At 38.7% G+C, this 57671-nt stretch carries 62 protein-coding genes (1 of these 62 running past the window's edge); 42 read left to right on the top strand and 20 right to left on the bottom strand.

Annotated features, from left to right (window positions below):
• From A33I_RS10160 to A33I_RS10140, 5 genes are all read left to right on the top strand, one after another.
• A protein-coding gene (locus A33I_RS10160; protein ID WP_022628323.1) for a TRAP transporter large permease crosses the window boundary here: on the top strand, positions 1-1243 show its 3' portion. Its footprint begins 38 nt before the window's first position; only the last 1243 of its 1281 coding nucleotides appear in the window; its start codon lies beyond the left edge, outside the window; the stop codon is at positions 1241-1243.
• Positions 1244-1398: 155 nt separating this feature from the next.
• Entirely contained in the window at positions 1399-2295 is an 897-nt protein-coding gene (locus A33I_RS10155) for an AEC family transporter (RefSeq protein ID WP_022628322.1), read from the top strand.
• A 102-nt stretch (positions 2296-2397) separates the two neighbouring features.
• Positions 2398-3114 (top strand): 2,3,4,5-tetrahydropyridine-2,6-dicarboxylate N-acetyltransferase, encoded by a 717-nt coding sequence (gene dapD, locus A33I_RS10150; protein WP_012959579.1) that lies wholly within the window; start codon positions 2398-2400, stop codon positions 3112-3114.
• A 152-nt stretch (positions 3115-3266) separates the two neighbouring features.
• Positions 3267-4388 (top strand): N-acetyldiaminopimelate deacetylase, encoded by a 1122-nt coding sequence (locus tag A33I_RS10145; RefSeq protein WP_022628321.1) that lies wholly within the window; start codon positions 3267-3269, stop codon positions 4386-4388.
• A 112-nt stretch (positions 4389-4500) separates the two neighbouring features.
• Positions 4501-4755, top strand: a complete 255-nt coding sequence (locus A33I_RS10140) for a YkuS family protein (protein ID WP_012959577.1) — start codon at positions 4501-4503, stop codon at positions 4753-4755.
• Positions 4756-4853: 98 nt separating this feature from the next.
• Here A33I_RS10140 and A33I_RS10135 read toward each other — a convergent pair whose 3' ends face one another.
• The 3 genes from A33I_RS10135 to A33I_RS10130 form a co-directional block, all read right to left on the bottom strand.
• The gene (locus tag A33I_RS10135; protein ID WP_022628320.1) at positions 4854-5342 is read right to left on the bottom strand and encodes a spore coat protein; all 489 of its coding nucleotides are present in this window, start codon (positions 5340-5342) and stop codon (positions 4854-4856) included.
• Between the two features lie 138 nt (positions 5343-5480).
• A complete protein-coding gene (locus A33I_RS20835; RefSeq protein ID WP_022628319.1) occupies positions 5481-5651 on the bottom strand; it encodes a hypothetical protein in 171 nt (56 codons plus the stop codon).
• A 134-nt stretch (positions 5652-5785) separates the two neighbouring features.
• A complete protein-coding gene (locus tag A33I_RS10130; protein WP_022628318.1) occupies positions 5786-6619 on the bottom strand; it encodes a mechanosensitive ion channel family protein in 834 nt (277 codons plus the stop codon).
• 329 nt (positions 6620-6948) lie between these two features.
• On the opposite strand from A33I_RS10130, the gene A33I_RS10125 reads away from it, so the two are divergent.
• Positions 6949-7500 carry a peroxiredoxin gene (locus A33I_RS10125; protein WP_022628317.1) on the top strand — a complete coding sequence of 184 codons (552 nt, stop codon included), beginning with the start codon at positions 6949-6951 and terminating at the stop codon, positions 7498-7500.
• A gap of 171 nt (positions 7501-7671) precedes the next feature.
• Entirely contained in the window at positions 7672-8337 is a 666-nt protein-coding gene (locus tag A33I_RS10120) for a potassium channel family protein (protein ID WP_022628316.1), read from the top strand.
• Between the two features lie 34 nt (positions 8338-8371).
• On the opposite strand, the gene rnjA is transcribed toward A33I_RS10120, so the two are convergent.
• The 4 genes from rnjA to A33I_RS10100 form a co-directional block, all read right to left on the bottom strand.
• Positions 8372-10039, bottom strand: a complete 1668-nt coding sequence (rnjA, locus tag A33I_RS10115) for a ribonuclease J1 (RefSeq protein WP_012959571.1) — start codon at positions 10037-10039, stop codon at positions 8372-8374.
• A gap of 3 nt (positions 10040-10042) precedes the next feature.
• Positions 10043-10252 carry a DNA-dependent RNA polymerase subunit epsilon gene (locus A33I_RS10110; RefSeq protein WP_022628315.1) on the bottom strand — a complete coding sequence of 70 codons (210 nt, stop codon included), beginning with the start codon at positions 10250-10252 and terminating at the stop codon, positions 10043-10045.
• A gap of 464 nt (positions 10253-10716) precedes the next feature.
• Entirely contained in the window at positions 10717-11256 is a 540-nt protein-coding gene (gene def / locus A33I_RS10105) for a peptide deformylase (protein WP_022628314.1), read from the bottom strand.
• A 111-nt stretch (positions 11257-11367) separates the two neighbouring features.
• A complete protein-coding gene (locus tag A33I_RS10100; protein ID WP_022628313.1) occupies positions 11368-11550 on the bottom strand; it encodes a YjcZ family sporulation protein in 183 nt (60 codons plus the stop codon).
• A gap of 268 nt (positions 11551-11818) precedes the next feature.
• Between A33I_RS10100 and A33I_RS10095 the strand changes: the two genes are divergently transcribed.
• From A33I_RS10095 to A33I_RS10070, 6 genes are all read left to right on the top strand, one after another.
• Positions 11819-12475, top strand: coding sequence for a YkyA family protein (locus tag A33I_RS10095; protein ID WP_022628312.1), 657 nt, complete (start codon positions 11819-11821; stop codon positions 12473-12475).
• Positions 12476-12989: 514 nt separating this feature from the next.
• Complete coding sequence (gene pdhA, locus A33I_RS10090) at positions 12990-14075, top strand: pyruvate dehydrogenase (acetyl-transferring) E1 component subunit alpha (protein ID WP_022628311.1); 1086 nt, start codon at positions 12990-12992, stop codon at positions 14073-14075.
• A gap of 3 nt (positions 14076-14078) precedes the next feature.
• Entirely contained in the window at positions 14079-15056 is a 978-nt protein-coding gene (locus A33I_RS10085; protein WP_012959565.1) for an alpha-ketoacid dehydrogenase subunit beta, read from the top strand.
• Positions 15057-15158: 102 nt separating this feature from the next.
• Positions 15159-16448, top strand: a complete 1290-nt coding sequence (locus A33I_RS10080) for a dihydrolipoamide acetyltransferase family protein (RefSeq protein WP_022628310.1) — start codon at positions 15159-15161, stop codon at positions 16446-16448.
• A 3-nt stretch (positions 16449-16451) separates the two neighbouring features.
• A complete protein-coding gene (gene lpdA / locus A33I_RS10075) occupies positions 16452-17861 on the top strand; it encodes a dihydrolipoyl dehydrogenase (protein ID WP_022628309.1) in 1410 nt (469 codons plus the stop codon).
• 155 nt (positions 17862-18016) lie between these two features.
• Positions 18017-18319 carry a hypothetical protein gene (locus A33I_RS10070; protein WP_022628308.1) on the top strand — a complete coding sequence of 101 codons (303 nt, stop codon included), beginning with the start codon at positions 18017-18019 and terminating at the stop codon, positions 18317-18319.
• A gap of 40 nt (positions 18320-18359) precedes the next feature.
• Here A33I_RS10070 and A33I_RS10065 read toward each other — a convergent pair whose 3' ends face one another.
• The 3 genes from A33I_RS10065 to A33I_RS10055 all read right to left on the bottom strand — a co-directional run bounded on the left by A33I_RS10065 (position 18360) and on the right by A33I_RS10055 (position 21969).
• A complete protein-coding gene (locus tag A33I_RS10065) occupies positions 18360-18758 on the bottom strand; it encodes a hypothetical protein (protein ID WP_022628307.1) in 399 nt (132 codons plus the stop codon).
• 197 nt (positions 18759-18955) lie between these two features.
• Positions 18956-20572 carry a glycine betaine uptake BCCT transporter gene (locus A33I_RS10060; protein WP_022628306.1) on the bottom strand — a complete coding sequence of 539 codons (1617 nt, stop codon included), beginning with the start codon at positions 20570-20572 and terminating at the stop codon, positions 18956-18958.
• A 350-nt stretch (positions 20573-20922) separates the two neighbouring features.
• Positions 20923-21969 (bottom strand): FUSC family protein, encoded by a 1047-nt coding sequence (locus A33I_RS10055; RefSeq protein ID WP_022628305.1) that lies wholly within the window; start codon positions 21967-21969, stop codon positions 20923-20925.
• A gap of 135 nt (positions 21970-22104) precedes the next feature.
• Here A33I_RS10055 and A33I_RS10050 point away from each other — a divergent pair, with 135 nt between their 5' ends.
• The 4 genes from A33I_RS10050 (at position 22105) to A33I_RS20255 (ending at position 24981) form a co-directional block, all read left to right on the top strand.
• Complete coding sequence (locus A33I_RS10050) at positions 22105-22965, top strand: polysaccharide deacetylase family protein (protein WP_022628304.1); 861 nt, start codon at positions 22105-22107, stop codon at positions 22963-22965.
• An 84-nt stretch (positions 22966-23049) separates the two neighbouring features.
• A complete protein-coding gene (locus A33I_RS10045; protein ID WP_022628303.1) occupies positions 23050-24114 on the top strand; it encodes a M23 family metallopeptidase in 1065 nt (354 codons plus the stop codon).
• A gap of 127 nt (positions 24115-24241) precedes the next feature.
• Positions 24242-24685 (top strand): GAF domain-containing protein, encoded by a 444-nt coding sequence (locus A33I_RS10040; RefSeq protein WP_022628302.1) that lies wholly within the window; start codon positions 24242-24244, stop codon positions 24683-24685.
• A gap of 170 nt (positions 24686-24855) precedes the next feature.
• Positions 24856-24981 (top strand): GapA-binding peptide SR1P, encoded by a 126-nt coding sequence (locus tag A33I_RS20255; protein WP_022628301.1) that lies wholly within the window; start codon positions 24856-24858, stop codon positions 24979-24981.
• 43 nt (positions 24982-25024) lie between these two features.
• Here the strand turns inward: A33I_RS20255 and A33I_RS10035 are convergent, their stop codons facing one another.
• Complete coding sequence (locus tag A33I_RS10035; RefSeq protein ID WP_022628300.1) at positions 25025-26497, bottom strand: aminotransferase class I/II-fold pyridoxal phosphate-dependent enzyme; 1473 nt, start codon at positions 26495-26497, stop codon at positions 25025-25027.
• Positions 26498-26761: 264 nt separating this feature from the next.
• Here A33I_RS10035 and A33I_RS10030 point away from each other — a divergent pair, with 264 nt between their 5' ends.
• Positions 26762-27712 (top strand): NAD(P)H-dependent flavin oxidoreductase, encoded by a 951-nt coding sequence (locus A33I_RS10030; protein WP_022628299.1) that lies wholly within the window; start codon positions 26762-26764, stop codon positions 27710-27712.
• Positions 27713-27741: 29 nt separating this feature from the next.
• Complete coding sequence (locus A33I_RS10025; RefSeq protein ID WP_022628298.1) at positions 27742-28014, top strand: UPF0223 family protein; 273 nt, start codon at positions 27742-27744, stop codon at positions 28012-28014.
• A gap of 45 nt (positions 28015-28059) precedes the next feature.
• Here the strand turns inward: A33I_RS10025 and A33I_RS10020 are convergent, their stop codons facing one another.
• Complete coding sequence (locus tag A33I_RS10020) at positions 28060-28701, bottom strand: DUF1054 domain-containing protein (protein WP_022628297.1); 642 nt, start codon at positions 28699-28701, stop codon at positions 28060-28062.
• 243 nt (positions 28702-28944) lie between these two features.
• On the opposite strand from A33I_RS10020, the gene A33I_RS10015 reads away from it, so the two are divergent.
• Both A33I_RS10015 and A33I_RS10010 read left to right on the top strand, forming a co-directional pair.
• Complete coding sequence (locus A33I_RS10015; protein ID WP_012959550.1) at positions 28945-29142, top strand: hypothetical protein; 198 nt, start codon at positions 28945-28947, stop codon at positions 29140-29142.
• 159 nt (positions 29143-29301) lie between these two features.
• Positions 29302-30102: an inositol monophosphatase family protein gene (locus A33I_RS10010; protein ID WP_022628296.1), complete on the top strand. Its 801-nt coding sequence runs from the start codon at positions 29302-29304 to the stop codon at positions 30100-30102.
• Between the two features lie 22 nt (positions 30103-30124).
• On the opposite strand, the gene A33I_RS10005 is transcribed toward A33I_RS10010, so the two are convergent.
• Positions 30125-30322, bottom strand: a complete 198-nt coding sequence (locus tag A33I_RS10005; RefSeq protein ID WP_022628295.1) for a DUF5325 family protein — start codon at positions 30320-30322, stop codon at positions 30125-30127.
• A gap of 196 nt (positions 30323-30518) precedes the next feature.
• Between A33I_RS10005 and typA the strand changes: the two genes are divergently transcribed.
• Positions 30519-32354 carry a translational GTPase TypA gene (typA, locus tag A33I_RS10000; RefSeq protein WP_012959547.1) on the top strand — a complete coding sequence of 612 codons (1836 nt, stop codon included), beginning with the start codon at positions 30519-30521 and terminating at the stop codon, positions 32352-32354.
• A 29-nt stretch (positions 32355-32383) separates the two neighbouring features.
• Positions 32384-32713, top strand: coding sequence for a YlaH-like family protein (locus tag A33I_RS09995; RefSeq protein WP_012959546.1), 330 nt, complete (start codon positions 32384-32386; stop codon positions 32711-32713).
• A 34-nt stretch (positions 32714-32747) separates the two neighbouring features.
• Here A33I_RS09995 and A33I_RS09990 read toward each other — a convergent pair whose 3' ends face one another.
• Positions 32748-32951 carry a YlaI family protein gene (locus A33I_RS09990; RefSeq protein ID WP_022628294.1) on the bottom strand — a complete coding sequence of 68 codons (204 nt, stop codon included), beginning with the start codon at positions 32949-32951 and terminating at the stop codon, positions 32748-32750.
• Positions 32952-33148: 197 nt separating this feature from the next.
• Between A33I_RS09990 and A33I_RS09985 the strand changes: the two genes are divergently transcribed.
• Together A33I_RS09985 and A33I_RS09980 are read left to right on the top strand one after the other, a co-directional pair.
• Positions 33149-33613 (top strand): pyridoxamine 5'-phosphate oxidase family protein, encoded by a 465-nt coding sequence (locus tag A33I_RS09985; protein WP_022628293.1) that lies wholly within the window; start codon positions 33149-33151, stop codon positions 33611-33613.
• 238 nt (positions 33614-33851) lie between these two features.
• Positions 33852-35180 carry a PhoH family protein gene (locus A33I_RS09980; protein ID WP_031311544.1) on the top strand — a complete coding sequence of 443 codons (1329 nt, stop codon included), beginning with the start codon at positions 33852-33854 and terminating at the stop codon, positions 35178-35180.
• A gap of 245 nt (positions 35181-35425) precedes the next feature.
• On the opposite strand, the gene A33I_RS09975 is transcribed toward A33I_RS09980, so the two are convergent.
• The gene (locus A33I_RS09975) at positions 35426-35935 is read right to left on the bottom strand and encodes a hypothetical protein (protein ID WP_022628290.1); all 510 of its coding nucleotides are present in this window, start codon (positions 35933-35935) and stop codon (positions 35426-35428) included.
• A 139-nt stretch (positions 35936-36074) separates the two neighbouring features.
• Here A33I_RS09975 and glsA point away from each other — a divergent pair, with 139 nt between their 5' ends.
• The 4 genes from glsA to A33I_RS09955 all read left to right on the top strand — a co-directional run bounded on the left by glsA (position 36075) and on the right by A33I_RS09955 (position 42626).
• Complete coding sequence (glsA, locus tag A33I_RS09970; RefSeq protein ID WP_022628289.1) at positions 36075-36998, top strand: glutaminase A; 924 nt, start codon at positions 36075-36077, stop codon at positions 36996-36998.
• Positions 36999-37125: 127 nt separating this feature from the next.
• Positions 37126-37395, top strand: a complete 270-nt coding sequence (locus tag A33I_RS09965; protein WP_411810022.1) for an Fpa/YlaN family protein — start codon at positions 37126-37128, stop codon at positions 37393-37395.
• A gap of 216 nt (positions 37396-37611) precedes the next feature.
• The gene (pyc, locus tag A33I_RS09960; RefSeq protein ID WP_022628288.1) at positions 37612-41058 is read left to right on the top strand and encodes a pyruvate carboxylase; all 3447 of its coding nucleotides are present in this window, start codon (positions 37612-37614) and stop codon (positions 41056-41058) included.
• Positions 41059-41183: 125 nt separating this feature from the next.
• Complete coding sequence (locus A33I_RS09955; RefSeq protein ID WP_022628287.1) at positions 41184-42626, top strand: cryptochrome/photolyase family protein; 1443 nt, start codon at positions 41184-41186, stop codon at positions 42624-42626.
• A gap of 127 nt (positions 42627-42753) precedes the next feature.
• Here A33I_RS09955 and A33I_RS09950 read toward each other — a convergent pair whose 3' ends face one another.
• A complete protein-coding gene (locus tag A33I_RS09950) occupies positions 42754-43647 on the bottom strand; it encodes a COX15/CtaA family protein (RefSeq protein ID WP_022628286.1) in 894 nt (297 codons plus the stop codon).
• A 304-nt stretch (positions 43648-43951) separates the two neighbouring features.
• Here A33I_RS09950 and cyoE point away from each other — a divergent pair, with 304 nt between their 5' ends.
• From cyoE to A33I_RS09920, 6 genes are all read left to right on the top strand, one after another.
• Entirely contained in the window at positions 43952-44890 is a 939-nt protein-coding gene (gene cyoE, locus A33I_RS09945; RefSeq protein WP_012959535.1) for a heme o synthase, read from the top strand.
• A gap of 115 nt (positions 44891-45005) precedes the next feature.
• Positions 45006-46034: a cytochrome c oxidase subunit II gene (coxB, locus tag A33I_RS09940; RefSeq protein WP_012959534.1), complete on the top strand. Its 1029-nt coding sequence runs from the start codon at positions 45006-45008 to the stop codon at positions 46032-46034.
• Between the two features lie 35 nt (positions 46035-46069).
• Positions 46070-47947 carry a cytochrome c oxidase subunit I gene (gene ctaD, locus A33I_RS09935; protein ID WP_012959533.1) on the top strand — a complete coding sequence of 626 codons (1878 nt, stop codon included), beginning with the start codon at positions 46070-46072 and terminating at the stop codon, positions 47945-47947.
• A gap of 3 nt (positions 47948-47950) precedes the next feature.
• The gene (locus A33I_RS09930; protein ID WP_012959532.1) at positions 47951-48571 is read left to right on the top strand and encodes a cytochrome (ubi)quinol oxidase subunit III; all 621 of its coding nucleotides are present in this window, start codon (positions 47951-47953) and stop codon (positions 48569-48571) included.
• 4 nt (positions 48572-48575) lie between these two features.
• Positions 48576-48920, top strand: a complete 345-nt coding sequence (locus tag A33I_RS09925) for a cytochrome C oxidase subunit IV family protein (protein WP_022628285.1) — start codon at positions 48576-48578, stop codon at positions 48918-48920.
• A gap of 167 nt (positions 48921-49087) precedes the next feature.
• Positions 49088-49645 (top strand): DUF420 domain-containing protein, encoded by a 558-nt coding sequence (locus tag A33I_RS09920; protein ID WP_022628284.1) that lies wholly within the window; start codon positions 49088-49090, stop codon positions 49643-49645.
• A gap of 65 nt (positions 49646-49710) precedes the next feature.
• On the opposite strand, the gene ytvI is transcribed toward A33I_RS09920, so the two are convergent.
• A complete protein-coding gene (ytvI, locus tag A33I_RS09915; protein ID WP_022628283.1) occupies positions 49711-50769 on the bottom strand; it encodes a sporulation integral membrane protein YtvI in 1059 nt (352 codons plus the stop codon).
• 225 nt (positions 50770-50994) lie between these two features.
• Between ytvI and A33I_RS09910 the strand changes: the two genes are divergently transcribed.
• Positions 50995-51456, top strand: coding sequence for a TcaA NTF2-like domain-containing protein (locus tag A33I_RS09910; protein ID WP_022628282.1), 462 nt, complete (start codon positions 50995-50997; stop codon positions 51454-51456).
• A gap of 50 nt (positions 51457-51506) precedes the next feature.
• Here A33I_RS09910 and A33I_RS09905 read toward each other — a convergent pair whose 3' ends face one another.
• Positions 51507-51857 (bottom strand): YugN family protein, encoded by a 351-nt coding sequence (locus A33I_RS09905; RefSeq protein WP_022628281.1) that lies wholly within the window; start codon positions 51855-51857, stop codon positions 51507-51509.
• A 254-nt stretch (positions 51858-52111) separates the two neighbouring features.
• On the opposite strand from A33I_RS09905, the gene A33I_RS09900 reads away from it, so the two are divergent.
• On the top strand, positions 52112-53224 hold the full coding sequence (locus A33I_RS09900) for a CAP domain-containing protein (RefSeq protein WP_022628280.1): 1113 nt from the start codon (positions 52112-52114) through the stop codon (positions 53222-53224).
• Between the two features lie 43 nt (positions 53225-53267).
• Here A33I_RS09900 and A33I_RS09895 read toward each other — a convergent pair whose 3' ends face one another.
• Positions 53268-53777, bottom strand: coding sequence for a PaaI family thioesterase (locus tag A33I_RS09895; protein WP_022628279.1), 510 nt, complete (start codon positions 53775-53777; stop codon positions 53268-53270).
• 181 nt (positions 53778-53958) lie between these two features.
• Here A33I_RS09895 and A33I_RS09890 point away from each other — a divergent pair, with 181 nt between their 5' ends.
• The 3 genes from A33I_RS09890 (at position 53959) to A33I_RS09880 (ending at position 55235) form a co-directional block, all read left to right on the top strand.
• Positions 53959-54423 (top strand): YlbD family protein, encoded by a 465-nt coding sequence (locus tag A33I_RS09890; RefSeq protein ID WP_022628278.1) that lies wholly within the window; start codon positions 53959-53961, stop codon positions 54421-54423.
• Between the two features lie 17 nt (positions 54424-54440).
• Complete coding sequence (locus A33I_RS09885) at positions 54441-54707, top strand: YlbE-like family protein (RefSeq protein ID WP_012959522.1); 267 nt, start codon at positions 54441-54443, stop codon at positions 54705-54707.
• A 96-nt stretch (positions 54708-54803) separates the two neighbouring features.
• Positions 54804-55235 (top strand): hypothetical protein, encoded by a 432-nt coding sequence (locus A33I_RS09880; protein WP_022628277.1) that lies wholly within the window; start codon positions 54804-54806, stop codon positions 55233-55235.
• On the opposite strand, the gene A33I_RS09875 is transcribed toward A33I_RS09880, so the two are convergent.
• Positions 55225-55998 (bottom strand): ATP-grasp domain-containing protein, encoded by a 774-nt coding sequence (locus A33I_RS09875; protein WP_022628276.1) that lies wholly within the window; start codon positions 55996-55998, stop codon positions 55225-55227. The genes A33I_RS09880 and A33I_RS09875 overlap by 11 nt on opposite strands.
• 95 nt (positions 55999-56093) lie before the next feature.
• Between A33I_RS09875 and uvsE the strand changes: the two genes are divergently transcribed.
• Both uvsE and A33I_RS09865 read left to right on the top strand, forming a co-directional pair.
• Complete coding sequence (gene uvsE / locus A33I_RS09870) at positions 56094-57062, top strand: UV DNA damage repair endonuclease UvsE (RefSeq protein WP_031311543.1); 969 nt, start codon at positions 56094-56096, stop codon at positions 57060-57062.
• Positions 57063-57128: 66 nt separating this feature from the next.
• Entirely contained in the window at positions 57129-57569 is a 441-nt protein-coding gene (locus tag A33I_RS09865) for a YlbF/YmcA family competence regulator (RefSeq protein ID WP_022628274.1), read from the top strand.
• The last annotated feature ends 102 nt before the right edge of the window (positions 57570-57671 follow it).

Raw genomic sequence — 57671 nt, 5'->3', positions numbered from 1 at the left:
TTTATTTTTAAGTGTTCCAATCGGGATAGCTCTTGGTCTGGCGACGCTGGTTACTATTTTATATTCTGGGTCGATTCCAGTTGAGTTTCTTGTTCAAGGACTAGTTACATCGGTTGACTCCTTTCCTTTAATGGCGGTGCCCTTCTTTATTTTAGCTGGTGAAATTATGGGTAAAGGTGGTATTTCTAACCGGTTGTTTTTATTTGCCAATTCAATCGTAGGGAATAAAACGGGTGGATTCGCGATTGCTACAATCATTACGTGTATGTTCTTTGCAGCAATTTCTGGCTCAGGCCCGGCAACTGTTGCAGCAATTGGCGGGATCATGATACCTGCAATGGTCCGTCAAGGTTATGATAAAAAATTTGCAACTGCTCTTGTTGCTGCTGCAGGTTCTTTAGGTGTTATTATTCCACCTAGTATACCAATGGTTATTTACGGGGTGGTCGGCAGTGCCTCTATTGGCGATATGTTTATTGCCGGGATTATTCCAGGTGTACTAGTAGGGTTAGGGCTCATGATTTATGCCTATTTTCATTCTAAGAAAAAAGGCTATACAGGGACTGCTGAGAAAACATCAGTGAAAAATATTCTGCGGTCTGCATGGGAAGCAAAATGGGCACTTCTCATTCCAGTTATTATACTTGGAGGGATATATGGGGGCTTTTTCACCCCGACTGAGGCTGCAGTTATCGCAGTAGTGTACGGCCTTATTGCAGGTTTGTTGTTATACCGTGAATTAAAGATAAAAGACCTGCCGCGCGTCTTTGCTGATGCGGCATTGACAACTGCCACGGTATTAATTATCGTTGGTTCAGCAACGGCTTTTGGAAGACTATTAACAATTGAGCAAATCCCAAATCAAGTAGCAGAAGCAATGCTTGCGATTTCAGAAAATCCAATTGTCCTTATCTTGCTTATAACGATACTGCTGTTAGTTGTCGGCTGTTTTATGGATACACTTGCAGCAATTATTATTCTGACACCGATTTTATTACCGATTGCCGTTAATTTAGGATACGATCCGATACATTTTGGTATTATTATGGTTGTCAATTTAGCTATTGGCTTCATTACCCCGCCGCTTGGAGTAAATCTCTTCGTTGGTTCGGGAATCTCAGGACTATCCATTGAGACTCTTTCAAAGGCAATTATTCCATTTTTTGTAGCGATGCTTGCTACGTTGCTATTAATTGTCTTCATACCTGAGCTTTCATTATGGCTCCTGCAATTTAAACAATAAAATCGTAAAAGAGGTTAGAGTGCTAGCCTCTTTTACGTGTTTTTTTTAGTGGATTTATTGTAGTAGATTTATTTGAATAAGAGATTTGAATAAGAGATTTGAATAAGAGATTTGAATAAGAGATAACGAATAAAAATAAAAAAGAAGGCGTTATAATGACCATATTCATTCATGTCATGTTACCTGTATTACTTGTCTTTGTACTTGGTTTCTTGATACAAAAGTGGAAGCAGGTAGATATCAAACCGATTTCTACTGTTGCTATTTATGTTATGACCCCTTGTCTTGTGTTTCGCACCTTTTATACATCAGAGCTGAATTTACAGTATGTCTATATGGTTACGTTTGCTATGGCATTGTTATTTGGATTAATTTTCATTAACAAGCTATATGCAAAGATTAGAAGACTATCAACTTCCGAAGAGAGCGGGATGATCCTAGCCACAGCCTTTATGAATTCAGGAAATTACGGCGCGCCTATTATCCTTTTTGCATACGGCGAAGCGGGATTTGCTTATTCTGTTTCATTTATGGTTCTACAAGCGATTATAATGAACTTTTTTGGGGTGTATTACGCAGCGAAAGGTAAAGACGGCATAAAGATTGCTAAGAAGGCTGTACTTGCTATGCCCGCAACGTATGCTGTGATCATTGCGCTGCTATTTAATGTGTTAGCACTAGAGATGCCAAATCCATTAATATTAACTATTGATATGATAGCTGAGGCAACTGTACCAACAGTGATGCTTATATTAGGAATGCAGCTAGCACTTATTAAGTGGGGGGATTTTGATTGGCCTAATCTTTCTTTTGGATTTTTGACAAGGTTGTTTATTTCACCTGCTTTAGCTTTTCTGATTTTATTATTTCTTCCCGTTGAACCGCTCCTGAGTAAAGTATTAATTGTATCTGCAGCTATGCCGTCAGCTGCAACGATTGTTATGTATGCGGTCCAATTCCAAGCAGAACCTAGACTTGTTTCAAGTATTACTCTTATGACGACAATAGGCAGTGTACTGACTATTACAGGGTTGCTTATTTGGTTAGGGTAAAATAGATTTTCTTTAACTTTATCAGCAACATCATTGCAATTTTGTACAGGTTTCTTTATCATAATGAAGAAGTGTTTTATAAAGATGTAGGAGGTTTTTTACGTGAAAATGATGGATGCTAATGAAATTATTCAATTTATTTCAAACAGTCAAAAGAAGACACCGGTAAAAGTACATATTAAAGGTGAAATTGAAGGAATCGATTTTGGTGCTAATACAAAATCATTCGTTACAGGAAATACAGGCGTATTATTTGGTGAGTGGGAAGAAATTGAACCGGCTTTAAAAGAAAATGAAGCTAAAATTGAAGATTTTGTTGTAGAAAATGACCGCCGCAATTCAGCTATTCCGCTTCTTGATATGAAAAACATCAAAGCACGCATTGAGCCAGGTGCTATCATTCGTGATCAAGTTGAGATCGGTGATAATGCTGTTATCATGATGGGTGCAAGCATTAACATTGGTTCAGTTGTTGGTGAAGGTACAATGATCGATATGAACGCTGTACTTGGTGGACGAGCTACAGTAGGGAAGAACTGTCATGTTGGTGCAGGTTCTGTCTTAGCAGGAGTGATTGAGCCGCCTTCTGCAAAGCCTGTTGTTGTAGAAGACGATGTAGTGATTGGTGCTAACTGTGTTATCCTTGAAGGGGTTACAGTAGGTAAGGGAGCTGTAGTAGCAGCTGGAGCTATTGTAACAGAAGATGTTCCTCCAAATACGGTTGTAGCAGGTACACCAGCTCGCGTGATTAAAGAGATTGATGAAAAAACAAAAGGTAAAACGGAGATCAAGCAAGAACTTCGCCGCCTTAACGATTAATAATTAGGAAAGAAAGTAGCTTTGCTCTATATTTTAGAGCAAAGCTCTTTTTCCATTTCGATACATTCACCATCCTCCAAATGGAGACAAGTCGATGATATAAGATGATATAATTAGAAGAGATAGTTATTAATAGAAAGGGGAGGGGCCTTTTGAATGCTTTAGACCTTATTAAAATAAGAAGAGATTTACATCAAATTCCTGAGATTGGATTTAATGAAATTAAGACGCAAGCTTACTTACTAAATAAAATTAACGAGCTGCCTCAAGACTTCTTAGAGATCAAAACGTGGAGAACGGGTATTTTAGTTAAGGTGAATGGAAGCCACTCTGAAAAAACCATTGCGTACCGTGCTGATATTGACGGACTACCAATAAAAGAGAGAACAAATGGTATAGGTTATCAATCTACTCATGATGGATTTATGCATGCCTGCGGACATGATTTTCATATGACCATCGCGCTAGGGGTCCTTGGCTACTATAGTAACAATCAGCCTGCCCATAACCTCCTCTTTATTTTTCAACCAGCTGAAGAAGGTCCAGGGGGTGCGGAACCTATGCTTAAATCAGAAGAACTTCGTGAGTGGTGGCCTGATGAGATCATGGCCTTACATATTGCACCTGAATACCCGGTTGGAACGATTTCCACGAGAGTCGGTATGCTTTTTGCAAATACTTCTGAGCTGTTTATTACTTTGAAGGGGAAGGGAGGGCACGCAGCCTATCCTCACACGGCAAATGACATGGTTGTTGCAGCAAGTCATTTAGTTACTCAGTTACAGAGTGTTGTCTCACGAAATATTAACCCGCTTGATGCAGGTGTAGTGACAATAGGTGTCATTAAAGGTGGTACAAAGCAAAATATTATTGCAGAAGAGGCGACCATTGAAGGGACCATACGTACAAAGTCCATGGAAACAATGCAGATTATTAAACAGAGAATCCAGCAATTGGTACAAGGCGTAGAAGTGGGTTTTACTTGTGAAGCTTCCATTGACTATGGGGCAAATTATTGTCAAGTATATAATGAACAAGAAAGAACAGAAGAATTTATAGAGTTTACAAAAAAACGTCCAGAAGCAGTATTTATTGAGAGTCCTGAAGCTATGACAGGTGAAGATTTCGGTTATTTTCTAGAAGAAATTCCTGGATTTATGTTTTGGTTAGGGGTAAATAATCAATATGGCCTCCATGATGCTAGATTAGAACCAGATGAAGAAGCGATCGAATTTGCTGTCCATCATTTAATTAGTTTTATCAATACAAAATAAGTTCACAGATTTCATTTACCCTATCTTTTTAACTGAGTAAGATATACATACTTTGGTGAATGTTGGTTACTCTATAGATGTAACAATTTATATTCATACGGAGGTGTATCTGATGCCGAAAATTGGTGTCGAACAATCGCTTACAGATGTACAACAAGAACTTCAATCTAAAGGGTATGAGATCGTTCAATTAAGAAATGAACAAGATTCACAAGGCTGTGACTGCTGCGTCATTACAGGCCAAGATCAAAATGTAATGGGTATGCAAAATGCGGCTTTTGATGGGTCTGTTATTAACGCTGATGGAATGACGGCTCAAGATGTTTGTCAGCAAGTAGAAGCTAAACTAGGACGTCAGCAGCAATAAAGGAAAAGGACTTCGATTGGTCAATCGAAGTCCTTTTTTCCACGAAAGCCTAGAAAAAAATGCAGGCAGTCATATAGCTGCCTGCATATAATGCAGTATTACAGATCCAAGTTAACAAGTAACGCTATCAATAACTGAACTAAAAGTTGAATATTTGCTGTAACTTGTGTATCTGTAGTTGTAACATCTACATTATGGCTATTTTCAATCACTGTTTTTTGGTAAGAGAGTTGTTTGAGCTTAGCCGTTTGTAATAAATCTTGTGTAACCAGCTCTGCAGTTTCACCATTGTCAAATGCAAGACGTACTACAATGGCAATGGCTGCTTGTAAGGATGCTTGAAGAGATAATGCTGCTTTCACATCAGTAGAGATGACATTCACATCAGTAGAATCCTTAATGACGATATATTCCTCTGATAATTGTAAAGTCTTATTTGTTTGAGCAGCACCTTGTTCTACATTTTCTTGGTTATCGATGTCATTTGCATCGCAAATTCGATGGTTCGAAGCTGCATCTAGAGCAGACCATCTGTTATTTGCTTGGGCAGCAGCTGCTTCCCCGTTGTAAACATATATTCTTTTCATGAATTTTCCTCCTTTCGATTTATAGTTCAGCATATGTAAGAAAAGAAAGAAGGTTTGGACAGAATAACAGAGGAAAACGTACAAAAATAAAAACCACTCTCACTTAGAGAATGGTTTGTCCATAGGTTGTTCTAGAACTTATTTCTTTTTATCTAGAAATTGTTCTACTTCTGCTTGAATATTCTCTACCATGGCACGTATCTCACGCTTTTGTTCAGAACTGATATTGTCTAAGTTGAGGTCAGCTTGATGCTTTTTTAATACATTTTTAACCATGAGATTAATTAGATCACGTTGATGTTTTCCCATTTTTACCCTCCTTACATAATAGGAATACTATAAACGTATGAAACTTTCACCAAAGGGTGTTAGGTATTAAATCTAATTTCATCATAAAGAAAAAAGGAAGGCTCATACAGCCTTCCTTTTGATATGGGATCAAATTATTTCTTTTCAATATAAACTTGATGAGGATAAGGTATTTCTATATTATTTGCATCCAATGCTTCTTTTAGTTCCTTACGCAGTTTTCGTTCAACAGCCCATTGCATCATATTTTCTGTTTTGGCAATCACTCGAATGACTACATCAGAGTCCCCAAGTCCTTGGACACCGATCACGTTAGGACCTTCTTTAATTGTTTCATCCTCTAAAGCAATCTTATCACATACCGATTGCATAACAGCAATTGCTTCATCAATATTATCATCATAAGAAATACTCATATCAATCAACGCACGCATGTTACCGCGGGAATGATTGCTGACACTTGAGATCTCTCTATTTGGTACAAAGTGGAGCGTTCCATCAAACCCGCGAATTTGGGTCGTGCGAAGTCCTACTTCTTCTACCACTCCATCAATACCAGCTGCAGTTACATAATCATCTACGTCAATCTGTTTTTCTAGAAGTAAAAAGAAACCTGTTACTACATCACTTACAAGACCTTGAGCTCCAAAACCAATCGCCAGACCTACAACCCCGGCACCCGCTATTAATCCTCCGATGGGCAGTTCGAAAATTCCTGCTATGATCGTTATGAAGACAAAGATTAATATGTAGGAAAAAATATTAAGAGTTAATTTCTCGAGGGTTTTCATTCTTCCATGAGTCATGTTTTTTTGAGCCTGCATTCTTTCAAAACCAGAACTAATAATCCTCCTACCAATTGCACGAACAATTAAAAATGCAATTATGGCAATAAAAAGCTGTCCGATTACTAATAAAACAGCTGTTAAAAATGCTCCTTCTGTTAAATAACTGGTCCATTGATCCAATTTACCCACTCCTGACATTCTGTTCTCTAATTTAGTAATAACCTATTGCGACTAAATAAAACGCTTATTTAACCGAATACGTTAAAAATCGTAGCATAAGTCCAATTAAACTACAAATTAGAAACCACGCTCTTTTGTAAGGAATGATTAAGAAATATTCATAAAGCAGGTGTAGGAAAGAGCGTGCATGATTCGTTTACTTACGGGTGAGAATAGTAAAAGGTCAACGTTTAAGGGTTATGGTTATAATAGTTTATTTAACTATTGTTAAGTGTTTTTGTTTTCATAAAAATAAATTAAAAGTTCAATTATTTAAGGAGGTACTACATATGTCAGATAAGCGTATGGTTGCAAAGCAAGCCCCGCGATTTGAAATGGATGCTGTGATGCCTAACAAAGAATTTTCTAAAGTAAGCCTTGAAGATAATATGAAAAATGATAAGTGGACCGTGCTTTTCTTTTACCCAATGGACTTTACGCATGTTTGTCCGACAGAAATTATATCTTTAAGTGATCGATACGAGAAATTTGATGACTTAGATGCTGAAATAATTGGGGTATCAACTGATACCATTCATACTCATAAAGCATGGATCAACACCTCACGTGATGATAATGGACTTGGCGAGTTGAAATATCCATTAGCGGCAGATACAAATCATATAGTATCGCGTGAATATGGTGTGCTGATTGAAGAAGAAGGGATTGCTCTTCGGGGTCTATTCATCATAAGTCCAGAGGGAGAGTTAATGTATTCAGTTGTAAACCATAACAACATCGGCCGAGATGTAGATGAAACCCTACGTGTCCTGCAAGCACTCCAAACAGGGGAACTTTGTCCAGCAAACTGGAAGCCTGGTCAAAAAACACTTTCATTATAAGGTGTAAACCATAATGATGATTGAGCTTTCATGTTAGACACTTTTCGCTTATTCCACAAATAGATCGTGTGTTAGAGACAAAAGAATAGTCATGCTAACGACCTCTCTTCAAAGAGGTCTTTTTATTTTGTCTAGAAAATATGATGAGATAGGTCCTATTGGAGGTGAGGTATGAAGAGGCAATTTGCTGTCATTGGTTTGGGGCGTTTTGGAGGGAGCGTTTGTTGTGCTCTTATTGAACAAGGAGTAGAAGTGTTAGCGATTGATCAGTGTGAAGCAAAAGTCAATCAATATCGTGATGTAGTGACCCATGCGGTAGTGGCTGATTCGACTGATGAACAAGCATTAAGGCATCTCGGAATACGTAATTTTGAACATGTCATTGTTGCGATTGGTGATAATATTCAAGCTAGTATTTTAACCACACTGATTCTCGATGAATTAGGGGTAGAGCATATCACAGTTAAAGCACAAAATGATTATCATGAAAAAGTGCTCGTGAAAATAGGAGCAGAGAGGATTGTTCACCCGGAAAGAGATATGGGTGCTAGAATCGCTCATCATTTGATGTCTAAAAACGTACTTGATTATCTAGAAGTCTCTGATAAGTATAGTATTATAGAGATGTTTGCTGGAAGTAAAATGCATGCAAAAACACTTGTCGAATTAAATGTTCGGGCTGCGTTCGGCTGTAATGTAATGGCTATAAAGCGTGGAGCAGAAATGATTGTTTCGCCTAAAGCAGACCAACTGATAGAGCAAGATGACCTTCTTATTGTGCTTGGAGCAGATGAAGATATTAAGAGGTTTGAACAGATGTTTGATGACACCAAATAAAAGCGGATATCATTTGATATCCGCTCGTACTTTCTTACACTTCCATAATAATTGGTAAAATCATTGGTTTACGTTTTGTTCTCTCATATAAAAACGGTCCTAAAAGATCTGTCATTTCATTTTTAATTTCGGACCATTGCGAGGTTTTTCTTGCCATGACCTCATCAAGGTGCTTGCTTAACAGCTTTTGAGCTTCATGTATTAAGTCACTGGATTCACGCATGTACACAAATCCGCGTGAAATAATGTCTGGTCCCGCCGTCACCTTGAATTCTTTCATATCCAGACTTACTACTACAACGACAAGTCCTTCCTCAGAAAGAATTCGACGATCACGCAATACAATGTTCCCAATATCACCAATACCGTTTCCATCTACATAGACTGAGCTAGATGGAATTTTCCCTACAATACCTGCCTCATTAGGGTGAATAGCTAATACATCACCATTATCCATAATAAAGCAGTTCTTCTCTTCCACACCGCAATCAGTGGCTAGTTTCACATGCATTTTTAACATGCGGTATTCCCCGTGGATCGGCATGAAATATTGCGGCTTCATTAAACGAAGCATTAATTTTTGCTCTTCTTGCCCGCCATGACCTGACGTGTGAATATCACTTAATGCACCGTGAATGACATTTGCGCCAGCACGGTAAAGTTGATTAATTGTCTTACTTACGCTCAATGTATTACCCGGGATAGGGGAAGAAGAAAACACAACTGTATCTCCAGGAATAATTTGAATTTGACGGTGCGTCCCAAAAGCAATTCTTGAAAGAGCTGCCATTGGTTCTCCTTGTGAACCTGTACATAAAATCGTAACTTGATTGTCTGGCAGTTTGTTTAACTGCGAAGGTTCAATGAAGGTATTTTTAGGAGCTTTAATGTAACCAAGCTCTTGGCCGATTGTCAAAGCATTTTCCATGCTGCGTCCAAACACAGCTACTTTTCGACCATGCTCCACTGAAGCTTCAACCACTTGCTGCAATCGATGAATGTTTGAAGCGAATGTAGCAAAGATTACGCGGCCATCGACTTTTCTGAAGATGGAATCGATACTTTCGCCAACTTTACGCTCTGACATTGTAAATTCAGGAATTTCACTGTTTGTACTATCAGATAATAAACAAAGAACACCTTCTTCACCGATCTTTGCCATCTTAGTTAAGTTGGCTGGTTCTCCTACAGGTGTAAAGTCGAATTTGAAATCCCCTGTGTGAACAACATTTCCTGGAGGTGTCTTCACGACAATTCCGTATGAGTCTGGGATACTATGCGTTGTTCTAAAAAATGTAACAGAAGTTTTGGTGAACTTAACCACTTGATCTTCATGAATTTCATGAAGTTTAGCTTTACGTAATAACCCATGTTCTTCAAGCTTTCCTTTTAATAAACCAAGAGCAAGCTTACCGCCATAAATTGGGATATTAACAGCTCTTAATAAATAAGGGATTCCACCGATATGATCTTCGTGGCCGTGAGTAATAAAAAGGCCTTTAATTTTATCTTCATTTTTTACTAAGAAAGAATAATCAGGAATTACGTAATCAATACCAAGAAGCTCGTCCTCTGGAAACTTTATTCCGGCATCAATAAGAATAATTTCATCCTGAAACTGCACAGCATAGGTATTTTTACCGATCTCACCTAATCCGCCTAATGCAAATACAGCTGTTTGATTGTTTTTCATTTGTTTCATTTGTTAGATAGACTCCACTTTAAAGTCTTCATTTTGTTTTTCATACTCAAGATATGCCCCAGAGACAGGTGTAACGAATTCAATATTATATTCACGAGGTACGAGTTTTTTACGTACATCGGATTCTGATTCACCTTCGACATAAATAGTTTCTGTTAATTCACGCACTGGAACTTGGTGAAAGTTCTTTTGAAAATACACTTTAAAAATCATAAATAAAACCTCTCCTTAACGTTGGTTATATTTTCATTATAAAGCAAATGCCGCTCTTTTTCATGTTTTTCTTTTAAAGTAGCATCAGCCAAGTAATGCAAAGAACCAAACGTTGAATTCTAAACGATATTTTCATCTATAGAAAATAGACATAAATGGCTTGTCTAATCCTTAACCAGTCATTCATGTCATTCTCGTCAGAATAAAAAAGAGTTATACTTCCAATAAACGATTTTTTGGTAAGAGGTGACGACAGCCTTTAAGCAGCTTTTTACGAATACGCTTTAACATAATAGATCCTCCTTTAGTTCTTGTTTGACGAACGAAGCGCCAATCGATATATTTTTATGCCTTTAGTATGTGTCGTCGAATTATTGTTTTTCGAGGTAAAATATGGGAGGGGCAATCCTGGCATTGAATTAAAGAAGAAAAAGAAAAAAAGGAAGCCCAGGTTGAGCATCCTTTTACGGTAATTCTTTTTTTAATGGGTCTTTAAAACCTTCTATTCGATCATAAAACATAATTCCGTTTAAATGGTCCATTTCATGTTGAAAAACAATGGAAACAAGCCCGCGAAGACGTAAGGTAACTTCTTCTCCGTCAAGATTGGTTCCTTTAACAGTGATCCTGGCATATCTTGGAACAATTCCAGGTATGTCACGGTCAACTGATAAGCATCCTTCGCCGCTTTCTAGATGCGTTTCTTGAACAGAATGGCTTATAATCTTCGGATTAAATAACCCCATGCTGTATAAATTGTCATTGTCATCAGCAACATGAACAGCAAACATTCTTTTTGCGATGCCGATTTGAGGGGCAGCGATCCCGACACCTGGACGTAATTGATATTTCTCAGAAAGCTCTGGGTCTTGACTATTAATGACAAAGTCAAGCATACGCTGCAATGTTTCTTTATCTTCCATTGAAGCAGGAAGAGGAACTTCTTTAGCAACTTCTCTTAATACGGGATGTCCCTCACGGACTACATCCTTCATGGTAAGCATGTATGTATCACTCCTTTTATTTCTATTCTTACTTTAAGAAGAATAAACTGAAATAGCAAGTTATTTTGAAAGAAAAAAGAGCAAGCACAAGGCTTACTCTCGTTGTACTAATTAGCAGCAGTGTCCGCCGTGACCAAAGCGAGACGCACCCACGATAATCAATAGGATGAATAATACTACGATTAACGCGAAGCCTTTACCACATCCGCCACCTGCATAACCTGCTACTGGTGCACCATACCCGTATCCACATGGATCGTAACAACCTTGACCGCCATAACTGTATCCGTACATTTGAACTCCTCCTTTTTGTTAAAAAGCCATCGCATCAGGTGCGACTCACTAACTACTCTATGCAGAACCCAGATGGGTGGTTGGATGAATGCCCATTTTTCAAAAAAAGATTAAAAAAACTAAAATACAGGCACATAACTATATTTCTTGGACATAGAGTTTAATTAGATGCTATTTCCACAATGGTTAACACTTGTTATTTATTGTCGGTTCATATACTGTTTTAGGTAGCTAAAGACAGATAATAGGTTAGGGGGAGACCGGATTTATGTTTAGTAAAAGATACGGATTTGTTTCGTTAGCAATAGCGGTTGGGCTGCTTGCTGGGTGTGGCAGCAGTGCTACTGAAACGATTTATGAACATTTAGAGAGTGCAGTCGAACTAGAGGAACCATTTGTATCAAATCAACAAGCACTTCAAGAAGCGGAAGAAAAAGAATATGAGCTGTATGAACAAATGATTACGATGGGGACAGATGATTTAGTTGAGATTGAGCAGCTTGCAGATGAAGCATTAACATCTATTGAACAAAGACAAGAGCTTATAGAAGAGGAAAAAGAAAGTATTGAACAAAGCAAAGAGGAGTTTGACCGGATCAATGAAGCGGCAACTGAGTTGGATCAAGAAGAATTAGTTGAGCTTGTTACTCGTTTAGAAGAAGAAATGAATAATCGATTTGAGGCGTATCATGGTTTATACACAAATTACATAGAAGCAATGGGTGAGGATCGCACGTTGTTTGAGATGTTAAAAGATGAAGAATTATCAATAGATGAGCTTCAAGCGCAGATAAACACAGTAAATGAGCAATATGAATTGGTAGAACAATACAAAGAAAGCTTTAATGAACATACACAAAAGTACAATCAATTAAAACGAGATTTCTATGAAAAAGCGGAGTTAGAAGTTCATTATGATGAGTGAACTTTTAGTTCGCTTTTTTTCTTGTTTCAAAAGCAAGAGTGATGAAACGCCTTTAACGAGAATGATTATAAGGTGGGAAAGGATAACTGTATTATTCTTTTGGTGATTGACCTATAACACAGTTTTTTTAGTAGAACGAAATGTTTGTGAAAAATTATGCAAAGAAAACGATAAACAAAAGGATTGACGGATTTAGATTTAGTGTTGTAGACTTAATTCCGAAAGAAGAATTGTATTAATTTAATTTAGATTAGACTAATACAGGAGACGTGTTAGCTGATCTATATTGATTAAGCAATCGTGAAAAGTTACATAATTCGACAAAAACTACTTATATACCCGAAAAACTTTCTAGAAAAACGTTTTATTCATACAAAAGAAGGTTATTTAACTTCTATGAATGGGTATCCTAATGAAGAGTTTTGCCGAAGAGATAATCAACAAGACTGTTTCAGATGAAGACTATATTCACGATTGTGTGAATTTGCTAAAAGAAAGGTAGAGGTGAAGGTAGATGAGTACAAAAACGTTAGAGCAAGTTGAAGATCAATTTGAAACGTTTCAGATTTTAAACGAAGAAGGCGAAATTGTTAACGAAGCTGCAATGCCTGAACTAAGTGATGAAGAGCTGCAAGAGATTATGAAGCGTATGGTTTATACACGTATTTGGGACCAACGTGCAATCTCATTAAACCGTCAAGGGCGTTTAGGTTTCTATGCACCAGTTGCGGGGCAAGAAGCTTCAATGCTTGGATCTCAATTTGCGCTTGATAAAGAGGATTGGATCCTTCCTGGTTACCGTGATATTCCGCAAATTGTATTCCACGGTCTTCCATTACACCAAGCATTCTTATGGTCACGCGGACACTATGGCGGCGGTGAGATTCCTGATGGCTTGAATATTATGGTGCCACAAATTATCATCGGAGCTCAAATCATTCAAACAGCTGGTGTGGCATTAGGCCTTAAGCGTAAACAGAAAAATAACATTGCGATCACTTACACAGGTGACGGCGGTGCATCTCAAGGTGACTTCTACGAAGGAATGAACTTTGCTGGTGCTTATAACGCTCCTGCTGTATTTATCGTTCAAAATAACCGTTTTGCAATTTCTGTACCAGTTGAAAAGCAATCAGCTGCTAAGACGATTGCTCAAAAAGCAGTAGCTGCTGGTATTGAAGGAATTCAAGTTGATGGTATGGATGTACTTGCTGTATATGCTGCAACAAAACAAGCTCGTGAGCGTGCATTAGCTGGTGATGGTCCAACACTTATTGAAACAATGACATATCGTTATGGTCCACATACAATGGCTGGTGACGATCCTACTCGTTACCGTTCTTCAGATCTTGATGATGAGTGGACAAAAAAGGATCCTTTAGTACGTTTCCGTAAATTCCTAGAAGGAAAAGGGTTATGGACAGAAGAGCAAGAGAATGAAGTTGTAGATAAAGCAAAAGAAGATATTAAAGATGCAATGAAGAAAGCGGACAGCACTCCTAAACAAAAAGTAACTGACTTAATTGGTTTCATGTTTGAAGAGCTTCCAGCTAACCTTCGTGAACAAATGGAAGAGTACACAGCAAAGGAGTCGAAGTAAGCGATGGCACAAATGACAATGATCCAAGCGATTACGGATGCTATGCGTAATGAGCTTAAGAATAACGAAGATGTTCTTGTGTTTGGAGAAGACGTTGGTCAAAACGGTGGGGTTTTCCGTGCGACTGAAGGCTTACAAAAAGAATTCGGTGAAGAGCGCGTATTCGATACACCTCTTGCTGAGTCTGGAATTGGTGGTTTAGCTATTGGTCTTGGTCTTACTGGTTTCCGTCCGGTAATGGAAGTACAATTCTTTGGTTTCGTGTTTGAAGTGTTCGATTCAATCGCAGGTCAAATGAACAGACTTCGTTACCGTACAGCAGGTAAGCAGCATGCACCTATTACTGTACGTTCACCATTTGGCGGTGGAGTAAAAACGCCTGAAATGCACGCAGACAGCTTAGAAGGACTTATGGCTCAAACTCCTGGTTTAAAAGTTGTTATCCCTTCAACTCCATACGATGCAAAAGGATTATTAATTTCTGCGATCCGTGATAACGATCCAGTTGTTTACTTAGAGCACATGAAACTTTATCGTTCATTCCGTGGAGAAGTTCCTGAAGAGGAGTACACAATTGAATTAGGTAAAGCTGATGTGAAGCGTGAAGGTAAAGATGTTTCTATTATCACATACGGCGCGATGGTTCACTCTTCTCTAAAAGCAGCAGAAGAGCTTGAAAAAGAAGGAATCGATGCTGAGGTTATCGATTTAATGACGATCAGTCCGCTAGATATTGATACAATTATTGCATCTGTTGAGAAAACAAACCGCGCAATCGTTGTACAAGAAGCTCAAAAGGCAGCTGGAATCGCAGCAAACGTGGTAGCAGAAATCACTGAGCGTGCAATTCTTAGCCTTGAAGCTCCAGTTCTACGTGTTGCAGCACCTGATACGGTTTATCCGTTTGCTGCAGTAGAAGATGAGTGGTTACCTGATTATCAAGAAATAATTGAAGCAGCTAAGAAAGTTGTTAACTTCTAATTCAAAACATAGACAAGCATGAGAAGGAAAGATGAACGTCTTTCCTTTTCACTCATTTCATTATTTTATGTAAAAAAGGTTAAATAAAGGAGGCACTTCAAAGTGGCATATGAATTTAAACTGCCTGATATTGGTGAAGGAATTCACGAAGGTGAAATTGTAAAATGGTTTGTAAAACCAGGCGATGAAATTAAAGAAGATGATATTCTTTTAGAAGTTCAAAATGATAAAGCAGTTGTTGAGATCCCTTCTCCAGTTGACGGGAAAGTTCTCGAAGTGAAAGTTGAAGAAGGAACAGTAAGCATAGTTGGTGATGTTCTTGTAACAATCGACGCTGGTGATGCAAACCCTGCTGAAGAAAGTGCTTCACAAGAAGAAGCAGAGCCTGCAAAAGAAGAACCAAAAGAAGAGAAAAAAGAAGAAGCTCCTAAAGCTGACAACACGAATGATGACAACGATGACACGCGTGTTATTGCGATGCCTTCAGTTCGTAAGTTTGCACGTGAAAAAGGTGTAAACATCAAGCAAGTAAACGGTACGGGTAAAAATGGCCGTATTCTGAAAGAAGATATTGAAAACCACCTAAACGGCGGCGGTGCAGACACTGCTTCTGATGCTAAAGCAGACACTGCTGATACTAAACAAGATCAAGCAGCTGCTAAGAGTGAGCCAACGGCAATTCCAGCTGGCGAAATGGAAGAGCGTGTACCATTCAAAGGTGTACGTAAAGCTATTGCAAAAGCAATGGTTAACTCTAAGCACACTGCCCCTCATGTTACTCACATGGATGAAGTAGAGGTTTCAGCTCTAGTTGCTCACCGTAAACAATATAAAGAAATCGCAGCTGAACAAGGTACTAAGCTTACTTATTTACCATATGTAGTGAAGGCACTTACAGCTGCATTACGTAAATACCCTGCATTAAATGCGTCAATCGATGATGCAAATGATGAGATTGTTTACAAAAAGTACTTCAACATTGGTATCGCAGCGGATACAGAGCACGGTTTATTCGTCCCTGTAGTTAAAGATGCGGATCGTAAATCTATTTTTGCATTAGCGGATGAAATTAATGAGTTGGCAGTTAAAGCTCGTGATGGTAAACTTAGTGGTGCAGAAATGAAGGGCGGATCAGCAACAATTTCTAATGTTGGTTCTGCTCGTGGTCTATGGTTTACACCAGTTATCAATCACCCAGAAGTCGCTATTCTAGGTATTGGTCGTATTGAAGAGAAGCCAGTCGTTAAAAATGGCGAGATTGTAGCCGCGCCAGTGTTGGCTCTTTCTATTAGCTATGACCACCGTTTAATTGATGGCGTAACAGCTCAGAATGCTCTAAACCACGTTAAGCGTCTGTTAAATGATCCACAATTACTATTAATGGAGGGGTAATGAATGGTTGTTGGAGATTTCGCAAATGAAGTAGACACACTCGTCATTGGTTCAGGTCCAGGAGGATATGTTGCAGCAATCCGTGCAGCCCAACTCGGACAAAAAGTAACGATTGTTGAAAAAGGAACTCTTGGAGGGGTATGTCTTAATGTAGGTTGTATCCCATCAAAAGCACTTATCTCAGCTGGACACCGTTATCACAATGCTAAGCATTCTGAGGATATGGGAGTTACTGCAGAAGGCGTTTCAATCAACTTTGATAAAGTTCAAGAATGGAAAGGCTCTGTTGTTAAGAAATTAACAGGCGGTGTTGAAGGCCTTCTTAAAGGAAACAAAGTTGAGATCGTACAAGGGGAAGCATACTTTGCTTCTGAGAACTCTGTACGTATTATGGACGAGAAAAGTTCGCAAACATACAACTTCAAAAATTGTATCATTGCAACAGGTTCTAGCCCGATTGAACTTCCTAGCTTCAAATACACTGAGCGTGTTATCAACTCAACAGGGGCTCTTGCTCTTAAAGAAGTACCTAAGAAAATGGTTGTAATCGGTGGGGGATACATTGGTATCGAGCTTACTGGTGCATATTCTAACATGGGTACTGAAGTAGTAGTTCTAGAAGGCGGCAAACAAATCCTTCCTGGCTTCGAAAAGCAAATGAGTAAACTTGTTGAGAAGAGACTAAAAAAGAACGGTGTTGCATTCCATACCGAAGCTCTTGCTAAAGGCGTGGAAGAAACAGAAAACGGCGTTAAAGTTACAGCTGAAGTTAAAGGGAAAGAAGAAGTGTTTGAAGCAGACTATGTTCTTGTGACAGTTGGTCGTAAACCAAACACTGAAGAGCTTGGCCTTGAACAAATCGGTGTAGAAATGACAGATCGAGGTTTAATTAAAACGGACAAGCAGTGTCGTACAAATGTAAGCAACATCTATGCAATTGGTGACATTATTGAAGGTCCTGCATTAGCACACAAAGCTTCTTACGAAGGTAAGATTGCAGCTGAAGCTATTGCTGGTGAAAAATCAGAAATCGATTACTTAGCTATTCCTGCTGTTGTATTCTCTGATCCAGAGCTTGCTACAGTTGGTTACAGTGAACAAGAAGCAAAAGATGCAGGCTATGATATCGTAGCAGCTAAGTTCCCATTTGCAGCTAACGGACGTGCTCTATCTCTTAACGATACTGATGGCTTTATGAAGCTAATCACTCGTAAAGAAGATGGGCTAGTGATTGGAGCTCAAATTGCTGGACCAAATGCTTCTGATATGATTGCAGAACTTGGACTTGCAATTGAAACGGGTATGACTGCTGAAGATATTGCTCTTACTATTCATGCGCATCCTTCATTAGGTGAGATCACAATGGAAGCTGCTGAAGTTGCTATTGGTACACCTATTCACATTGTAAAATAACTTTTTTAAAAGCCACTTGTTTTCAAGTGGCTTTTTTCTATTTTAAATTCACATTTGACAACTCGGATTAATATGATTTATAGTAAGACTAAGGTAACTGATCGGACAACCGAAGGGACTCCTAAATACGTCTTAAATCTTAATGAGGTGATCGTATGAAACACAAATCTCTCTTTAAATGGACGCTGGATGCCTTATCATCCTTCGGGCAAGTTCCACTACCTATTCTCTTTTCAAATCAGTTTATGAAGAAATATACGGCTTATAATGAGTGGAATGAATGGGTTGCACAAAGCAATCAAAATATCATTACCATTAAGGACTTTGAAGTAGAAGATGAAAGTTGGACGCAATTTATCCAACATTCAACGGCGTTCTCAAGTGGAAAAGAGATGATTGAAGCAGCTGAAGAATTTTATTTCTCTCAACGACCATACGGACCGTTTCCAATCATATAAAAAAGGATACTTCTTTTGAAGCATCCTTTTTTCATTAAAGCTATAATTCTAATTGGTTTTTTTGAGTATTAATCATATTTGTTAGGTTTGATATAATATTATCTTTTCTCTGTGGGCCTTCTAGTCTTAAATGTATATGTTCACCACTTAAAATGAGCATCGTCGGAAACGTTTCAATGTCATACTGTTTGACCTTATCCTTGTCTTCAGCTTCTATTACATAAAAAGAAGAAAGTTGTTCGGGGTGATGTGTTTGAAACTCTAATAAAGCGTCGTAATACGTGTGTTCTTTATCTATAGCTTTAGGGTCAGAAAAGAATAAAGTGACCATATTAGATTCTTCGTAAAATGGTTGATTGTCTTCATTTGAAGCAGAAGAGACACAGGCTGATAACATGAATATTGGGGCAAGAAGCATTGATAATAGTAGCTTTTCCATGTATGTCACTTCCTTGCATAAAATATCCGTTAAAGTAAGATACCTCATTTTAGCACGGATCAAACCTTATTAGAGCAGGCGTAATAGAACTGTAAACGAAAAGCAAAGACTATGACAAAGAGTTCGATGATCCAGGAGAAAATGAGAATTAGCTAATAAAAAAAGAGTGCATCTTTTTTGGATGCACTCTTTTAACATTATTTTTTCTTTTTATTTGCCGCTTTTTCTTCTTTAAAAAGTATTTTTTCTTGCTTTAGCTTTTCTCTTTCTTGTTTTAAGTCAAATCGTTCTTGTCTAATACGTTCTTTTTCTGTTGCTAGAGTAGGCTTTTCTTCTTTTAATGCTTTCATGACTGATACAATCATAAAGATCATAATCACTGTAAAAGGCAGAGCTGCGATAATGGCTGCGGTTTGCAATGCTCCGAGTCCTTGTGGAGAGGTTAATAAAACAGCTGCAGAAGCTGAAATAATTAACCCCCACACGAATTTCACAGAGTTTGGCGGGTTTAAGCTTCCATTTGTTGTCTGCATTCCAAGAACGACTGTAGCAGAGTCAGCGGATGTAACAAAGAATGAAGAAATTAAGAAAACCGCCACGATAGACATGATTAGACCAAGGGGGAATTGTTCTAATACAGCAAATAAAGCTACTTCCATACCGGAGTCTGTCATAATGCCGTTAATATCTGCAATTCCTTCACGCTGCATATAAATTCCTGTTCCGCCAAAGACACTGAACCATAATGCGCCGAACGTAGCGGGAACAGCAAGAACCCCAATAACAAATTCTCTAATGGTACGACCTCGTGAAACACGTGCGATAAACGTTCCAACAAAAGGAGCCCAGGAGATCCACCAAGCCCAATAGAAGATCGTCCATCCTTCAACCCAGCTTGTCTCAGCATTGTAAACGTCTAATCTAAAACTCATGCCAACCAGGTTTTGAATATAACTTCCTACACCCTGAGTAAACACGCCCATAATATAGCTTGTAGGTCCTAAGAATAAGACAAATAACATAAGAGTAACTGCTAAATAGACATTTGTCTTACTCAAAATTCGAATCCCTTTATTTAACCCTGTTTGGGCAGAAACCATAAATAGAACAGTGACAATTAATATGACAATTAATTGAAGTGCAGCATCACTGAAATTTCCTAGCCCGGGGATAAGATATGCAAGACCAGCAGAAATTTGGGCAGCACCAAAGCCAAGGGATGTAGCAACCCCGAAAATAGTCGCAAATACAACAATGACATTAATTGTCGTACCAATTTTCCCGTTCACTCTATCACCTAATAGAGGTTGGAAAACAGCACTCATAATACCTGGAGCATCTTTTCTGAATTTAAAATAAGCTAATGCTAGGGCAACGACAGAATAAATCGCCCAAGGATGTAATCCCCAGTGGAAAATCGAGTACCTCATAGCTTCTCCTGCAGCGGCATTTGAAGCGGGTTCAGCACTTGGAGGTTCAAAGAAATGATACATAGGCTCAGACACACCCCAAAAAACAAGCCCAATCCCCATACCAGCTGTAAATAAGAATGAGAACCATGTGAGGTAATTGTATTCAGGCTTTTCATCAGGTTTACCAAGTTTAATTTTTCCGTAAGGACTAAAGATCAAATAAAGTGAAAAGATTAAAAATCCTGTAGCAGCAAGCAGGTAAAACCAGCCTAATTCGTTTGTGATAAATTCTTGTGTACTTGAAGTAACAGCTTCAAGATTTTCAGGTGCAAAAACACCCCAAGCAATAAAAGCAAAAGCTATAGCGACAGAAATAATAAAAACAGGCGTAAGCTTTTTCATTCATATCACCTTCCTATTCAGTTTTAGTGGTTACAAATTAGTAGTTACCATTTTGTACGTTGGAACAAATCATTTTGATAATCCGGTTAAGTATTAGCCTGCCCTTTGTATGTGCGTAAAGTCACAATCTCTAAGCTAACATATCTTTGGGCTATATAACAACCAATAACCCTTAGATATGGAGATAAAGCAAATGGACTATATTCTTTAACCGCTTTTGTATTATATTAAACATATTTTTTTGATAATTTTACATAATAAACACCACTTTAGACTGTTATTTACTAAAGATACATTAAATGGTTCTTTGTGTGGTTTTATATGTTTTATTCATAAAGGTTTTAGTTGTTCTATTCATATTGAATTGCTCGCTTAAAAATATAATCAGGGTATGAGGATTCCTGAATAGAAAACCGTCGCTCATCTTGAGTAATATGGGCGAGCTCCTCGGTTGCTTTATGCAGCGATAATAATTCAAGTGTCATTAAGGAGATCGTCTCTTCTTCCGTTGTGTAAAAACCTCTCTTTTGTTTTAGTTCCTCGATCACCACATGATGACTTGTTGCGATTTGGTGAAGAGGGTCAGCGATAATTTTTTTAAATGACTGCACGGCTGCTATCATTTCTTCTTTTTCTTTTTCTGAAATGTGGTGGTTTACACGTAAGTGACAAATCTTCCCGATGTGAAAAAGGACTAAGTGTAAGTAATCAAGTTTACGTTTAAGAAACCCGAAAGAACGTCTTTCAAATTCATTTGATTTACGATAACGCCATTCATCATATTGAAACTGAGTCAACTGATAAGTAGTCGTCAGCTGGGTATGTAAATCCCTGTATAAATGAGTTCGATCGTTTTCTTCATTATCTAAGAGATGTTCTACAGTCTTTTCTAACGTGTGAGCTGTCTTTTCAAATAAACTCTCCACTTTATTTACAAGGATCGGCCCAAATTTAGGAGGGAGAATAACAAAGTTAACTAATGTAGAGACAATAATACCGGTTGATGTTCCAGACATTCTGGTGAAAAAATCAGCTATAACATGGTCGGTCGTACCTGGAATCATGGCAACAGCGGTTAAGGTGGCTACAAGAGTACCTGTATCTAATTTTAATTTAGAGCAAGTAAATATCGTTAACATAGCTACTAATGCATAGGTCAAAGCAGATTGTCCGAGTGTAACATCAAGGACGATAGCAAATATTGCACCGATAGACGCTGCCGGCAGACGGACTAACCCCTTTTTTAGGGAGTCCACTGCAGTCGGTTCTGTCGTAACAATCGCTGTGATCACAGCGAAGGTGGCCGGGAGATCAAACCAATGACATAGTAGGGCTGTTAAAAATACAGCGAGCCCTGTTTTGAGCACTCTTCTCCCAATAACAACTTTTTTTCGCATAATATCCCTCTTTTTGCACCAGCCTTAAATCATATTTAGTATGATGCATGTCGAAAAAAGTTATACACATCTACCAAGTTAGGAAAAAGTTTGATATGCTTTACAAGGTCTAGTTAAGAAAGGGTGTGTTTCAAGTTGAGTAAGTCATCTTTTTACCTAGTGATTATCTTTGCTGTTCTGATCATAATAGCGGGTTGTACGACTACTGTGGAACAAGATGAGATTAGTGATCAAGAAGCTATAGAAGAAATTGAAGAAAAAGAGCAAGGAAATTCTGATTCCAAAGAATTCGAGTCAGGAGAAGATGAGTCTAAAAGCAAAGATCAGCAAACTGAAGATAACAATTCTGAGCAGAAACCTAAAGCTCTATATAAGGTGAATGAAACAAATTGGAAGGTAGAATCATTAACTGAAAGTGAACAAAATATCGTCTTGCTGACAATAGATGATGCGCCTGATAAATATAGTGCAGACATGGCAGATGCGTTAAATGAATTAGGGGCTGGCGCAATATTCTTTGTTAACGGCCATTTTATTGAAAGTGAAAAAGGACAAGCTGATTTAAAAAAGATCCACGATATGGGCTTTGAGATTGGCAATCACACAATGAATCATCCTAACTTAAAAGAGTTGAGCGAAGAGGAGCAATATAGAGAAATTGTCGAGTTAAACGATTTAATAGAAGAGGTTATTGGAGAGCGCCCAAGGTTTTTCAGAGCACCTTTTGGCGCGAATACCGCATATTCTGAGTCTGTCGTTCGTGACGAGGGAATGATTCTGATGAACTGGACATACGGCTATGATTGGGAAGCTGAGTATATGGAAAAGGAAGCTCTAGCAGACATTATGGTGAATACCCCTTTATTAACGAATGGGGCTAACATCCTTATGCATGATCGAGAGTGGACGATGGAGGCCATAAAAGATATTGTTACTGGCTTAAAAGAGAAAGGATACGATATTGTTGATCCTAGGGAAATTAAAGGCTTAGAATAATCATCTATATGTCTATTAAGACATTCTCGGGTTATACTGGTAAGAAATAAAGAATACTATTTTAAACAGAAATGAGAGGCATGAATGGTGAAACGTTTTTTAGTTAGTTTGCTCCTATTGGGAGTTATTGCTGCTGGGTGTCAGCAAGAAACAGAGCAGAATGAAGAAGTAGAAGAAGTGGCTGAAAATGAAGAAGCTTTAGCAGAGATTCCGATTGAAGTTTTAGAAAACGAAGCAGTAGTCCATATTGATGATTTAGTTCAAATCACAGGAGGGGAATATTCCTTTGATGAATTACATCGTACATTGCAGCTTACGATCGATGAAGATCAGTTTTATATGATAGATGAAGTGCCTGTTTTAGAAAGAAACGGAGAATACTTAGCTACTGAAGATATTTATTTAGTTATTAATGAAGAAGATGAAGTGTACTTACCTACGGCCTTTATTGAAAAAGGCTTAAATACTCCAGTTACCTTTAAAGAAGATACTGCAACGTTCTCATGGTTTGGTCCAACTGAAGCAGTAGGAGGGCCGCCTGAGTCATTTAATTTTGAAGAGTGGAATGTAGATCAGATGGTTGATTATTTAGACTTTCTTGAAAAGCCTATTAAAGGGGCTGAAGTAAGTACTATTGCTAGTCATCTTCCTGGTGCACCAAGAGCGTATCGTAACGGCTTTCATGAAGGGATTGATTGGTATGATCATTCTTCAGGAGGTAACATCTACACAGACACCCCTATTTATGCTATGGGCGAGGGGATTGTCGTTCGGGCCGATCACGACTTTGTAGAATACCCATCGCCTGAAGTTCGAAACCAAGACTTAGCATTGACTTCTCAGCTAGGCGAAACTCCTGAGTATATATTTGACCGCTTGAGAGGCAGACAAGTATGGGTGCAGTATCCAAATGGTGTGATGAATCGTTTTGCTCATTTATACGATATCCCAGAAGATATTCAAGTCGGCAGTCGAGTAAATGCAGAATCGATCATTGGCTATGTTGGAAACTCTGGGACAAGCGGGGCAGTTAATCAAGATTTAACAGAGCTTCACCTTCATCAAGATTTATTAATATACGGAGAGTTGTTTTGGAAACCTCTTAATCAAGAAGAAGTAAAAGAAGTACTTCAACGAATTTGGGATTGAATTTGGTATTAACGAGGGTTTCGACACGTTTCGACTGAAGCTTACAACCTTTTTTTACTATAATGTGCTATTGTAATAATCATAAACCATTCTTTGGTTTATGATTATTTTTTTAGGGGGCGAGGGCTTGGTTGATAAATCACAACTCCTAGATGAATTAAGACTTGCTGTGGGCTCTGTACCTGATTATGCTAGAACATTGCCAGATTTTTATCGTGGGATTGTACATAAGCTTGTTAGCAAAATGGATCAACAATTTTCAGTGTGCTTATATACAGCAAGTGAAAGGAACTTTACTCAAGCGGCGTTTGCTGGAGTGACTCCATGTGAAGAGGCTGTTATTCCATATGGAGAAGGGCTGCACAGTATTGCAGCCATTCGAGGGGAAATGATTTTTGAAAAAAAGGCTGATAAACAGTACATTATTGCTCCATTCTATAAGGGGCATCACTTGATTGGGCTGTTATCTTTTCAAATCCCAAGAGAATTTTATGAAATAGGCGAGGATGATCTTATCTTTATTCAAGAAGTTACAAATTTTATTGAGGCAAATTATAAATACTACGAATAAGAGGGCCGCTATCGGCTCTCTTATTTTTTATGCCAAAAAGGTAGGACATAATTATAAAATATTTTTTAATGTGACATACAAATTAATGGTTGACGAATTTAATGTGACATATTATTATAGATTTATAGAAAATAAACCGCTTACAAAAAACGCATAAAGGGGATGCTCACATGGGTACAATCATTTGCCAAAACTGCAACAAGACGATCGAACATTTTGAAGGTGAAAAGGTTACAAAACTTTATGCTAAAGGACATAACTGTATTGACTGCAAATCAGCTAAGAAGCAAAAATAATTATAAAAGAAGCATGCCCCTCATAACGGGGCATGCTTTTTTGTTATTTGATCGCCTGATGTTCTTTAATGACTCTTAATGTATTAAATGTAGCATCTTCAGGCCCTTGTACTGGTAAGCCTGCTTGTAAATTTTCTTTTATATAAGCTAAGTTTTCTTGTGAGATGATTTCACCAGGAATAAGAATAGGTATGCCTGGCGGATAGACCATAATAAATTCAGCAATGATTCGGCCTGCAGATTCATCAAATCGAATCACTTCCGTTTCTGCATAAAACGCATCACGCGGTGATAGGGCTAATGTCGGGATATTTGGTACATATACAGCTTTTGGTTCTAGGCTCTCTGAACGTTGATGAGTTTTTGCTAATTCACTGAGAGCTTGCACAAGTATCTCCATTTTTTCTTCGGTATCCCCCAAAGATACGATGCACAATATATTGTAAAGGTCAGAAAGTTCAACTTCAATTTTATAATGCTCTCTTAGCCAATTCTCAACCTCATACCCATTCATACTTAATTTTTTAATAGATATGATTAATTTGGTAGGGTCCATATCGTAAGTTGCCTTTGTCCCAAGAATTTCACTGCCGACACATCTAATTCCCGGAATTTCATTTAAGCGAGCTCTTGTTTGTTGAGCTAGTTTTATCGTATGGTCGATTAAAGCTTCACCATCTGTCGCTAACCGTTTTCTTGCCACATCTAAAGAGGATAATAGCAGATAAGAGGTAGACGTGGTTGTCAGCATACTAATAATGGACTGCACTCTCTTAGGTGAAACTAACCCTTCTTTAACATTAAGGACTGAACTTTGAGTCATGGATCCCCCGAGCTTGTGAACACTTGTAGCTGCCATATCAGCACCAGCCTGCATCGCTGATAGCGGAAGTTTATCATGAAAATGAATATGGACACCGTGTGCTTCGTCTACTAGTACCGGAATGCAATAAGAATGAGCAACTTCAACAATTGCCTCCAAATTAGCTGAGATTCCAAAGTATGTTGGGTTAATAACGAGCAGCCCTTTTGCATCGGGATGTGATTCTAAAGCTCTCTCCACAGAATCTAATGTAATTCCGTGAGAGATCCCGAGGTGCGGATCGATCTCTGGATGAATAAATATAGGCGTTGCACCAGAGAAGATAATCGCTGACATAATAGACTTATGAACATTCCTCGGTACAATAATTTTATCTCCTGGTCCGCAAACGGACATGATCATCGTCATGATAGCCCCGCTTGTCCCCTGTACAGAAAAAAAGGTGTAATCTGCGCCGAATGCCTCTGCTGCAAGTTCCTGTGCTTCCTTAATGATTCCATGTGGATGATGTAGGTCATCTAATGGGGCAATATTTATTAAATCAATCGATAATGCATTCTCTCCAATAAAATGTCTGAATTCAGGATCCATGCCTGTTCCTTTTTTATGTCCCGGGATATGAAACTGGATCGGGTTTTGTTCTGCATGCTCTTTTACCCCTGTAAATAAAGGAGTTATATCTTGTCGTGACAACACGTTCACCTCATTTATAATCATCGAATAATAATCTTTACTAAAGTTGATTTCAATTGTTGATTTCAATTGTATTCTTTCATATTTTATAAAACAAATTAGAGTATACCAAATCATAGAGCACTCTGCATAGATTCAAATTTAGTACTTATATGCGACTCATAAAAAGCTGTGTTAAACTATAAGAAATGAAGTCTAATTATTCATTCTATTTTGATTACGCTTACAATTTAAAATAAGCAATTACACTTGGAGGGATGAACGATGTGGGAAACGAGAGTGACGAAACTATTAGGTATTGAATATCCAATTATTCAAGGGGGGCTTGCTTATTTAGCATATTCTGACTTGGCTGCTGCCGTATCAGAAGCAGGGGGGCTTGGACAAATTACGGCTATGTCGCTAGAGTCTCCTGAAGCTTTAAGAGATGAAATTCATGCAGTTAGGAAAAAAACATCTAAACCATTTGGAGTGAACTTTGCGATCGGCCAGCATGGACGCCCATTTGAACATATGCTTCAAGTAGCAATTGATGAAAAGGTGCCAGTTGTCTCAATGACAGGTGGAAATCCTACACCGATTTTTGACATGTTAAAAGGGACTTCTATCAAAACCCTCGTATTAGTAGCTGCAAGAAGGCAAGCAGAAAAAGCCGAAGAGTTAGGTGCTGATGCGGTAATGGTAGTTGGTCAAGAAGGAGGAGGACATCTTGGGCGCAGCGATACGGGAACGATGGTGTTGATCCCTCAAGTCGTAGACTCAGTAAAGATACCCGTCATTGCTTCTGGAGGAATTGGGGATGGTCGTGGTATGATGGCTGCATTGGCTCTTGGTGCAGAGGGAATAGAAATGGGGACCAGATTTATTGCAACGAAGGAATGTATCCATGCTAGCTCAGAATATAAGGAACGTCTTGTGGAAGCATCTGAAGAAGATACAGTAGTGATTAAGCGCTCACTCGGTGCACCTGCTCGTGCGATTAAAAATAGCTGGACGGATAAAATATTAGAAATAGAGGAGATAACTCCTACATATGAAGCGTTAAAGCAGTATATTAGCGGGGAAGCTAACAAAGCCTATATTTATGACGGGAAAGAATCAGGATTTGGCTGGGCTGGGCAAGTGATGGGACGAATTCATGATATTCCAACTGTACAAGAGTTGATGGACCGTATGATTTCAGAAGGTCTAGACATAAGAAAACGCTGGCACTAAGCTTGAGTCAGCAGGCAGGAGAGGTTTTTATGGAAATGAATATGCCGATTTCGCTCGATTGGTCTACAGAAGAAGTGATTGATGTGGTGGAATTTTTCCAAGCGATTGAAAAAGCCTATCAAAAAGGCATAGGCAGGGAAGAACTGTTAGCTAAATACCGCCGCTTTAAGGAAATTGTTCCTTCAAAAAGTGAAGAAAAACAAGTATTTAAAGAGTTTGAACAACAAGCTGATGTATCTTGCTATCACACAGTAAAAAAAGCGAGAGAACAAGACGAAAATACCGTCGTGAAGATGAAGTAGCTAAAAAGGCTGGCCTAATTTAAGGTCAGCCTTTTGCTTATCATTTTAGGAAGGGACAGATGCTTTCTGTGCTTCTTGGTAAAGGGGGAGCAGATGTTGATACGTCTCTTCAATGCGCTTTAACAATGCATCCCCATCTTTTAATATTGGATCATGACGGTCAATATGAATTCCGCATAATAATTCTGCTTTTTTCACATCGCGGAGGCGTGTGAGCATTGAGGTAAATTCGTCAGCATCGACATCACTTTGCGAGATCGCTTCAGGTTTCATGTGATCGATAGACCAGACAAAATTTTTAGGGACCTTTTTAAGCCATTCGCCAGGGTTATCTAGGAGCCTCTCTGCAAACTCCCCTTTAGCAGGTGCTTCATAAATCATTGCAAACCAGACAAATAAATGAGTCCCGAATAACCCAACCTGAAAATGAGGTAATTTTTTATACCCTCGTTTATTCGCAGCAAATGCCACCCACGTGTCATTTGGAGGGTTTACTTTCCGTCTAGCATGCTTAGCTACATGTGTAAAAAATTCATCGCCAGTCATTGAAGATAGGGTGGGAGCAAGCTCTATTCCTAAAGCTTCAAATTTTGGGCGGATTCTTGTTTTTAATGCTTCCATTCTTGCATCTAATCCCTCGATGTCAAATACATCAAAATCCTCTTGTGTAAATTCGATTTCAGCCATCGTTTAACCTCCTAAAGTCTTTATTACTTTATAGTATCATAACAGCTTACTTTTAATCATAAACCATGCTCTATACACTTTAACTTGATGCCGAAAATTTCACAGAAAATTAAAACATTGGTTGCATTTTATCTTGTCTTAACATATGCTATACTATAAATAACTAAATTTACAGAAAATTTAGTAAAATCTCTCATGAACTTATCCTATCTGCTAAACTCTACGTTAAAGGGGTGTTGGGCAATGAAACAAGTGATCCAAGAGGTTAAGCGAATCGATGTAGGTAAGCGAATTCCAGCTTTGAAGCTTGAAATTGATTACGAACTAATGACACTTCATGATGCAATGATTCAAGAAGATATTGATCAAATGAATGAAGCCAAACGTATTCTTGAGCTACTAAGAGAAGAACTTGTACAATTAAAAGGACATACTCATTAAACAGTACTTAACCAAATAAAAGAATTAGAAGCGAGGGATCTCCCTCGCTTCTTTATGATTTATTGGATTGTGACAACTATAAGGTATTAAAGGCTGGATGATTTTCATTCTAGGAAAGTTATGTCATAATAGCTGTAAGATAGAAAAGGGGGCAGCATTATGTCAATGAATTGGTCAGAACTTGAAAAAGTTGCTACAAGTTGGGTAAATGAAGCAGGTCAAAAAATCAAAAAGACATTAGCTGGCCCAATAGATATTGAAACAAAGTCGAACCCAGATGACCTTGTAACTGAAGTAGACCGCTCAATTGAGGAGTTCTTCTATGAGAAAATTCAAACGACATATCCAGAGCACTACTTTCTCGGTGAGGAAGGGATTGCAAGTGAGGAACCTTTATTAGAGGGAACCGTATGGATTATTGATCCTATAGACGGAACAATGAACTTTATTCATCAAAAGCAGAATTTTGCCATATCTGTCGCGGTCTATCATAACAAAGTAGGCATGATAGGGATTATTTACGATGTGATGAGAGATGAGTTATTCCATGCAGTGAGAGGAGACGGAGCTTATCTTAACAATGTTGAACTCCCTCCTGTAAAAGAAAGACCTCTGCACGAATCAGTGATTGGATTAAATGCTAGATGGCTCGTCGAGGAAAAAAATCAATATCGCAATCCGTTGAAAGCCTTGGTTAGAGATGTAAGAAGCATACGATCTTATGGGTCTGCTGCTCTTGAGATGGCTTATGTAGCATCTGATCGATTAGATGGGTATTTGAGTGTCCAGTTATCGCCTTGGGACTATGCTGCTGGTATTGTGATCCTTAATGAAGTGGGATGTGTGGCTTCTAATTTTCAAGGAGATCCATTATCTTTAACTGAGCCTGGAACCTTATTTGCATCAAAACCGATCTTACATAAAGAAATTATTTCCGTATATATAGGAGAAGAATATTAAAAAAGCTTGAGTAAGATTTTTCTTACTCAAGCTTTTTTAATTCACTAGCTTCGTTAACTTTCTTTCGCAGTGAAATCCCTAAAAATAATGCAATGACTATACCGATAAGAGCTAAGAGAGCAATAACAATACTGCGTTCAGCTACAGCTACTCCGATACTCATAATGCAAATAACTGTAATAACAGCTAATAATAAAAAAAGTACATTCTCCTTCTTCATATAAATCCCCCTAAGATTAAATCACTATCTATAAGTGTATCGTGAAATGCTTTAAAGAAAAAGCCTGACAATGTGACAAATAAGTTAAAGATAAGCACAAAGCACAGAATTGAGCTTGCTTTTACACATAATTATGGACTTGCCTTCAATATGTGCTATACTTAGACAGTTAATCAACAAATAAGGAGAGAATTTAATGACACATCGTGATGATATACGTAATATCGCAATTATTGCCCACGTTGACCATGGTAAAACAACATTGGTTGATGAGCTTCTAAAGCAGTCTGGGACATTTCGTGAAAATGAACAAGTAGAAGAAAGAGCAATGGACTCAAATGCTATAGAAAAAGAACGTGGTATTACAATCCTTGCTAAAAATACTGCAATTAACTTTGAAGATAAACGTATCAATATTATGGACACACCTGGTCACGCGGATTTCGGCGGCGAGGTTGAACGTATTATGAAAATGGTTGATGGTGTGCTTCTTGTCGTTGACGCATATGAAGGCTGTATGCCTCAAACTCGTTTCGTACTTAAGAAAGCACTTGAACAGAAATTAACACCAATTGTTGTTGTTAATAAAATTGACCGTGACTTTGCTCGCCCGGCTGAAGTGGTTGATGAGGTTGTTGACTTATTCATTGACCTTGGGGCAGATGAAGACCAACTTGATTTCCCTGTTGTTTATGCATCAGCTATTAATGGTACTGCCAGCATGAATGCGGAAAAGCAAGATGAAAATATGGCTTCATTATTTGAAACGATTGTTAATGAAATTCCAGCTCCAATCGATAACAGCGATGAGCCGCTTCAGTTCCAGGTAACTATGCTTGATTATAATGATTACTTAGGTCGTGTCGGTATTGGACGAGTATTCCGCGGAACAATTAAAGTAGGTCAGCAAGTATCTCTAATGAAGCTTGATGGATCAGTAAAGCAATTCCGTGTAACGAAATTATTTGGTTTCCTAGGCTTAAAGCGTACAGAAATTGAAGAAGCAAAAGCTGGGGATTTAATTGCTGTTTCAGGGATGGAAGAAATTAATGTTGGTGAAACGGTTTGTCCTGTAGAACACCAAGAGGCCCTTCCGATCCTTCGTATCGATGAGCCGACTCTACAAATGACATTCCTAGTTAATAACAGTCCTTTTGCTGGACGTGAAGGTAAATTTGTGACAAGCAGAAAAATTCAAGAACGTCTTCGTGCTGAACTTGAAACGGATGTTAGTTTAAGAGTTGAAGATACTGATTCACCAGATGTGTGGATTGTATCAGGCCGTGGAGAACTTCACTTATCAATTTTAATTGAAAATATGCGTCGTGAAGGATATGAGCTTCAAGTTTCTAAACCTGAAGTAATTATTCGTGAGGTTGATGGTGTGAAATGTGAACCGGTTGAGCGTGTGCAGATTGATGTTCCGGAAGAATATACTGGATCTGTCATGGAATCATTGGGTGAGCGTAAAGGCGAGATGGTTAATATGACAAATACTGGAACAGGTCAAGTTCGACTTGAGTTTATGGTACCTGCACGTGGATTGATTGGATACACAACTGAATTCCTATCGCAAACGCGCGGTTATGGTATCATTAACCACTCATTCGACAGCTATCAGCCAATGGCTCAAGGACAAGTAGGCGGTCGCCGCCAAGGGGTTCTTGTTTCAATGGAAACAGGTAAAGCAAGTCAATATGGTATTATGCAAGTAGAAGACCGTGGTACAATTTTCGTAGAGCCAGGTACTGAAATTTATGAGGGTATGATTGTTGGAGAGCATACACGTGATAATGACTTGGTTGTTAACATCACAAAGATGAAACAACAAACAAATGTACGTTCAGCTACTAAAGATACGACAGTAACGATGAAAAAGCCTCGTATTTTGACTCTTGAAGAAGCTCTAGAGTACTTGAACGAGGATGAGTACTGTGAATTAACACCAGAATCAATCCGCTTACGTAAGAAGATTTTAGTGAAAACAGAGCGTGAGCGTGCAGAGAAGCGTAAGAAGCTTGCTGCTAAGTAATAAAAAGGCATGAAAGGTTGGGGAGATAGGTGGACAACCAACAATTACAAGAGGCAGATCTTGAAGGCTATTCGTGGCTGATGCAGGCAACTGCTGAGAATCCATGGTATGGGCTGTTAGCATATATAGCGATTGTGATTTTGGCTATCTTGGTTTTTAACCTTGGATTTGCAAGAGAACTGCCGATCCTAAAAAAGGTCGTTGTATATATTATGCTTATTATCGGCTGCTTTGTATTGTGGCTGATGGAATTTGCATTCGGCGCACCGATTATTGTCGTTCTTATTATTTCTGCACTAATCCTTGCAATTTATCGTTACCGGTTGTACAGACACCGGGAAGAGAAAAAGGAAGGGTAAAATAATAAGGATAAAATAAGAGAAAGCGAGTGGTTTATAACCACTCGCTTTCTTTTTCAGTTTTATAGGTTAAAGTGAAATTCCCGCTTGCTTGTCTTTCTAGTGTCCGCTCCCTGATCCGCTCGTCACATTCATCACACATATACGTATGAATCGGACGATTGCGTAAGCGTTTTGCTAGTGGGAGCTGGTCATCTATTTTGTCAATTTTATCACAGAGTACACATTTTACTCTCATGACCTTATCACTCCATTCGTTAACCTTTGGGTCCTATTAACACAATTCATAAACTTTATAAAGTCTGATCACTGTCTATAAGAAATGGGATTCTTTCTTTATTGTAAAGGCATCTTCAAAAAAAAGAAACAAGTTTTAAAAATTGATTAATATAGGTATAGTATACTTATAGGTAATTAATTATAGGGGGGATCAATATGGCTAATCAAGTAGAACATGAGTTGACAAGCGAACTGCTGCCTCATTTACAGAAAGAGCGGTATGTTACTCTAGCTACAGTAGACTTTGAGAAAAAATCTCCGAATGTAAATGCAATATCCTGGGTGTATGCACCCACAAATAAAAAGCTCCGTTTTGCTATTGATAACCGATCGCGCATTATTACAAATATTAAAGAGGAGCCTGGTGTGGTCTTGACGATCATTGCCAACGGTTCAACCTATTCTGTTTCAGGAAAAGCAAAGGTTAAAAGTGAAAAAATGGATTCAGTTCCATTAAAGCTGTCATTAATTGAAGTGGATGTGGAAGAAGTACGTGATGTGATGTTTTATGGTGCAAAAATCGTACAAAATCCGGAATATGATAAAACTTATGATGCTGAGGCGGCAGCGAAGTTAGATCGTCAAGTGATGGAAGCGTTAAAAACATATAATAAAGAATAATGGAAGGCGGCCTGCGCAGAATGCGTGCAGGCCGCCTTTAGCTTTCACTTGTTCTTCATTTCATATCATCTTATTTCATGTAATCATTCCAAGCTATTTATAGATTCCTCGTCTATCTTATTGGGCTTAGACATATAGTGTTATTGAGAAAGAATAAATGAATTAGAGACATTATTACAGGCACTCGCATAAATTAATAGCAAGCAGCGTAACGATACTTGAGTCAGGAGGCGGAATGTTGAATAAAATCTACGTTTTAGATACAAACGTACTACTACAGGACCCTCACTCCATTTTCTCATTTGAAGAGAATGAAGTGGTTATTCCAGCCGTTGTATTAGAAGAAGTGGATTCGAAAAAGAGGTATATGGATGAGGTAGGCAGAAATGCCCGCCATTTCTCAAAACTTATAGATAAATTAAGGACAAAGGGTAAGCTGCATGAGGGTGTGCCATTAGATGGCGGTGGAAAGCTCCGAGTTGAATTAAATCATCGCTCCTTTCAACGATTAAAAGATTCATTTGCAGAAATGTCAAATGATAATCGGATTATTGCTGTTGCCTTGAACTTAATGCTAGAGGAACAAGAGCGTGTTGAAGGGAAACATGTAATCTTAGTGAGCAAGGATGCCCTAGTTAGAGTAAAAGCTGATGCACTTGGTCTTCCCGCAGAAGATTTTTTAAGTGATCGTGTTGTAGAATTTGATTCAGTTTATCCTGGTTATGTAGAAATTTATGTTGATGCAGACGTGATGAAACGCTTTTATTCCCAAGGAGAGCTGGCCATCTCAGAATTGACCAAGCATCCTTTTTACCCCCATCAATTTATTATTATGAAAGATGCGCTGGGCAGTTCGAGTTCTGCATTAGGTAAAGTAGAGCCTGATGGGAAGAAAGTGAAGCCTTTTGTAAGCGACCCTGATCAAGTCTGGGGAATTAAGCCAAGAAATGTACAGCAAAGAATGGCGTTTGAATTATTGCTTAGAGATGATATCAGTCTCATTACTATGATTGGAAAAGCGGGAACAGGTAAGACGTTATTGTCTCTTGCTGCAGGATTAATGCAAACAGAAGATATGGGTAAGTTTAAAAAGCTAGTCGTAGCGAGGCCTGTTGTCCCGTTAGGAAAAGATTTAGGGTATCTTCCAGGAGAAAAAGAAGAAAAATTAAGACCTTGGATGCAGCCTATTTATGATAATCTTGAATTTTTGTTTAATACAAAGAAGCCAGGAGAGATTGATCAGATCTTAGCTGGTATGGGGTCAATTCAAGTAGAAGCACTTACCTATATTAGAGGAAGAAGTATACCAGACCAGTTTATCATTATTGATGAAGCACAAAACTTAACAAAACACGAAGTGAAAACGATCTTAACCAGGGTAGGGGAAAGAAGTAAAATTGTCCTAATGGGTGACCCGCAGCAAATCGATCATCCATACCTTGATGAATATAATAATGGCCTGACCTATGTAGTAGAAAAATTTAAGGATCAAACAGTAAGCGGTCATGTGAAGCTCGTTAAAGGGGAACGATCAGGCTTAGCCCAATTAGCAGCAGATTTATTATAAAATTGGTGCTGTTCTAAAGAATTGCTATAACTAAAGGGGGGAAAATGTGCTAACTTAGAGGATGAAATATACGCGAGCTCCGGTGGAAGCAAAAGCAAAGGTGAGACCCCTCAGTGGCGCGCACGAGGAGGCTCACCAGCTTCCAGGGGAAAACGTAGTATATTTTAGAAAAAGTGCATATGCGCAATCCATTAGTTAGCAGGCGCTGATGTTACTAATGCTATTGTCTCACTCCGCGCTGTACCTTATTTTAATACAAGCTTTCTTACATGAGTAATTGGCTCTTCTATGTTACGGCCGTCTCCGTAATAAAGGTGAATAGGGCCGGTTTCTATAAGCGGCTTCCCTTCTTTTGAGAACCCAGCGACCATTTCCATCGCTTCTGATAATGGAATGGTTTGAATCGTTCCGCCTCCTTGTTCAACTAAAACCTCACGAACGTCTTGATTCGGTTTCACATTTTGTAAGAAGGGAGCTAGCGGCATGCCAAAAGAACCTGTTGTTAACTCTTCTTTGTTATAGTGTATTTTGTTGTCATTTGAGTTTGGGTTTGGCGGAGCAGAGCCCTCGATAATCTCTTTATCCCACTGAGCAGAGATGGCTTTGGTATAAGCTTCATCCTTATCTTCCACTATTCTTTCCTCAGTAAAGTATGTAGTTAAATCTACTTTTCGCTCATCAAAGATCCAAACACTTGGGTCGATGGTTAAGGGATGGTCTACATTCCCTTCAATAAAAATAACAAATTCCTCCATTGCTGCAATTCCTCCAATCTAGTAAATCTTGCTTTCGTACTCTAATTTCATCTACATCTTCCTATCAAGTATAAAGCGTTACCATGTATTTGTCACATCTGGGTATAATAAAAGAAATAACCTTTTTGGAGTGAGTGCGATGGTCTGTCAGTACGGTGAACAGTTAGAGAAGTTAGTAAAAGAAGCAGAACCATATGCTGCAGAGGGCAAAGTGGCAGATTATATACCTGCGCTAGCTAAAGCAGATCAAGGCATTTTAGCCGTCTCAATTTTCGATGGCAAAGAAACATGTTTTTCAGCAGGTCACTCAACCGAGATGTTCACATTACAAAGTATTTCGAAAGTGCTTACTTTAGCCCTTGCCTTAATGGACCATGGGGAGGAAGTCGTTTTTGATAAAGTAGGCATGGAACCTACGGGAGATCCTTACAATTCAATTGCAAAATTAGAGTCGCTTGTCGCCAAACCGCTTAATCCAATGATCAATGCAGGAGCCTTAGCCGTCAGTCACCTCATAAAAGGTGAATCCACGGAAGAAAGGCTTGAGAGGCTTCTTCAATTGATTAGAAAAATGTGCGCACGTCCTAGCGTGACCTATAATCGTGAAGTAGCACAATCTGAATTTAACACAGCTGATCTTAATCGCTCCCTTGCTTTCTTTATGAAGCAACATCGGATTATTGATGAAAACGTCGACCAATTATTAGACTTTTATACTAAGCAATGTGCCATTGAAGTCGATTGTGATGATTTGGCCAGGATCGGATTTGTGTTAGCTAATGGCGGTAAAAATGAAGAAGGCGAAGAGATTATTCCGTTTGAAATTGCAAGACTTGTGAAAACATTTATGGTCACTTGCGGCATGTATAATTCATCAGGAGAGTTTGCTATCAGAGTAGGAATTCCGGCAAAAAGCGGTGTGTCTGGCGGAATTGTGGGTGCTGTACCTAATAACATTGGTATAGGTATTTATGGCCCGGCATTAGATGAGAAGGGGAATAGTGTGGCTGGAATGAAGCTGCTTGAGGCATTGTCTAGTTATTATCACTTGAGTATTTTCTAATGAGTTTGAAAATCATTTGCAACTAAATCGTTAATTAGTCTTAAAATCATTGCATTTTTAGTATATAAAAGATACTATTAAATCATTGATATAAATAAGTAAGGAGGGGGATCTCGTGTCTCAAGAGATGGTCAATAAGCATAATGAACGAGCGTATGCCCTTCTAAAATCTGATGCTGAGAAGATCCAACAGCTTATCGAAGTGCAAATGGAAAATTTAACGATGCCACAGTGTCCTCTTTATGAAGAGGTTTTAGATACACAGATGTTTGGTTTGTCTAGAGAAATTGACTTTGCCATTCGCCTTGAGCTTGTTAGGGAAGAAGAAGGTAAGCAGCTGTTAAATGAATTAGAACGAAAGTTAGCAGCCCTTCACGAAGCATCATTACGCAAATAAAAAAAGTCAAGCTCCATTTAGGATGCTTGACTTTTTTATGTTCAATCCCAATTATAGATTAGATTTAAAAAAGTGTTGTAAGCGCTTTTAATTACCCGATGAATCAAAATTGTCAAAAATTTATTTGCCAAATCGATCACATTTTCTCTATACTAGAATACAAGCATGATGAGAAAGAAATAACAGGATTACTTAGGAGAGTGGAGGAGAAAGTATATGAATGGTTTAAACAACATTAAAAAGGTCTTAGTAGCTAACCGAGGAGAAATTGCAATTCGTATATTCCGTGCTTGTACTGAATTACATATTCGTACGGTCGCAATCTACTCAAAAGAAGATGCTGGTGCTTACCACAGATATAAAGCGGATGAAGCCTATTTGGTAGGAGAAGGTAAAAAGCCAATCGATGCCTATTTAGATATCGAAAACATCATCGAAGTGGCTAAGTTACATGATGTTGATGCAATTCACCCTGGATACGGATTTTTATCAGAGAACATTGACTTTGCTACTCGCTGTAAAGAAGAAGGTATTATCTTTATCGGTCCTGAACTTGAACATCTCATTATGTTTGGAGATAAGGTACAGGCTAGAACCCAAGCTGTAAAAGCAAATCTACCTGTCATTCCTGGCAGTGACGGCCCTGTAGCAAGCCTTGAGGAAGTCGAGAAATTTGGAGAAGAACACGGCTACCCGTTTATTATTAAAGCTTCTTTAGGCGGCGGCGGACGCGGGATGAGAATTGTCCGTTCTAAGTCTGAAATGAAGGAATCGTTCGAGCGTGCAAAATCAGAAGCAAAATCTGCTTTTGGAAACGACGAGGTTTATGTAGAGAAATTTATTGAAAATCCTAAACATATTGAAGTACAAATCTTAGCAGATAAACATGGTTCTACCGTGCATCTATATGATCGCGATTGTTCCGTACAAAGACGTCATCAAAAAGTAGTTGAAATTGCACCGAGTGTTTCATTAGACATAGAACTGCGCGAGCGAATATGTGCGGCAGCTGTACAATTAATGGAAAATGTAAACTATTTAAATGCAGGTACGGTTGAGTTTCTTGTAACTGATAACGGGGAGTTTTATTTTATTGAAGTGAACCCTAGAGTACAGGTGGAGCATACAATTACCGAAATGGTCACAGGTATTGATATTGTCCAATCACAGCTCCTGATCGCTGATGGTGAGCCGCTGCACGGTACAAAAGTTGGTATACCTGCTCAAGAAGAGATCGTTTGTAATGGGTTTGCTATACAGTCCCGAGTAACAACAGAAGATCCAAGTAACGGATTTATGCCTGATACTGGCCGTATTAATGCCTACCGTACAGGTGGAGGTTTCGGTGTTCGACTCGATGCTGGAAATGGGTTCCAAGGAGCCGTTATCACTCCTTATTATGATTCCTTATTAGTAAAAGTATCGACGTGGGCTTTAACATTTGAAAGCGCCGCAGCGAAAATGTTACGTAACCTAAAAGAATTCCGAATCCGCGGTATTAAAACGAATATTGCGTTCTTAGAGAATGTGGTTCAACACCCTCGTTTTCTAAACGGTGAATATAATACATCATTCATTGATACGACACCAGAACTATTCGTTTTCCCTAAGAGAAAAGACCGTGGAACAAAAATGCTTTCGTTTATTGGAGAAACGATTGTAAATGGTTATCCAGGACTTGAAAAAGCTAAAAAACCAATTTCAGATAAGCCGCAAGTGCCAAAACTGAAATTGACAGAGCCTATCCCGGATGGAACAAAGCAAATCTTAGATAGGGAAGGACCTGAAGTCTTAGCGAAATGGGTAAAAGAACAAAAGGATGTCCTTCTTACTGATACCACTTTCCGTGATGCTCATCAGTCATTACTTGCAACTCGAGTGAGAACACATGACCTTAAGCAAATCGCAGAGCCAACAGCTCGTATGCTTCCAAACTTATTCTCTATGGAGATGTGGGGCGGAGCTACATTTGATGTTGCGATGCGCTTCTTGCATGAGGACCCTTGGGAACGTTTAATTACGCTGCGCAAGCAAGCACCAAATGTCCTCTTTCAAATGTTGCTTCGTGCATCAAACGCGGTAGGATACAAGAATTACCCGGATAATGTCATTGAAGAATTCGTAGCAAAATCAAGCAATGCCGGCATTGATGTATTCCGTATCTTTGACAGCTTAAACTGGGTGCCAGGTATGACTTTAGCCATTGACTCTGTGCGGAATAACAACAAAATTGCTGAAGCTGCCATGTGTTATACAGGAGATATTCTCGATTCGTCAAGACCAAAATATGATCTTGCCTACTACAAAAATCTAGCTAAAGAGTTAGAGCAAGCAGGGGCGCATATTTTAGGAATTAAAGATATGGCAGGGTTATTAAAGCCTGAAGCAGCATATCAATTGATCTCTACCCTTAAAGAAACGGTCGATATCCCTATTCACCTGCATACTCATGATACAAGCGGCAACGGACTATTTATGTATGCCAAAGCGATTGAGGCAGGCGTAGATATCGTCGATGTGGCTGTAAGTTCTATGGCTGGCCTTACATCTCAGCCAAGTGCAAACAGCTTGTATTATGCACTAAGTCACTCAGAGCGCAAGCCGAATGTAGACATTAAAGCATTAGAGCAGTTAGGCGAGTTCTGGGATGGCACTAGAAAATATTATGCTGGTTTTGAAAGCGGCATGAACGCTCCTCATACGGAAGTATATGAGCATGAAATGCCAGGGGGACAATACAGCAACCTTCAGCAGCAAGCAAAAGCAGTAGGACTAGCAGCTCGCTGGAATGAAGTAAAGAAAATGTATCGTACAGTCAATGATATGTTTGGAGATGTTGTGAAAGTAACACCTTCTTCTAAAGTAGTAGGGGATATGGCATTATACATGGTTCAAAATAACTTGACTGAAGAAGACATCTACAACAAAGGAGAGTCACTTGACTTCCCAGATTCTGTGGTTGAATTATTTGAAGGTCAGTTAGGCCAGCCGTATCAAGGTTTCCCTGAGAAGCTCCAAAAGATTATCTTAAAAGGCCGTAAGCCGATTGAAGGCCGCCCTAGTGAAAATATGGAGCCTGTCGATTTCCAAGAAATTAAAGAAAAATTATTTAAGCAGCTTGATCGTCAAGTGACAAGCCATGACATGCTTTCTTATGCACTCTATCCAAAAGTGTTTACTGAGTTTGAGGCATTTAGAAATCAATTTGGCGATGTCTCAGTTCTCGATACACTGACTTTCTTCTACGGCATGAGGCTTGGAGAAGAAATAGAAGTGGAGATCGAGAAAGGAAAAACATTAATTGTGAAGTTGGTTTCCCTTTCAAAACCGCAGGACGATGGAACACGAATTGTCTATTTCGAATTAAATGGACAGCCGCGTGAAGTGGTTATTAAGGATATGAATGTGGCAAGTACGACTGTAGCAAGACCGAAAGTTGATAAAGACAACCCTAATCAAATTGGGGCGTCTATGCCAGGTACCGTTGTAAAAACATTAGTACAAAAAGGCGACAAAGTACAAAAAGGCGACCATCTTATGATCACAGAAGCAATGAAGATGGAGACAACGGTTCAAGCCTCATTTGATGGAGAAGTAAAAGAAGTATTTGTAAGTGATGGAGATCCAATATTAACTGGTGATTTGCTCATTGAATTAGTATAAGTTAACGACACAACCTGTCTTGGCAGGTTGTGTTTTTTCTTGTGGACGGGTAAGGTGATATACTATAATTGTATATGTTTTGTTAAGTGCATGTGCAAGTTGGTGTGCAACTGGAGGTGGAAGTGTTGGGGAATAACGATACATTTAAAGCAGTTTGGTTTAGAAGAGACTTTAGACTGCATGATCATACGGCATTAAATCATGCAATAGAGGCGATTGAACAACATGGTGGCAAGTGGCTGGCTTTTTTCTATTTAGATCCTAAAACAGCATCAGTTGAGCCGGTTCATCACGATTACTTTTTTCAAACCGTCATGCATTTTAAACAAACTCTTAAAGCAAATGATGGAGATCTCTACATTATTACGGGTACAATTGAAGACGCACTTTCTAAATTGCTCCAAGCTTTTCCTGAAATAGATGCCGTGTATGCAAACGATGATCGTATTGGGGAAGGAAGGCTAAGAGATGAAGCGGCAGAACAGTTTCTTTCCGAGCAATCAATCCCATTTTTTACATTTGAGGATGCTTTTTTAACTAAGCCTGACCAAGTGTTGAAAAAAGACGGGACTCCATACAAAGTATTTACCCCATATTATAAAGCTTGGGCAAAAGAGAGGAAGCGTACCCCGGCTGTTATTAAGAAAGATGTATTGATAAGTTCTGTTTATAAAGGTACTACACCCGACCCGGAGGCAGAAGCTTTGTTTGCTAACCTACTAAAGAAATGCAGATTTGATTGGTCTGCCATAGGCGAGGAGCATGCAATAAAGAGACTTCAAATGTTTACGAAAAAAAGGCTCACAGGCTATAAAGCGAATCGTGATTTCCCAAGCATAATCGGGACCAGCCGGCTTTCGCCATATATAAAAACAGGCGCCCTGTCTATTAGAAGTATTTATTATCATATTTTAAATTCTGAAGCAGATTCCTATAGTGCTGAAACGTTTCTAAAAGAGTTAGCATGGAGAGATTTTTACCGAATGGTTCATTTTTATGAGCCTGATTGTAAAGACCGTGAAATAATGAAGGCGTACCGAGAGTTGAAGTGGAGTCATGATCAAGACGAACTAACTTCATGGAAACGTGGAGAAACTGGCTTTCCGATTGTAGATGCAGGAATGAGGCAATTGTTGAATGAAGGCTGGATGCATAATCGGCTTAGAATGATCACTGCCTCGTTTCTTACCAAAGATTTGTTAATTGATTGGCGTTTGGGGGAGCGGTATTTTGAACGCATGCTGATTGATTATGATCCTTCTTCTAATATCGGAGGCTGGCAATGGGCCGCCTCAGTAGGAACGGATGCTGTACCTTATTTTAGAATCTTTAATCCTGTTACTCAATCAAAACGATTTGATAAGAATGGTACCTATATACGCACCTATATCCCGGAGCTTAAGCATGTGCCTGATCAATATATTCATGAGCCGTGGAAAATGAGTGAAGAAGAACAAGTCAAGTATAAATGCAGGCTAGATGAGGATTACCCTCTGCCTATCGTTGACCACAGTAAGCAAAGGAAGAAGGCTATATCGTTTTTTAAAGGTGAAGATGATGAAAGGTGAAGATGAGGAAAGGTGAAGATGAGGAATGAGGGTGTATGAAATAGATAAATATGGTTATAAATAAAAAATGACAGCAATAGACTGCTGTCATTTTTTTGTGGTTAATTATTGTAGTTAAATACTGTAGTTAATGTGAAGGCCTTGTAATAATCATAGTCATGTAAGACAAGGCAGAGAAAAGAATTGAGATAATTAACGCATGAATAAGACCTACAGATAAAGCATTTTGAGTAAATACAATCGAAATACCGCTAATAAATTGGCCGACAACTAATAAGAAAGATAACACAGCTGTCCAAGTCAGCACTCTGTAATGTCGATAACGGGATAAAGTCCAAATCATAAGAATGAGTAAAAAGAGTAAGAGAATTGTTCCCACAACTCTATGGAAGTAATGTGCCCCGACCGGACCGTACAGTCCAGGGAAAATCTGGCCGTTACATAATGGGAAACCAGCGCAGGCTAATGTAGCTTCTGAATGCTTTACATATGCTCCTGAATAGATTACTGCATAACAATAAGTAATAACAAAGAATACATAGTACTTAAAGCCTTTGCTTACTTTAGGAGCCATCGTATGCTCCCTGCCATCTTCAAATGCTAGAATGGTTAGCAATACGACTGCAGCAAGAGACATAGCAGAAATTCCAAAGTGGAGGGCAAGAATCGCCTTTGATTGACCAAATACGACGGCGCCTGCTCCTAGCAGACCTTGAAAAATAATAAGTATGACAGCAGCGATCGATAATGCTTTCGCTTCTCTCATATGCTTTAGTTGTTTCCAAGCCCAAATAGCAAGAATAATAATCATTGCACCTACTAAACCTGATACAATTCGATGACTATATTCAATAATCGTCTCGATGGCAGGATTTGTCGGAATCACTTCGCCAAAACAAAGCGGCCAAGTGGCCCCACAACCTTCACCTGAACCAGTTTTAGTAACAAGTGCACCTTGTAAGAGGACGATTAACACCCCTATTGAGGTGATGACACTATAAATCTTCAATCGTTTGTGCACTAATTTCACCTTTCCTTCTATAAAATTATCTAAATATATGCTAGAGTAAGCAAAGAGAAAAACATTTGTCTCCTTTGATCTTAAAAATAAAGCAAATAAAAGTCAATTTCCTCACCGTGAATATTTTATGTCGAATCCTAAATGTGAAGAAAATGTGAAACTCATGATTTTGCTGAAACAATTAAGATTTTGAGATATAATGTGTTTGTGACAGATATTAGGTGTGTGTGAAAACGGCGCCTAATTTATTTTTTGTAGAAATGTCTGTATGAATGGTTCATTCTACAAAGGGGGTGAAGAATTGATGAATAAGTCTAATACAGCCATCGATCCGACAAATGTAATCGAAGCTGGTCCTGATTCATCAGTTGCTGACGTTCAGCAAAAATCATGGAAAGACTATCTTGTGCTTGCAAAGCAAGGGATCGTTACTTCTAATCTAATTACAACCTTTGCCGGGATTTACTTGGCAATTGTTTATACCGGTACAGTGTTTACGATGCATCTTGATACAATGATTTTTGCGCTCTTAGGAGCAGCATTAGTCATGGCAGGCGGTTGTACATTAAACAACTATATTGATCGTGACATAGATCATCTTATGGAACGAACAAAAGAAAGGCCTACTGTAACTGGACGCTTTTCTGCTAAACATGTGCTGTTGGTTGGACTTGCACAGGCTGCTTTAGGGATAATCTTTTTAGCGCTTACAACACCGACTGCAGCTGTTATCGGGTTAATTGGTCTGTTTATTTATGTAGTGCTATACACTATGTGGACTAAGAGAACTACTACATTAAATACAATTGTAGGAAGCTTTTCAGGAGCAGTTCCTCCATTAATTGGTTGGGCAGCGATAGATGGCGGTTTACACTTGTATGCTTGGTTGCTATTTTTTATCATGTTTCTTTGGCAGCCTCCACACTTCCTTGCATTAGCAATGAAGCGTGTAGAAGAATACAGAGCAGCTGGAATTCCAATGCTGCCGGTAGTTGCAGGTTTTGAAATGACTAAACGTCAGATGGTCGTTTATGTAGCTGCGCTTCTGCCAGTTTCTTTAATGCTCTACCCTTTTGGACTTGTCTACACAATCGTCGCAGCTGTTTTAGGAGTAGGTTGGCTTGCTCTTGGAATTGCTGGTTTTAAGATGAAAGATGATATTAAGTGGGCAAGATTAATGTTTGTTTATTCGTTAAATTATTTAACGATTTTATTTGTTCTTATGGTCATTGTTCATTTCTAATTTATTAGAGATATCTAACTAAGTTAGAGAACCTAACTCATTAGAAATGAATTTTTGATGATAAATATTTTTATGTAGTCATGACTACTTGACGAAAGTGAGGTTGGATTGTCAGATGAAACTTTGGAAAACAGCATCGCGTTTTCTACCTCTTTCATTTTTAACCCTTTTCTTGACAGGGTGTCTGGGGGAGGAAAACCTAACGGCTCTTGATCCTAAGGGTCCTCAAGCACAATGGATTTATGATAATATGATTCTTTCAATAATTGTCATGGCCCTTGTGAGTATTGTCGTATTTGCAATCTTTTTCATCATTCTTGCAAAATATCGTCGCAAGCCTGGTGACGACGAGATTCCTAAACAAGTTCACGGGAATACGGCACTCGAAATTACGTGGACAGTGATTCCGATTATCCTGCTTGTAATCTTAGCGGTACCTACAATTACCGGTACGTTTATGTTTGCGGATAAGGATCCAGACCCTGAAGTAGGGGATAACACAGTCTACATCAAAGTAACAGGTCATCAGTTCTGGTGGCAGTTTGATTACGAAAACGAAGGATTTACTGCTGGGCAAGATGTTTACATTCCAGTAGGAGAGAAAGTAATCTTTGAGCTTCACGCGCAAGATGTTCTTCACTCATTCTGGGTACCTGCTCTAGGTGGTAAAATTGATACCGTTCCTGGTATTACGAACCACATGTGGTTAGAAGCAGATGAACCCGGCGTTTTTAAAGGTAAATGTGCTGAACTTTGTGGTCCTTCACATGCCTTAATGGACTTTAAACTGATCGCTCTAGAGCGTGATGAATACGATGCTTGGGTAGAGGGTATGTCAGCTGAGGTAGAAGAGCCTACTGAAACTCTTGCTAACCAAGGTCGTCAAGTATTTGAAGAAAACTCATGTATTGGATGTCACGCGGTAGGTGGAACTGGAACTGCAGCAGGTCCGGCTTTCACTAACTTTGGAGAGCGTGAAGTAATTGCTGGTTATCTTGAGAATAACGATGAGAACCTAGAGGCATGGATTCGTGATCCTCAATCTCTAAAACAAGGTAATGTTATGCCAGCATACCCTGATATGAGCGAGGAAGATATGGAAGCACTAATTGCATACCTTCGTTCATTAAAAGTAATGGAATAAGACTAGCGAACTTGATTTAGAAGGAGGTTAACCCATTGGCTACACAGAAACAAGAAAAAAGTGTTATCTGGGATTGGTTAACAACAGTTGACCATAAAAAGATTGCGATTATGTATTTAATTGCAGGAACACTTTTCTTTGTAAAAGCTGGTGTAATGGCGCTATTCATGCGTATTCAGCTTATGTATCCAGAAATGAACTTCTTAAGTGGTCAAACATTTAATGAATTCATTACGATGCATGGTACGATTATGCTTTTCTTAGCAGCTACACCATTATTGTTTGCATTTATGAACTATGTTATTCCACTACAAATCGGTGCTCGTGACGTTGCATTTCCATTTGTCAACGCTCTCGGGTTCTGGATCTTCTTTTTCGGTGGATTACTTCTTAGCTTAAGCTGGTTCTTTGGCGGCGGTCCTGACGCTGGTTGGACAGCTTATGTGCCGCTATCCAGCCGTGATTATGGCGGACTTGGAATTGATTTCTATGTACTAGGTTTACAGGTTTCTGGTATTGGTACGCTTATTTCAGCGATTAACTTCCTTGTTACGATCGTTAATATGCGTGCACCAGGCATGACAATGATGCGTCTGCCATTATTCGTATGGACGTCATTCATTTCGTCTACATTAATTTTATTCGCGTTTACACCACTTGCTGCTGGTCTTGCACTACTAATGTTAGATCGTTTATTTGAAGCTCAATACTTCATCCCGAGCATGGGTGGTAACGTAGTATTATGGCAGCATATTTTCTGGATTTTCGGTCACCCTGAGGTATATATCTTAGTATTGCCGGCATTCGGGATTATTTCTGAAGTTATTCCAGCTTTCTCAAGAAAGCGTCTATTCGGTTATACAGCGATGGTATTCGCTACAATGATCATTGCATTCTTAGGATTCATGGTTTGGGCTCACCACATGTTTACAGTAGGTATGGGTCCTGTTGCTAACTCTATCTTCGCGGTTGCAACAATGACGATTGCGGTACCAACCGGTATCAAAATCTTTAACTGGCTATTTACAATGTGGGGCGGTAAGATCACATTTAACACAGCGATGTTATTTGCTTCTTCTTTCGTACCGACATTCGTACTTGGTGGGGTAACAGGGGTAATGCTTGCTATGGCACCTGTTGATTACCTATATCATGATACGTACTTTGTTGTAGCTCACTTCCACTACATTATTGTTGGTGGTATCGTTCTTTCATTATTCGCGGGTCTATTCTATTGGTACCCGAAAATGTTTGGTCATATGTTAAATGAAACACTAGGTAAACTATTCTTCTGGGTATTCTACATCGGTTTCCATTTAACATTCTTTGTACAACATTTATTAGGTCTAATGGGTATGCCTCGTCGTGTTTACACATATCTTGGCGACCAAGGTCTTGATGCATTTAACTTCATCAGTACAATCGGTACATTCTTCATGTCTGCTGGTGTTATCTTACTTGTTATCAACGTTATCTACTCTGCATTCAAGGGTGAGCGTGTAACAGTAGCAGATCCATGGGATGCTCGTACTCTTGAGTGGGCAACACCAACTCCGGTTCCTGAGTACAACTTTGCGCAAACGCCGCAAGTTCGTTCTCTTGATCCATTGTTCTATGAAAAAATTCATGGTGACGGCACAATGAAGCCAGCTGAACCTGTAACAGACATTCACATGCCTAATGGTTCAATCCTGCCTTTCATTATGTCTATCGGCTTGTTCTTTGCAGGCTTTGGATTAATCATGTTAAACATGGATAACCCTATTATTAATCCATGGATCGTAGCAATTGGCGGTCTTGCTCTTACATTCGGTTGTATGTTCGTTCGTTCGATCAAAGAAGATCATGGTTACCATATTCCAGCTGAACAAGTGAAAGCTGATTTAGCGGAATTAAAGAAAGGAGGGAACTAAGAAATGGCAGGTGCAGTTGATACGTCAAAAGGTCTTCCTTCTCATCCGGAGAGGGCTACACTTGAAGGGAAAAATAAATTCCTTGGTTTCTGGTTCTTCCTTGGTGGTGAAACCATCCTTTTTGCAACATTCTTTGGTACATTCTTAGGTCTTCGCGGTGGTACAGCTGACGGTCCTACTTCAGCTGACCTCGTTGCTCTAGATCTTGTCTTTATCATGACAATGCTGCTTTTAACAAGTAGTTTAACAAGTGTGTTAGCAATGTTTGCGATGAAGAAGAATAATTTCAAAGCCATGATGATTTGGATGTGGATTACTGTTGTATTAGGTCTTGCATTCTTAGGCTTTGAAATTTATGAGTTCCATCATTATGTAGTTGATTATCAATTTGGATTCTCAACTAGTGCATTTGCATCGGCATTCTATTCCTTAGTTGGACTGCATGGTGCCCACGTTGCCTTTGGTTTAAGCTGGATTATTGTCCTCTTAATCCGTTACAGAAAGAGTGGAATTACGTTGACAAATGCTCCTAAGTTCTATGTGGCTGGTCTATACTGGCACTTTATCGACGTTGTGTGGGTATTCATCTTCACAGTTGTCTATCTTATGGGAGTAGGAGGTTGATCACATGGCAGATAATTTAAGTCAATCATTTGATAAAAGTGCAATGACTGAGGAAGAAAGACGTCAAATTAAAAAAGAAATTCGTAAGCAAATTGTCGTGTTTGCTCTTATGATTTTCTTAACATTGATGTCATTTATGGCTGTCGCAACGGATGTGGTTCCACGTTCATTTGCTATTCCATTTATTTTCATCCTTGCCGTGATTCAATTTGCTCTTCAATTATTCTTCTTTATGCATATGAAGGATAAAGACCATGGCTGGGCAAATGCGTTCATGATTTCTGGTATTTTTATTACCGTTCCAACAATTGCAGCTTTAATGCTGCTGCTTGGAGTCAATAAAATCTAAGGTAATACTTTAAAGCTCTCATTCATAACGAATGAGAGCTTTTTTGTTCATGAGATTGTGACAATCAAATTTAAGTAAAGATAATCTTTCTATTGTATAATAAATGTGTACTACTCATATGTACGAGTTTAAAAGAATTGATACAGCAATGAGAGGAGATATGATTTGTGAGTAATCACCAACACGCAGCAGACAACCCTTCGTTTAAGAAACGAAATTATAAACCTTTTATTATTATTGTAACGATCGTCATCAACGGTTTAGTTATACTATTATCAGGGATGCCAGGCTATGAGAACTTTAATGCTTTTGATGTAAAGGTTCTGCCGCTTATGAATGCTATTTTTAATAGTTTCACATTTTTATTCTTACTAGCAGCATTGATTGCTATTTTAAAGAAGAATGTAGTGGTTCATCGACGTTTTATTTATGCAGCCTTTATTACAACTACTTTATTTCTCGTTACGTATGTCGCGCATCATTTCTTATCTGCGTCGACACCGTACGGGGGATCAGGCATCATGGCTGGGATCTATTACTTCATCTTAATAACACATATCGTACTAGCAGCAATTATTGTCCCATTAGCTCTAACTTCAGTAGCTAGAGCATGGAATATGGAAAATGAGCGTCACCGTAAAATTGCGCGCTGGACGATGCCGATCTGGCTTTATGTAAGTTTAACTGGTGTGTTAGTGTATGTAATGATATCACCTTATTATTAAAGCGAAAAAAAGCATCATGCAGAGCATGATGCTTTTTCTTGTAGGGTGAAATTTGATCGAACCGATTATAATTTAAAGTTCAATTTAATAATCCCTGCTTCTTTAGCTGATGTAAAGGCGATAACAAGGAGGGGACCAATAATGAAGCCGATGACTCCAAATAACATTAATCCCAGATACATCGCAATAAGTGTAGCAAGTGGAGATAAACCGATATGTTTCCCCATTACTTTTGGTTCTACTGTTCTCCGAATAATCAATAATACAGCAGCCAGGATAAACAGCTTAGAACCTGTACTCACATCACCGACAATTAATTGAAAAATGGCCCATGGTGCTAAAATAACGATTGATCCTATAATAGGGACAAAGTCAATCAGCCAAATAATAAATGCCATTAATAAAGCGACTTCAGGAGCAATGAAGAGCAGGCCGATCAACGTTACAATAAAGATAATAATACTAACTAAAAATTGTGCTTTGAAAAACCCCCAGATGACGTAAGAAAGGCGTGATGTCATAAAGTTTACTTTCTCTTTTGTTCTCTCAGAGAGGTAACTATACAGCTTTTCTCTCAGTCTAGGCAGTTCAAGCATAAATAAAAATAACGCAATGAGATAAACAAGAAATGTAACAAGATAACCCGGTATGCTTGATATTAATGAGGTAATATCTTGAATAAGATTACGATCACTAATATTTGAACGCAGGTCACTTAATGTATTGGTCACTGTAATATTAATCTCTTGCACCAATTCAGGAGGGAGATTCTCATATTTTTCTTCTAAATTCCGTTGGAAGTTTAACCAAGCTCTGTTTATATCGCTAATATATTGCGGACTATTTTCAACAATTTGTGTACCTTGTGTGATCGCTTTCGTTGCAATATAGTAACCACTTAGGCCGATAAACACAACAAAAACGGTAAATACAAGCATAACCGCAACATTTCGCTTTATCTTGGTCTTCCTTTGTAGTGCATTAACAGCAGGTGTTAGGATTAGAGCTGTTAATAATGCGGCAACTAATGGAAGTGACACTGGTAAAATAAAGTATGCAGCGACTAAAAATAAAAGAATAGAAATAATAATCCAAATCGTACGTCTCGTGAAGAAAGCTGCCAATTCGAAACCCCTCTCTACTACATAAAAGCTTATCTTCATTATAGTATGAAGATGAAAACTTGAACAAGTATATGTGTTTATTTTATTTACTTTGTTCACAAATCCGCTGAAGGTTGAAAAAAAAATTCATTTTTTGGTGTGATATAATGGGTTGTATGCTTACTAGTTGTGTGCTTACTATAAGTAAAGCAATTTGTAAAGATGGTGAAAAAGGTGAGATATGTAATGAATAAGTACTGGATACGGACAAGTATGGTCTTTTTAATTCTAAGTATATTAGCAGCATGTGGTTCGGATGATACGAATTTAACACTAGTAACAGATGAACGTGAAGATCTTGTTCGTGAGTTTGTGACAGATTATAAAGAAACCATGGTAGATGCTTATAACACGGGTAATTTCAACCAATTAGAACCTTTTCTGATTACTAATAACAGCTTTTATCATTCTTTAAGACGTTATGTCTCTGATTCACATAGTGAGGGAAATACGAAGGATTTGTTAGACTTTCAAGTTCATCAGGTGTTTGAAGACCCTGAGGGTGACTTATATGTAGATGCAATAGAACGAGTTGAAGTGATAGAGCATGGTCAAGCGAATGAAGTTGAACGTGACGTACGGTTTGAGTTGACTAAGGGTGGATCTGACTCTTTTCGTATTGTAACGATCAGACATGTCAAATCATAGGAGCGTAACCAATAAATAAGAAAAAGCCAAGCAGATTGCTTGGCTTTTTCTTATTTTGCTTCTAGGTTTGTGTTAAGTAGTTCTAGTTTTTTTGCACATTTGTCAATGATGGTTTTAGGGAACGTTTCACCATCGTATTCAACACCATGCGGATAATAATGCTTTCCTAAAATAGGCGTCATTAATTTGACGATTGCATCGTCGTGAGGAATGTCACCTTTAATAGCATAAGCAGGAACACGTAGGTAGTATGTATCTCCTTGATTAACAATTTTGTAATCAAATGTAACGCGCTCATAATCCCATTGACCTGCATGTACTAAACCAATTGATTCTGCAGCATGTCTTAATGTTTCAAATTTCACTTCTTTATCTGCTAAGTTAATTTGCTCAAATTTCACCAGGAACCCTCCTTATTTCGACTGCTTCATTACTATACCCTCCTAATAATAGTATGAAAAGGCGTTTGTTGCAACGGATAATGGTGAATGTTTTATGTATATCGAGCGAAGTTCTAACAGATTGATGATATAATGGCGTTAAAATTCGACAAAATCGTTTTAAGGATTGACAGCAGACTACATAACTAGCTGAAGGAAATGGGCAAAAGGAATAAGAATAGATATAGATGAGGGAAAAGCAGGAGGAGAAGCTTATGAAGCAAAAGGTGTTTATCGGGATCATGCTAGCTCTTTTTCTAAGTGTGGCGGTATTTGAATACCAATTTGAAGCAGAAATTAAGGAATGGTTTCAAGCGGACGAGCAATCTGTGTTTATGCAAGATGACAAGGAAGAAGAAATAGCTGCCGCTGATGAAATAGTCGTAGAAACTGCACCAGAGGAAAACGACAGTGAATCTGAAACAACTTCAACTACAGGAACCTTTGAGTCAGATAAGCCGCTGCTTGGGGCTCAGGTAGAAGAGGTTAAGGAATTGTTTGGGGAGCCTTCAAGAATAGATCCTTCAGCTTTTGGCTATGATTGGTGGGTTTATGAAGAAGAAGATTATTATCACCTAATTGGGATAGAAGAAGAGCAGGTAGTTACTACATTTACTAGTTGGTCAGAGCTCAATTCAGAAGAAACAATGTTTGGAGAGAGCTATCAGGCGTTAGACGAACGTTATACGTTTACCCAACAAGTTGAATTACGAGCAGGAGGTAACCATTACCAATTCGAATTGACCCCAGAAGACCGTAATATGCGGCCGATTGTAGAAGTTGATGATGGATGGATGCAGCTTTATTTCGATATTCATACAAATGAATTATCAAGTATCCGTTATCTGACAGATGAAGTGTTATTAAAACAAAGACCCTACTCTGTTTCGTATCGAGGAGTTCTTCCTGAGGAAGAGAATGTAACGGAAGCTGAATGGGAGGAGATTGAGGCAGGACAAGCTAGGCATATTTTTAGTTTCACCAATGTGTTGAGAGAACGTCACGGCTTAGAACCGTTTACCTGGAACGGGGAAGTTTCAGGCGTAGCCTATCTTCATAGCAGGGACATGCAAGAAGAACAATATTTTTCACACACCTCCCCTATATATGGCGAGTTATCTGATCGATTTGATCGTGGCGAGTTAAATTACAGACTCGCAGGTGAAAATATTGCTGCACAATATGTAGATGGACTTGCGGCTACAGAAGGCTGGTTAAATAGCGAAGGGCATAGAGTAAATGTGTTACACGAAGAATTTGAAGAACTAGGAGTTGGGGTGTACAAAGATTTTCACACGCAAAACTTTATGACTGGGTGGGGATTCTAAAAAGCAAACAAGCAGGTCGGGTATGGTACCCTGACCTGCTTGTTTATTTTACATGCGGGCGATTAATAAGAGCGAATGTTCCAGTTGCCATTGCAACTAATTTCTCTCGATCATCATATACTTTCGCTTCCGTCACACATAAGCTGTTGCCCTTGTGCGCCAAATGTGCTACACATCTAAGTTTGCTGCCAACACCTGGTTTTATGTAATGGACATTCATTTCAGCGGTCACCGCTGCTTTATCTTCAGGTAAAATACGGTTAATCATCGATCCCATAGCTGTATCAAGCAGTGTAGCGGTTATTCCCCCGTGCACCATTTGTAGTGGATTATTAATCAGAGGCTGAATCGGTAAAACCACTTCATAATCACCATTATCTAAAAAGCGTGTTTGTATCTGAGTTAGAGCTGATAAATAAGTTGCGTACTTTTGTTCTTTTTTATCATTGAGGCCTCTTAACATAGAAGAAAGAACATGTAATTCTTCATCATTCGCTGTGCTAATTAATTCTTGAAACGTATCATTTAATTCTTGCTTTAAAGTTGTCATCATTTAGAGCCTCCACTTGTTTTAACTGCCTATTGATATTGTAGCAAAAAGAAAAAGCTTCCTGCAATCATATTAAGCTGCACATTGGACTGGGCAGATGTATAGGATAGAAGAGAAGGGTATGTTTTTACCCGGTTAAAATATGCAGGAAAACCAAGTAGCAGAATGAAGGAGGAGGATGAAGATGGCACAACATGAGGGCATGCATCCTTCTGTTGAACAGTTTAAGCATTTTGTAAAAGAACATCCTAAAATAAGTATGGAAATCCGCTCGAATCAAAAAAGTTTACAGCAATTTTATGAGGAATGGTCAGTTTTAGGTGCTGATCACGAACAATGGATCCCGTACAAAACCATGGATCAACAAGCTGAAACATTTCAGCAAGCGAGTCAACAGATGAATCAACAAACAACTGCCCAACCAAATTCTGATTCGACACAACAATCGGAACAGCAAAATGCAACAGATACTCTTGGCCAATTAATGAATATGATGAGACGCTTTAATGTGCAAGATCTACAGAGTCATCTAGCACAATTTAGCTCAGTCCTCTCCAATGTACAAAATGTGATGCAGACATTCCAACAGCCTACAAATTCTCAATCAAGACCTACCCAAGATCAGCCTTTTTCATTTAGACGAGATTAAAAAAGGGGGGAAGTCAATTGAGAGCAGAAATCCAGCAGCTGTTAAATGAAAGACCTGAATTACGGCAATTCATCCGGCAGAATCCGATATGGTACAGGAAGTTAGGAAGAGATCCGAGTTTAATTCCAGCGCTTGAAAAAGAGGCAAACTTCTTTTACGGCAAAACGATACCGCAACGTGTAGAAAAAATGCAAAATCACTTAGGTCTAGCAATGATGATGATTGAGATGTTAAAAATGGGCCAGCAAACAGTGGCACAAGCAGCACAAGGACCGCTTCAATAAGTGGTCTTTGTGTTTTTTTTGTTTATATCAGTGTACATAAAGTAAGCCTTGATGACACATGCTTATAATAGATGATTTGTGATTGGAGAGCTGTGTATGAAGCTTTTTGCTAGAGTGGTTATAGTGATCTATTTTTTCTTAGTGATGTTTCCAGCTAATGGTGTGGCGGGGCAGATTGATCTAGAATCAATTTCTATTAAACCGCTCTATCGTTCCCTACCTATCGAAATTATTTCGGGTTCAAGTGAGCCGGATATTTCAGTTTCTTATTCATTGAGAGAAAGTGATGTCTTCATTGATTGTATGATTAGAGGGTTGGTCGTAACTGAAGAAAAAGAAGGAGCCCTACACCAAGAAGGGGAAGGGCATTACCGGCTTTATATAGATGATGAGCATGCTGCTACGTTATATACTAACAGCTTTGTCATAGAAGGATTGCCGCAGGGTGAGCATACGATTCGAGTGGTGTTAGTGAAAAATGATCGTACCCCTTATGGTAGTGAAGACTCAGTGACGATTACATTGTAGAGTGTTTTGTTTGAAGATATTTGTAAATCTTCTGTTCAATTGAAATACCAAGCTGTTGAAAACCTTGATTTCCAAATAGTGTATTGAATTCTAGGAAGTAAAACTGATCATTTGCAAATACTAGATCAAACCCAGCGTGATCGATCCCCAGTGCACGTGCGGTCTCTGTAACCAATTCAATGGCATCTTGGGGAATATTATCAAAGGAGATCTTTCCGCCTTTTGCTACATTGTTATGAAAACTATTTGATTCATTTATGCGCCAATAGCTTGCAATGACTTCATCACCGACAAAACAAACTCGCAGATCTCTGTCTATTTCTAAGTATTCTTGAATGTACATTGTAGGGTTGTTTTCAGCGTATTCTCTTAGTTCTTCTTCATTATGAATCAGAAATACACCATTTCCCATTGAATTTCTGATTTCTTTTGCAACGAACGGGAAAGGGAAGTTTTGAAGTATTTTCTGGATGCTGTCCTCACTATGTCCTAGTATTTGTGTATAAGGAACATGCCCGGGACAAACACTCCAAAGAGCACGGGTTACTTCTACTTTATTAAAGCCTAGTTGAATAGATTGAATACTTGGGAAAATAGGCTTTTTCATTCCGTATACAAGAGCATTCACCTGCCAGTTTTCAGGGAATAAGCACACATCAGCTTGATCAATTTTTTCTCTTTCAGAAAACAGATGTTCAGGCTTCACATACTGTATTCCTGGAATGCCTATCGTGCGAAATGGGTTAAACGTGACAAATTTCATTCTAAATTCACCTTTTCTTTTAAGGACGTAATTTCCAGACGAAAGAATTATAGTCGGAAGGGAGGGGGATGTCAATGACACATCCAGGTTCCCCCATGAAGATACGCTTTGGTTACGTGGCAATGAGCAAACAATTATCTAATGCATCACCTTCTCAAACCATGACTGTTAAACAGTTTATGGAAATTGATGACAAAGAAGCTGCAATAAAGAAGCTTGAACGCATAGCTAAAAGTAATATTGAAAATTGTATTCGGTTATTGAAACATAACAAAGCAGAGGGAATTCATTTTTTCAGGTTAAGCTCACGCTTAGTTCCTCTTGTAAATCATCCGCTAACAGCAGATTGGAAATATGAACGTGTTTTAGCACCCTATTTAAAAGAATTGGGGGAGTACATTAATAAGTTTGAAATTAGGACCGGTTTTCATCCAGATCATTTTGTTGTCTTAAACTCTCCATCGAAAGAAATATTACAGCAATCGGTAAAAACCCTGTTATATCATTATAAATTATTAAAAGGAATGAATATTGATCCAACTCATCGTTGTGTCCTTCATATTGGGGGAAAAAAGCAAGGGATTGAAGGTGGATTAGAACAATTTATTACAAATATACAAGATGTTCCTCATGCTCTAGTTAATATGTTGATACTTGAAAATGATGATAAAAACTACACGGTTGAAGATGCTCTTTATTTAGGAGAAAAAGTAGGGATTCCTGTAGTATTTGATTTACACCATTTTGATGTCTATCAAAGAGAAACGGACCTGCACGCATTATGGAACAGGGTCGTTGCTACTTGGGAAAACAGTCCTCATCCGATTAAGATGCATGTCTCAAGTCCAAAAGATGGTCCGCTTGATAGGTCTCATGCAGATTATATTGATGCAGGCCGCCTAGAACGGTTTTTAAAAGAGATTAGCGGAACGACGAGTCAAATTGATATTATGATTGAAGCAAAAGAAAAGGATAGTGCATTAATTAAATTAATGGAGGATCTGCAAGCTTTTCGCTCTGTTCGGAAGGTAGCAAATGCCCAAATAGAGTACTATTCCACATAAGGAAAGTAGTGTGCGGGATGTGATTACGTGCAAGACATGGTATAATGGTTGTTAGGAGGTGTCGTTATGCTTCTTACGATGTCAACCATTGAATTGATGGATCAATCAGAAGAACTAGCCAAATCAATCGGACAATCCGATGTATTTATTCAATATATACATGCCAAAAAGGCACTTGAGAACGACCAGCCGGCTCAAAAGCTTATCGTTGAGTTTACAGAAATGAAAGAGCGGCATGAAGAGGTACAGCGCTTCGGACGTTATCATCCTGACTATGATACGGTTTCAACTGAAATACGACAGTTGAAACGAAAGGTAGATGTAACGGAGTCAGTAAAGGAATTTAAAGCAGCAGAGCGTGAACTAGAGATGTTGTTAAATGAAGTAAGTGAGCTGATTGCTCATTCTATTTCAAAATCAATAAAAGTTCCTACAGGAAACCCGTATTTTGATCAAATGTCTTGTAGTGGTGGATGTGGGTCTGGCGGAGGATGCAGTTGTGGATAGGAAACAGGCGCAATAAGCGCCTGTTTTTTTGTTCGCCCAGCATGGGCGAACTCTAACGGGTGAAAGTCCCGAGTACGACCCTGTAGCGGTAAGTACATAGCC

The sequence above is a fragment of the Alkalihalophilus marmarensis DSM 21297 genome, from assembly GCF_000474275.2.
Classification (GTDB): Bacteria; Bacillota; Bacilli; order Bacillales; family Bacillaceae_D; genus Alkalihalophilus; species Alkalihalophilus marmarensis.
This window is presented reverse-complemented; position numbering and strand designations above follow the sequence as displayed.

Coding starts and splice junctions, on each gene's coding strand:
- A33I_RS10155 (WP_022628322.1), top strand. CDS start 1,399: ATGACCATATTCATTCATGTCATGTTACCTGTATTACTTGTCTTTGTA.
- A33I_RS10140 (WP_012959577.1), top strand. CDS start 4,501: ATGCCGAAAATTGGTGTCGAACAATCGCTTACAGATGTACAACAAGAA.
- A33I_RS10135 (WP_022628320.1), bottom strand. CDS start 5,342: ATGAAAAGAATATATGTTTACAACGGGGAAGCAGCTGCTGCCCAAGCA.
- A33I_RS20835 (WP_022628319.1), bottom strand. CDS start 5,651: ATGGGAAAACATCAACGTGATCTAATTAATCTCATGGTTAAAAATGTA.
- A33I_RS10125 (WP_022628317.1), top strand. CDS start 6,949: ATGTCAGATAAGCGTATGGTTGCAAAGCAAGCCCCGCGATTTGAAATG.
- A33I_RS10120 (WP_022628316.1), top strand. CDS start 7,672: ATGAAGAGGCAATTTGCTGTCATTGGTTTGGGGCGTTTTGGAGGGAGC.
- rnjA (WP_012959571.1), bottom strand. CDS start 10,039: ATGAAACAAATGAAAAACAATCAAACAGCTGTATTTGCATTAGGCGGA.
- A33I_RS10110 (WP_022628315.1), bottom strand. CDS start 10,252: ATGATTTTTAAAGTGTATTTTCAAAAGAACTTTCACCAAGTTCCAGTG.
- def (WP_022628314.1), bottom strand. CDS start 11,256: ATGCTTACCATGAAGGATGTAGTCCGTGAGGGACATCCCGTATTAAGA.
- A33I_RS10100 (WP_022628313.1), bottom strand. CDS start 11,550: ATGTACGGATACAGTTATGGCGGTCAAGGTTGTTACGATCCATGTGGA.
- A33I_RS10095 (WP_022628312.1), top strand. CDS start 11,819: ATGTTTAGTAAAAGATACGGATTTGTTTCGTTAGCAATAGCGGTTGGG.
- pdhA (WP_022628311.1), top strand. CDS start 12,990: ATGAGTACAAAAACGTTAGAGCAAGTTGAAGATCAATTTGAAACGTTT.
- A33I_RS10085 (WP_012959565.1), top strand. CDS start 14,079: ATGGCACAAATGACAATGATCCAAGCGATTACGGATGCTATGCGTAAT.
- lpdA (WP_022628309.1), top strand. CDS start 16,452: ATGGTTGTTGGAGATTTCGCAAATGAAGTAGACACACTCGTCATTGGT.
- A33I_RS10070 (WP_022628308.1), top strand. CDS start 18,017: ATGAAACACAAATCTCTCTTTAAATGGACGCTGGATGCCTTATCATCC.
- A33I_RS10065 (WP_022628307.1), bottom strand. CDS start 18,758: ATGGAAAAGCTACTATTATCAATGCTTCTTGCCCCAATATTCATGTTA.
- A33I_RS10060 (WP_022628306.1), bottom strand. CDS start 20,572: ATGAAAAAGCTTACGCCTGTTTTTATTATTTCTGTCGCTATAGCTTTT.
- A33I_RS10055 (WP_022628305.1), bottom strand. CDS start 21,969: ATGCGAAAAAAAGTTGTTATTGGGAGAAGAGTGCTCAAAACAGGGCTC.
- A33I_RS10045 (WP_022628303.1), top strand. CDS start 23,050: ATGGTGAAACGTTTTTTAGTTAGTTTGCTCCTATTGGGAGTTATTGCT.
- A33I_RS20255 (WP_022628301.1), top strand. CDS start 24,856: ATGGGTACAATCATTTGCCAAAACTGCAACAAGACGATCGAACATTTT.
- A33I_RS10030 (WP_022628299.1), top strand. CDS start 26,762: ATGTGGGAAACGAGAGTGACGAAACTATTAGGTATTGAATATCCAATT.
- A33I_RS10025 (WP_022628298.1), top strand. CDS start 27,742: ATGGAAATGAATATGCCGATTTCGCTCGATTGGTCTACAGAAGAAGTG.
- A33I_RS10020 (WP_022628297.1), bottom strand. CDS start 28,701: ATGGCTGAAATCGAATTTACACAAGAGGATTTTGATGTATTTGACATC.
- A33I_RS10015 (WP_012959550.1), top strand. CDS start 28,945: ATGAAACAAGTGATCCAAGAGGTTAAGCGAATCGATGTAGGTAAGCGA.
- A33I_RS10010 (WP_022628296.1), top strand. CDS start 29,302: ATGTCAATGAATTGGTCAGAACTTGAAAAAGTTGCTACAAGTTGGGTA.
- A33I_RS10005 (WP_022628295.1), bottom strand. CDS start 30,322: ATGAAGAAGGAGAATGTACTTTTTTTATTATTAGCTGTTATTACAGTT.
- typA (WP_012959547.1), top strand. CDS start 30,519: ATGACACATCGTGATGATATACGTAATATCGCAATTATTGCCCACGTT.
- A33I_RS09990 (WP_022628294.1), bottom strand. CDS start 32,951: ATGAGAGTAAAATGTGTACTCTGTGATAAAATTGACAAAATAGATGAC.
- A33I_RS09985 (WP_022628293.1), top strand. CDS start 33,149: ATGGCTAATCAAGTAGAACATGAGTTGACAAGCGAACTGCTGCCTCAT.
- A33I_RS09975 (WP_022628290.1), bottom strand. CDS start 35,935: ATGGAGGAATTTGTTATTTTTATTGAAGGGAATGTAGACCATCCCTTA.
- glsA (WP_022628289.1), top strand. CDS start 36,075: ATGGTCTGTCAGTACGGTGAACAGTTAGAGAAGTTAGTAAAAGAAGCA.
- A33I_RS09965 (WP_411810022.1), top strand. CDS start 37,126: ATGGTCAATAAGCATAATGAACGAGCGTATGCCCTTCTAAAATCTGAT.
- pyc (WP_022628288.1), top strand. CDS start 37,612: ATGAATGGTTTAAACAACATTAAAAAGGTCTTAGTAGCTAACCGAGGA.
- cyoE (WP_012959535.1), top strand. CDS start 43,952: ATGAATAAGTCTAATACAGCCATCGATCCGACAAATGTAATCGAAGCT.
- coxB (WP_012959534.1), top strand. CDS start 45,006: ATGAAACTTTGGAAAACAGCATCGCGTTTTCTACCTCTTTCATTTTTA.
- A33I_RS09930 (WP_012959532.1), top strand. CDS start 47,951: ATGGCAGGTGCAGTTGATACGTCAAAAGGTCTTCCTTCTCATCCGGAG.
- A33I_RS09925 (WP_022628285.1), top strand. CDS start 48,576: ATGGCAGATAATTTAAGTCAATCATTTGATAAAAGTGCAATGACTGAG.
- A33I_RS09910 (WP_022628282.1), top strand. CDS start 50,995: ATGAATAAGTACTGGATACGGACAAGTATGGTCTTTTTAATTCTAAGT.
- A33I_RS09900 (WP_022628280.1), top strand. CDS start 52,112: ATGAAGCAAAAGGTGTTTATCGGGATCATGCTAGCTCTTTTTCTAAGT.
- A33I_RS09895 (WP_022628279.1), bottom strand. CDS start 53,777: ATGATGACAACTTTAAAGCAAGAATTAAATGATACGTTTCAAGAATTA.
- A33I_RS09890 (WP_022628278.1), top strand. CDS start 53,959: ATGGCACAACATGAGGGCATGCATCCTTCTGTTGAACAGTTTAAGCAT.
- A33I_RS09880 (WP_022628277.1), top strand. CDS start 54,804: ATGAAGCTTTTTGCTAGAGTGGTTATAGTGATCTATTTTTTCTTAGTG.
- A33I_RS09875 (WP_022628276.1), bottom strand. CDS start 55,998: ATGAAATTTGTCACGTTTAACCCATTTCGCACGATAGGCATTCCAGGA.
- uvsE (WP_031311543.1), top strand. CDS start 56,094: ATGAAGATACGCTTTGGTTACGTGGCAATGAGCAAACAATTATCTAAT.
- A33I_RS09865 (WP_022628274.1), top strand. CDS start 57,129: ATGCTTCTTACGATGTCAACCATTGAATTGATGGATCAATCAGAAGAA.